This window comes from Pedobacter agri (assembly GCF_032678665.1).
Lineage (GTDB): Bacteria > Bacteroidota > Bacteroidia > Sphingobacteriales > Sphingobacteriaceae > Pedobacter > Pedobacter agri_A.
In genome coordinates, this window is the sequence record NZ_JAVTSH010000004.1 from 403,700 (window position 1) to 461,370 (window position 57,671).

The following is a 57,671-nucleotide window of genomic DNA, read 5'->3' on the forward strand; positions in this document are numbered from 1 at the left end:
ACTCCAGCCAGTCTGTATTTGAAACTTCAGTTTCATCCATGTAGAAAGATGGAACCGTTACCTGCCTTTTGTAATTATAGATGTTTGGTTCTACACCTGGCACTTCAATTGCGCTTCCGCCTACAACTAAAACACCACCCTCAATTGGAATCAAACCCGGACCAGGTGCTCTTTTATACTGCGTAGCAACGGCAAAAGCTCCCGATTGGTTGTTCTTGCTCTTCCTGTCCGCATAAGGAACGCCTGTTTTGCTGGAACTGTTTCCACCTTTGGAGCTACAAGCGGTAAGCAGTGCAGCTAAAGACAAACAAGTAAAAGAATATAGTATAAGTTTTTTCATATATGATACTAAAGAATGTCGCCCAATGGCGATTCAACCGATAAAATTAAGCAAATTTACATGAATATATAAATATTGTGACAATAAAATACTGATTATATTTTTATCCCTTAACGTATTATTTTATGACGTATTGTGTCTTTTAAACTTTTAATGCATTTTTTAGCTAAAAGATTCAAAACAAGCGTAATATAATTGGTTCGTTTATTGCAAAGCATGCCTACCAAACATTATCATCTTTAAAGATTTTATCATGCTTAAAAAAGTTTCTCTAATCGTTGCCGCTATTGTTTTAATACTTTTGGCTGGCGCTGTAGCTGTTCCGCTGTTTTTTAAAAAGGAAATTGATGCCAAACTTAAATCTACCATCAATAATAATGTTAAAGCCAAAGTAGATTTTAAAGACTTTGATTTAAGCTTGCTTAGTTCTTTCCCCAATCTGGGGATAAAAATCAACAACCTTTCTGTCGTCGGTATTGACAGTTTTGCTAAAGATACACTGGCAAATGTTAAACAACTGCAGCTAAATGTTAATTTATTAAGTGTAATCAAAGGAGAAACCTATCAAATTAAATCGATTGATTTGGAGCAGCCCATGATTTATGCAAAGGTTTTAAAAAGTGGATTGGCCAACTGGGATATCATGAAAAAAGATCCAGCCTCAACCTCGGCTGATACAGCTAAAACCAGCTTCAAAGCTGCGCTTCAAAAATACGCTATCGAAAAAGGGAACATTACTTATGATGATGCTGCCCTTAATTTCTTCATGGAATTAAAAAATGTTAATCATAGTGGAAAAGGCGACTTCACGCAAGACTTGTTTACTTTAAATACAAAGTCAAACATTGAAAAGTTAACCGTTAAATATGGGGGAATTCCCTATTTAAATCAGGTTGCGCTAGCTGCAGATTTACCGCTTGATATCGACATGAAAAATATGAAATTCACTTTTTCAGAAAATAAAATTCAATTAAATGAATTGATCTTATCAGCCGTGGGTTATCTCGCAATGCCTAATGCAACTGATATGGTGATGGATTTTAAATTTGACGCAAAACAATCAGAACTCAAGAATTTTCTTTCGCTGATTCCGGCTATTTACGCTTCTAATTTTAAAGATATGCAAGCTACCGGTAAATTTGCAATGAACGGAACGGCCAAAGGAACTTATAATGAAAAATCGTTGCCCGCATTTAATGTAAATCTTTCAATCGAAAATGGTAAGATAAAATATCCTTCGCTGCCATCTGCAATTAACAACATCCAGATAAAATCGAATATCAATAACCCTGATGGCGTAATGGATCATACTGTGGTTAACGTTCCGGCATTCCACCTGGAATTTGGAGCAGTTCCGGTAGATGGCAGGCTACTCTTAAAAAACCCAACAACCGATCCATTTGTAGATATGGCCTTAAAAGGCAAACTTGATTTGAAGCAATTAACCAGCATCTTCCCGATGAAAGATATGACCTTAACAGGAATTTTAGATGCTGACGTTCAGGCCGCGGGTCGAAAATCATCAATAGATAAAGGCCAGTATGAAGCATTCAAAGCCTCAGGGCAAATGATTGCAAACAATTTCACCTATGCTGGTAAAAACGTACCCATGCCCGTTAATGTGCCTACTGCGAAAATGAGCTTTAGTCCTAAAAACATTACGCTAAGTAATTTAATTGCGAAAGTTGGGAAGAGTGATTTTTCTGCTAATGGCTCGGTTAACAACTATTTGAGCTATTTTTTCAAAAAGAACCAGGCGTTACAGGGAGATTTTAATCTTTCGTCTAGTTTGATTGATGTGAATGAACTGATGGGGCCAAAATCAGCTTCAAAAAACGATGATGCAAAGAAAACCAATTCGAAACTTTCCGTATTTGAAGTTCCGGGCAATATTGATTTTAAAGTAGCCGCAAAAGCAGATAAGGTACTTTATGATACCTACGATATCACTAATGCCAAAGGCGCTTTATTGGTCAAGAATAAAACCATCACTTTCAAAGATATGGGCATGAATATGTTGGGTGGGGAAGTTAATATGAATGGTTACTATGCCACAACTGAACCTAAGAAGCCTAAAGTTGATGTTAACTTTGGGATTGAGAAAATGGATATTCAGAAAGCTTTCGGTGCTTTTAATACGGTAAAACTTTTGGCTCCGGTTGCCAAATTCACAAAAGGAACCTTTTCTACCAACCTCAAGTTCAATTCAGATCTTGATCAAAATATGATGCCTGTATATTCTTCTATTAATGCTGAAGGATTGGCTAACATCATCCAGGCGGTGGTAGATGGATTTGAGCCACTTCAAAAGCTGGCATCGGCCCTTAGTTCCGATAAGTTTAAGAAACTCGAACTAAACAACGTGATGACTAAATTCAAAATACAAGATGGGCGGTTAAACGTTGCGCCATTTGACATCAAAAAAGATGGAATTGTTATGAATGTCCAGGGCTCAAACGGACTCGATCAAACCATGGATTATGATTTAGCTTTAAATGTTCCGCGTGCCATGCTTGGTGCCAAAGCGAATGAAACCGCCAATGCTATGATTGCAAAGTTAAATAATAAGGCAGGTACAAATGTTGCATTAAGCGAAACCATCAAAGTAAATGCTGTTTTAGGTGGTACCTTTTTTAAGCCTACCATTGGCTTAAAATATGGAGCAGGTGATACCAAAACTGCAGCGAAAGATGCGGTAAACTCAGTTATAGCTGAGAAAAAAGCCGAGCTACAAACAAAAGCACAGGCAAAAATTGATACCGTAAAGGCAAAAGCTACTGAAAAAGTTAAAGAAGCCATAGCCGATAAACTGAATGGCCTGTTTAAAAGGAAAAATTAAGTAAAAAAGATTATCAGTTTTTCGAATGATAAGTGCTTAAACCATTAACAGTTACGATTTTTGCGGTTTCATCAAACTGTAAAAATCGTAGCTTTAATTAGTAAATAGTCACATATTTCGTAATTTGGTAAAATATAATTTTCGGTTTTGCGTTAACAAGCTAGTCTCCAGCATAACAATATCCCGAAGATCTAAAATTACGTACCTTTAAAGGATGAATTTCAAGTACATTAGTAAACTTGCTTTTTCTGCACTCTCTTTGGCCTTGGTATTTGGTAAAACAAATGCCCAAGTCACTATAGGTAATACGCAAACTAATGGAACCGAATCAAACAACATCGTTACCGCTGTTCCATTTTTATTAATTACACCCGATGCCCGTTCTGGAGCGATGGGAGATGCAGGTGTTGCAGTTGCCGGAGACGTAAATTCTACCAGTATCAATGCATCCAAATTGGCTTTTATTGATAAACCTTATGGCTTTTCGGTTTCTTATAGTCCATGGTTAAAAAGTTTGGTCCCTGATATTAATCTGGCTTATTTAAGCGGTTTTTACAAGCTTGATGACCGGAATACAATCGGTGCGTCACTTCGTTATTTTTCATTAGGTTCCATTCAATTAACCGATATCAACCAACAAGAATTAGGCATTGCTAACCCCAATGAACTGGCTTTTGATGTTTCATTTGCCCGAAGTTTCGGTGAAGAGTTTTCTTTAGGTTCTTCGTTAAGATACATTTATTCCAATTTAGCTTCCGGGCAGTTATCATCATCGGGGCAGGTAAGAGGCGGTAAAGCCGTTGCGGTTGATGTTTCTGGCTTATATAAAACATCTGCCACCATGTTTGGCAAACCAGCAATATTATCAGCTGGAGCTAACATCTCAAACATTGGTACTAAAATGAGCTATTCAGACGGTGGAGAAAATTTTTTCCTGCCAACCAATTTCAGGCTTGGTGGTGCGTCAACCATTGCCGTTGATGATTATAGCACCATCACCTTTGCGCTCGATTTTAACAAATTGCTTGTTCCAACACAACCCATTTACGATCTGGATAATAACATCGTGAGCGGCAAAGATCCAAACCGCTCAGTTCCGGCAGGTATTTTTGGCTCCTTTTCGGATGCACCCGGAGGCTTTAGCGAAGAATTAAAAGAAGTTGGCATTTCTACAGGGTTGGAATATTGGTACAATCAGCAATTTGCGTTAAGGGCAGGTTATAATTATCAGAGTCCGATGAAAGGCGATAGCCGCTACTTTACACTCGGGTTGGGTCTAAAATACAATGTCTTCAACATCGATTTCTCTTATTTATTGGCCAATGCACAAACCAGTCCGTTAGCCAATACCTTGCGTTTTGGCCTTTTGTTTAACTTTGGCGATAAGAAAATCATTAAATAACATTTTGACTTTCCTCAAAATAACATTCACAATAAAACTTTTACAATGAAAATTAGAGTAGGCTTTGGCTTCGATGTACATCAGCTAAAAGATCAACATCCGTTTGTAGTTGGTGGGGTAACTTTATCACATCACAAAGGCGCTTTTGGCCATTCAGATGCCGATGTACTGCTTCATGCCATTTGCGATGCCTTGTTAGGTGCCGCAAACCTTCGCGATATTGGTTTTCATTTTAAAAATACCGATGACCGTTGGAAAGGAATTAGCAGTGTTATTTTGCTCAAAGAAACGGTAAAGTTATTGGCCGATAAAGGTTGGCAAGTTGGTAATATTGATGCGATGCTTTGCCTGGAAGCACCAAAAATTAATCCACACATTCCTGCCATGCAAGAAAACATTGCCAATGCAATCGGAATTTCCACTGATGACATTTCCATTAAAGCCACAACCAACGAAACGATGGGTTTTGTGGGTAGAGAAGAAGGCGTTGTAGCCTACGCGGTATGTTTGATTGAGAAAAACTAAAATAATTTGTAGCGCAAAGCCTACTTAAAAATTTACGTTTCTTCCCGTTTTTTGCTTTTACGCTTCACTCGTCATACTTCCTCGTTGCAGGGTAACGCTTCAACCGGGGCTAAAAAAGCAAAAACAGTATTTCATAGCAAGAATTTGCCAGTGCTAAAACATTGTTCGTAAACCTGACAGCAGCGGCAGCTCCCGATTTTTCATCGGGACTAAAGCGAATGGCAGGGCTACTGGCTGCCATAATCGATAAGCCCTTCATTTCCGAATTATCGTAAATAATTGAAGCACCACTTTATGCTGATACCTCTTTAACATTTCCCGTTCTTTTCAAAGTTCCCCAGTTTTCGAGTTCACCTTTAATTGCTTTTCTAAGTGACCGAAACAATACCAGATACATTAATTGCCGCCAAAAAAAACGTTGAGGAAAGATATACAGCAGACTTTTAAGTTTTTCTTTTTCCATTTTAAAAGCAATGGCTGCAAAAATCATATCTACAAAAATGAAGATGAGGTAGTAAAACAAAACCTGGCCAAAACCATTATGCAAACTTAAAATTCCACTGAGACCTGTAAGCGTTAAATTGTTAATTGCGCTAAGCGAAAATAAGCCGCTAACAAGTGAAATCAACATAAACAGATCAGCTAGCGGCGAAAATAACGGCAAAATAATCTGGTAAATTAAAATATTAGGCATGCCAACCATTCCGAAATAGCCGTATTTTTTGTTTAATAAGGTTTTTCGGTTTTTCCAGAAACTTTGCATTACGCCAAAGCTCCAGCGAAAACGTTGCTTTAAAAGCATATTAACGGTTTCCGGTGCTTCTGTATAGGCGATTGCCGTATCGCAGTTTTTAACTTTGTAGCCTGCCTTTAAGATCCGCATGGTTAAATCACAATCTTCCGCCAGGGTGTCAATAGTAAAACCGCCAACTGCTAAAACCACATTTTTTCTAAAAGCGCCAATTGCGCCTGGAACCACGGTGATGGTGTTTAGTAAGTCGAAAGCCCGACGATCCATATTTTGTGAGGTGATGTATTCTATCGATTGCCATTTGGTAATGATGTTATGTGCATTTCCAACCTTAACGGTACCGGCCACAGCCGCAATTTTATCATCATAAAAATGGCGCATCAGCTCAATCACTGCATCAGATTTTAATTGCGTATCGGCATCAATACAAATAATGAATTCGGCACTGGCCATTGCAATTCCATAGTTTAGTGCCGAAGCCTTGCCACCATTTTCTTTTCGGTAAACTTTAACCTGCGGATGGTTTCCGAATCGAGCATCAACAATCTGGAAAGTATGATCTCTCGAGCCATCATCAACAAAAATCAATTCAAAATCCGGATAATCAGTTTTCAATAAGCTATTAATGGTTTGTACTGCGGTTATTTCTTCATTATAGGCAGGAATAATAATGCTCACTTTTTGTTTTGGATGCTGAACCAGTTTGTTTGCATTCTTTTTTGCCCGATTGCGTTGCTTAACTGCAAGATATGCAATGAAAATTGATCTTAAAATGGCCAGAACGATTGCAACGGAAAACACAGCGTTTAAAACAATGTTGCCATAATAAAAGAAACTGATAAACAGGTAATCGCCTGATCCTGTGAAGCCGCTTGTGGCGTCTGATTTTACAGCAGGCATTAGTTCAGCCCTTGTTTTGCCCATTAAATCACCAACGGTTGTAAAGGTGTAGCCCTGTTTTTTAAAATATTTAATAATTCTTGGCAGTGCAGCCACAGTGGCCTCACGATTTCCTCCTGCATCATGCAGGAGCAGAATATTTCCATTATCTTTCTGTTTAATTACTTCGTTAAAAATCTGATCGGCTGTTTTGCCAGGCTCCCAGTCTTCAGGATCGATATATTCACCAACATTGATGTAGTTTTCTTTGCGGCTTTGGGCCACAGGAAGAATTTCCGAAATATTCTGCGGCTCCGCATCAGCATTAAATGGCGCCCTGAATAAGATGGTACTGTGGCCGGTTACGGTCTCAATTAATCTTCTGGTGGCATTGAGTTCAAATTTAACCCTGCGTGGGCCAATAGCCGACATATCCGGATGGAAAAAGGTATGGTTCCCAATTTCATAACCCTGATCATATTCCTGCCTCAAAAGCTCCATGTTTTTTTCGGCCATGATGCCCACTACAAAAAAGCATCCCGGAACGTTTTCTTGTTTAAGAATACTTAGGACCTGAGGGGTGTAAACCGGATCTGGACCATCATCAAAAGTCAATGCAATTTTTTTGTCGGCCTCACCAAACCTTTTGATCACATATTTTTCAGGTAAGCGGGTGTATTTTTGATCGGCGATGGTAAAATCTGTCTTGTTGAGGGTAAATTTCACCGCCCCTGGTGCTGGTGTCGAAACCAAATCTAAAATCTCTCCATCGCCAATGTAGGCGATGCCGCCCATATTTAAGGTCGAAATTTTTCTCAGATCAAAAGGTTTCTTGGTTAACGCATTCAGGCTTAAATCATCAGATAGGAAAGACCATAAACGTTTGTCTTCTGAACCCAGGCGCCACAATGCAACGCCTGCAATTCCCCAATCATCCGCTTTGCGAATAATGTTGAAGTAAGTAGCTGCATCTGTAAAATACACATCGTGTTTAATGCCGCTGCCATCTTGATAGGTGTAATTTAGGTTTGCAGATGCCGGCTGATAAGTGATGGTACTTTTATAATTCGCAGCGGTAGTTATGGCTTCCTCGTAAGTTACAGATTTGCCGATGCTGCCGTTGGGCCAATCATAGCCATAACAAGCCAATGCTAAAATTACTTTATCGGCATCCACTTTAGTGCAAATGTTATCGAGCTTTTCTTCTACCCATTCCTGATGAGAAACATCCCCGGCGTTGCTCAGATCGGTATGTTGATCGTAAGCCATGAGCACAATGTAGTCATTATAACGCTGCAACACTTCTGATTGATAATCATCATTTTCAGGAGAAATATCCTGAGAAACGATCAGATTTTTTGCATGAAACTGCTCATACAAATTTTTCATAAAGGAATTGAAACTATCGCTGTCTTCAAGGTTCAACTCTTCAAAATCGATATTAATTCCTTTATAGCCATCTTTTTTTACGGCTGTAAGCAAATTTGAAATCAGCTTTTGCTGCGCAGGCATATCGTTTAATAAACGTTTTACAGCCTGGCCATCCCAATGATCTTTATTAAAATTTGACACCACTGCAATTGCATATTTTTTGGCCTGCTGGATAACCTTTAATGCAGCCGTATCCGTTTTATCAACAATAGAATCTCCGTTAAGAAACAAAGACTCGGTAGCTACCATATCCAGGTGCCCTATGTTTCTTTTCAAATCGGAAAGGGATTCTCCTCTGCTTGCTGCCCAACTCACATAGAAGGCCATATTGATTCGCTTATGATCGCCATGCTTGGTTAATATTCTATGTTCCCGATCCTTTCTAATTTTTTGCAACCTGGATTTCTCGATAGAAAACGCTTTATACTGCTGCGATTTTTTTAGCTTTTCTAATTGTTTCGACGTGAGCGGATTATTGGTATTAATCACTGGCAACCGAGGCGCCTGAACGGATGATAGGGTAAAGGCCACACAAATGATTGCGATGATAAAAACTAAAAAAAATGAACGACTTACCCATGTGAAAGTGTTCCAGCGTGTTTTAGTTTCAGTTTGAAATATTTGTTTTCCGGACATTTTTCTTCTGATTTGTAATCAAATGTCATCAACGAATATGAAGATTGTATGAAAATGAGCAGGTTCCAATAACAGTTATTAAATCACTTCAAACCACAAAAAAGCCGGCAAATGATAACATCAGCCGGCTAAAAAATATAATTAATTAAACCTGTATTATTCTTCTATATAACCGAATCTGCCTTGGTTATAATCTTCAATAGCTTGTTGTATTTCTGCTTCGGTATTCATCAAAAACGGTCCATATTGAACCATTGGCTCATTAATGGGTTCGCCACTTAAAATGAGCACAATGCTCTTTGATAAAGCTTCGAGCACAATTTGTTCGCCGGTGTTACCGAAATGAATAAAATCATCCGCTGCAGCAATTTCGCGATTATTAATTTTCACCTTACCTTCTATTACCATAAAGCCTGTATTGTATTTTTCAGGGAAATTAAATGTAGCTTGGCCGCCCTCATTTAACCTGGCGTTATACAATTCAATGGGCGTAAAAGTGCTGGCATTGCCTGTTATGCTTTCATACTTCCCTGCAATAATTTCAATTGTTCCGCCATGATCAGCCAGGTTGAAACGAGCCATTTCACTTTGCTTAATCGCCTGATATTTAGGCTTGCTCATTTTATCTTTAGCAGGCAAGTTAACCCAAAGTTGTACCATTTGAAACGGACCACCGGTTAGGCTGTAGTTTTGTTCGTGATATTCTTTATGGAGAATTCCACCAGCTGCTGTCATCCATTGCACATCACCAGGATAGATTACGCCACTATTGCCTACACTATCGTGGTGCGCAACTGCTCCATGGTAGGCAATGGTAACGGTTTCGAAACCGCGGTGTGGATGAACGCCAACACCACGAGGTTCTTTCCTTGCAGAAAACTCAATTTTACAGCCATAGTCCATTAAAAAAAACGGGCTCATATTGATTTTATAACCGCCTGGGAAAAAATTATGTACCCTAAAACCATCGCCAACCATGTGTGGTGCAGGTGCTTTTAAAATATTGGCTACTTGTTTTGTTTCCATTACCTTATTAAATAATTGAGGCATGGGGCTATGAGCATAGTGATCGCTATGCCCGAAGCTCAAAGCTCTGTACTTAGATTATGCTTGTTTTACAAACTGTAATTCTCCTAAAAGGCGTACTTCTTCACTTACCATTACACCGCCAGTTTCCAATGCTGCATTCCAGGTTAAGCCGAAATCAGAACGGTTAATTTTTCCGCTCAAAGTGAAACCTGCTTTCGTATTTCCCCATGGATCGGTAGCAATACCACCAAACTCAGCTGTTAATTTTACAGGTTTGGTTTCGCCTTTAATGGTTAAGTCGCCTTTAACAATATAGTCGCCACCATCCTTTTCTACTGATGAAGATTTGAACTCAATATGGGCAAATTTTTCAGCATCAAAAAAATCAGCACTTTTTAGGTGATTATCACGGTCAGTATTTCCGGTGTCAATCGAATCAATATCACCTTTGAAAGAAATTTCAGCATTTTCGAATTCGTCGCCTTCTGATGTTAATTCAGCAGAGAAAGATTTTAAGCTACCAGTTACGGTAGTGATCATTAAGTGTTTTACTTTAAATTGTAATTCGCTGTGGGTTGGATCTAATGTCCATTTAGTAGTTGCCATATCTTTTGTTTTTGAGATGTTTAATATTTACATCACAAAAGTACAGCAAGTGCTTTGGCTCAGAATTGATGTATGGTAATTAAAATTAGTGAATTAGTGGATGAGAGAGTAAGTGGATGAGAGGGTTAGTGAATGAGAGAATTAGCGAATTAGTGGATGAGAGAGTTAGTTAATGAGAGTATTACCAAATTAGTGGATGAGAGAATTAGTGAATGAGAGAATTAGCAAATTAGTGGATGAGAGAATTACTGAATGAGAGAATTAGCGAATTAGTGGATGAGAGAGTAAGTGAATGAGTGAATAAGATTTCGATTAGCATTCACTCATTCAAAATTCACTCACTCAAATTTGACTCATTCAAAATTCATGTTAAATTTACGAAGGCCTGAAGTGTTTATTGGCTAACTCTTTTCTTACCCTGCTAAGCGATTCTGGAGTGATGCCTAAATAAGATGCGATCATCCATTGCGGAACGCGTAAGGTGAGGTTTGGATATAATTTGATGAAATCGAGGTAACGCTCTTCGGCGGTTGCACTTAAAAGCATATTAATTCGCTTCTGCATAAAACGAATGGAATTATTTAACAATCGGGTATGCATCGGTTGCAAACATGGAACCTGTATGGCTGCCTGTTCCATAAAATCGTTTGGCATAATCACTACTTCTGTCGCTTCGATGGCATCAATAAAAAATACTGATGCTTCATTATTCATGCTATTCCGATCAGAAATCAGCCAATTTTCTGGCGCAAACTGAAGGATGTGTTCTTTGCCTTTCGAATCAATTGAATATGCCCTCAATAAACCTTTGCAAACAAAAAAACCGTGTTTGGTGATGTCGCCGGTATATTGAATGATTTCGTTTTTATCAAACTTTTTTATTTTAAGATCAGCAGAAATGCTGTCGAATTGCTCATCAGTGATTTGTATTTTTTCCTTAAGATAATTTTTAAACTGATTAATCATAAAAGCGAGTTACTTTTTGGTAGGCTTGATATCAGAAAAATCGACGCCACATTTGCAGTTTCCACCGCAACCATCTTTTTTTACCTGTAAAGATTTGTAAACCAAACGGCCAACATATACCAATGCAACCGCAAAAAGTAAAAAGACTAAAATCGTTTGCGTATCCATAAAGCAAATATAAGTTGATTTTACTGTTGTGATTTCAGTTAAATGTAAAAAGGCTTACAGAATTTGTCATTCTGAGAATGACAATTGGTTATTGCTCCATAAAGCCAACCGTTCCACCCACCCAATCGAAATCGGCATTGTAGCGTACACCAATCATTTTGCCTTTACTAAGCCTTGCTAAATTGATACAAAGCTGGGGTTCGCCGCCATCCGGCCACAAATACATCATCCTGATTTCCGCTTTAACGCCACCATCAGGCGATTGCACAGCAGGTTCATAATTCACTTTTCGCTGTAAAATCCAATTCTCAGGGTCAGGAATATTATTGATATCTGATTCAGTAACATCGATAATCACGCCCATGCCAGCAAAAGAAAACAATGGTTTTAAAACATAATTTTCCAGATCTGCAGGAATGCTTTCTACCTGATTTAGGAAGCGAGTTTCCGGAACAAACTCGCTGTTTAAAAAAGGCATAGTGTATTTGCTGATTCGGTAGAACCAGTTCGGATGGGTGACCCATTCAATGTCTAATTCCTCCCGCGGGTCGAAACTGTCATTAAAAATTTCACTATTTTCCGCAACTTCATCAAAAATCAAGCGATTATAAATTCTTTTTAATTGAACGAGCTTGCCATCTTCTTCATAAAATAATTGCTGACCAACTTTCTTAATATCTTCCAATGCTAAAATTTTAATGCCAAGCATTTTCCGTGTGACAAAAAAGTCGATAGCTGTTTTTTGGTTTGGTGCATCAACATCCATTAAAGCTACTTCATGAGGTTGGTGTTCACCGATAATAACTTCTTTAAAAAGTTTAATATATTGCTCCTCATCAAAACCATTAAGGAAATGGCTGGTGGAATGATCAATCTCGAAACACTTCCTGAAAGTATTTGATAGATGAATCTGAAAGCCATAAAGTGATGGAAATCCCTGCATTTCGATAAGCATCGGTGTTAGTTCACCTGCTTCATTTTTACAGATGCCGAAATCGAATGTTAAAAAATGTGGTTGTGCATTTTCATTTGGAACATTCCAATCGGGTGGAATGGATTTCTGCGTCAGCTCCTTAAAATTTGGCTGTTTAATTAAATTTACGATTTCCTCACCTGCCGCAATTAACTTTTCTTTTAGCGCTTTAGGTACGAAAACAGGAGTTTCTGCTACGCGAAAAGGAATTTCAGGGTATCCATTTTCAAGCTCAAGCATGAAGTTTTCATATTTTTCCTTGGTGAATTGCTGGTTATATTTTTGACGTTGAGCGGGTATCATAAAAGTTGTTCTTTTAATAAGACCGTCATTGCGAGGCACGAAGCAATGACGACTGCCTAAACATTAATAAAATTGAAAGGTTTACGCCTCCTGCAAATTCCCTGCTGCTTTATTTAAAAAATTCGGTAAAATAACGCTTTGGGTTAATACAATTCTGGCCGGATCATCGAGGCTGTTAAGCATATCCAAATATTTTGCCTCTCCGTGTAAATCTACAATGGCTTTCTTTTTTTCATCCTGAAGCAAATACATTTTCATGCCAACAGGATCGGCTTCAGGGTGGAACTGTGTGCCGATTATTTCATCAGAGAAACGGATAGACATCATACAGCGTTCTAAATTTACGTGCTTACGCTCTTTTTCTATAGCCAAAAGTTTAGCGCCTTTTGCTTCAAAAGCAGCAAAATCAGGCGCTATTACTTGCCAGTCTCTGCTATCAACAGAGAAAAACGGATTAGTGATGCCGCTAAATATTTCGTCATTTTCACCATCTTCCGTTAATGTAATCGGGAAAATTCCAAACGCATTTGAACGCCTTTCGGTAACATTTCCTAAGGCGTATTTTCTACAAGCCAGCTGAAATGAATGGCAAATTAAAAATGCATATTTCTTTTGATCGCTGTTTGCACTATTGAAGGCCTCAATCTGATCCAATAAGTTAAAAAAATCGTTCTCCCATTTTTCTCCTTCGCTTTCAACCGGACTGCCTGGGCCACCGCTTGAAATATAAGCATCGTACTCAATGCCTGGTATTTCACCTTTCTGCCTTAAATCGAAAATATCGAAAGAAAGGTTGATGTTATTGTCGTTTTTAAACCGGGATAAAATTTCCTGAATTCCCCGCATACCCTGATTAGGTGCGCCGTTATTCATATCAATAACGGCGACCTTTAAACCTCTTTTATCCATGATAAAAATTACTTTGCGCCTATAAGTGTTTGAGTAGTAATGTAGTCTACTACCGATTCAAAGTTACCAGTTTGTTGGTAAACTGCCAACTGCCTGTCTGCGCCGGTGCCATGCTCCAATATCTTATGAACGTAATTCAGATCATTTCTGCAGCCTAAATCGTCTACTACATCATCCACAAAATCAAGTAATTCTAAAATCAGGTTTCTGCAATTCACTTCCATTTCTTTTCCGAAATCGATTAAATTTCCATCAATTCCGTATCGGGCAGCACGCCATTTGTTTTCATTAATTAAGGCTCTTGAATAACTGATGAATTCCATATTCTGCAAACGAAGTTTATATAATTTTGCACACAGCGCCTGAAATAGTGCTGTAAAAGCCATGGTTTCATCAATTAACATTGGGCAATCGCAAATGCGGAACTCAACAGTATCGAAAAAGGGATGCACACGAATATCCCACCAAATTTTCTTCGCATTATCCATGCAATTGGTTTTGATGAGTAGTTTAACGTAATTGTCGTAATCTTCGATGCTATTAAAAATATCTGGAATACCTGTACGCGGAAACTTATCAAAAATTTTAGTCCTGAAAGATTTATAACCCGTATTTCTCGATTCCCAGAAAGGAGAATTGGTTGATAAAGCAAATACGTGTGGCAAAAAATACCTAACCTGATTGGCGATATGTATGGCCAATTCGCGTGACTGGAAACCTACGTGTACGTGTAAGCCAAAAATTAGATTTGAGCGAGCTGCCTCCTGCAGCTCGTTTACAATTTCATTATAACGGGGATGTTCTGTGATTAACTGTTTTTCCCAATGTGAAAATGGGTGTGTTCCGGCTGCACCGATTCTTAAACCTTGCTCACCGGCAAGCTGAGAAACGGTATATCTCAACTGAGAGATTTCTTTGCGGGCCTCTTCTGTTGTTTTGCAAATGCCAGTGCCAACCTCAACAACGGCCTGGTGCATTTCTGCTTTAACCTGATCTTTATGGATCTTTTGAGCAGCCTCTACAATTTTTTGGTCATGCGAGGTAAGTTCCCTGGTAACGGGATCAATTACCATGTACTCTTCCTCTATGCCAAGCGTGAATTCATTCATTCTAGTAATATTTGGTTATAATCCCTTTTTATTTTATTGGCTTTTTCTTTGCAACTGGTTTGGTTTCTGTCTTTGGTTCAGCTTTTGGTTTTGCTGGTGCTTTCTCAACTTTTGCCTTAGGTGCCTCTGCCTTCGCTGCTGCCGCTTTTGGAGCCTCAACTTTTGGCACTTCGGTTTTTGGTGTAGCCGCTTTGGTCGTAGTTTTTGCAATTAAGGGTTTACCTGCCACCGATGCTTTAATATATTCGCCCCAGGTTAAATTATCCTGACCAGGTTTTTGCGCTTTTGCTCGCTCAATAGCATAATTCGCGGTAGTTTCCACTACCCAGTCAAAATTCTCTTGTCCAACACTTTTAATGTCGGCATCAGGGGCTGGATTACAAAAATCGATGGCGATAGGCACACCATCCCGAACCGCAAATTCTACGGTATTAAAATCGTAACCCAAGTACTGACATAATTTTAATGTATATTCTTCAACCGTTTTCAGCAATTTAGGATCTGGCGTTTTGCCATCAACCGCATAACGCAAATGGTGCGGATTACGTGGCTCATATTGCATAATGCGAACATGTTTTCCGCCGATGCAGTAGCATCTAAAATATTCATCAAAAATAATTTCTTCCTGCAAAAGCATCACCAGTTGTTCCGTTCCGCTATGTTTATCAAAAAAATCTTCTTTATCATGTAGTTTATATACATCTCTCCATCCGCCACCATCGTAAGGTTTCATATAAGCCGGGAAACCCACATAATCAAAAATCGCATCCCAGTTTAAGGGCATGGTTAGGTTTGAAAAGGATTCGCCAGTTGTTCCTGTTGGATGTTGACGTGAGGGAATTAAAGCTGTTTTCGGAACCGGAACCCCAATCTGTTCAGCCAATGCGTTGTTAAAAAACTTTTCATCAGCACTCCACCAAAATGGGTTATTAATTACAGCTGTTCCGGTAATGGCAGCATTTTTTAGAGATGCCCGGTAAAAAGGTACATCCTGTGAAATACGGTCGATAATTACCGCATAATCAAGCGGTGTGTTTTGAAGTATCTTCTCTATTTTAACTGCTTCAGCACTAATGCCTTTTTCTGCTTTTTGATTAATTCTTTCTACAACGGCCTCAGGAAAAGAGCGCTCCTGGCCAAATAAAATCCCTATTTTTTTCATTGGTACTTTTTTGTTTAAATGTGTAACTGCTTAATCATATCACTGATTAATTGTTTTATTATTTAATTGTTTGAGTGTTAATTCGATTTAATTCATTCATGAAATTATAGCTGAGCAATGTAATTAGGAAACATTTCCCTCCAGATTGGCCAATCGTGATCGGCATTTTGGCGAATATCCAGCCAATGATTTATGCCTTTTTGAGCTAAAATACCCGATAATCTTTCGTTATCAGGCCTGCACATATCTCTATCGGTGGTGCCCAAAACAATTTTCATATAATGGAGTTCCGGATTACTGTTATTCATCAGGTTATCAACAGGATTGTTGAAATAAACATCATCATTATAGAAACCGTCTAACTGCCCGGTAATGTCAAATGCGCCACTCATGCTAAACATGTGGCTCACCAACCAGGGGTGCCGAAAAGCAAAATTAGCCGCATGGTATCCGCCGAAACTACAGCCAGCAGTAATAATTTTGCTATGGCCTGTTTCATGTCTGGCTAAAGGTGCAACTTCCTCCAGTAGATACTTATCGTACCAAATGTGATTTTTTACTCTATCTGCGGGATGTATGCTTTTGTTGTACCAGCTTAATTTATCAATACCATCAGGGCAATAAATCTTAATTTTTCCTTCGTTGATAAATCCTTCTACAGCATCTATCAATTTGAAATCTTTGTTTTCGAAATATCGTCCCATACTCGTTGGGAACAGCAGAATAGGGATACCGCCGTGACCAAAGATGAGCATGTCGATTTCAGCACTTAAATTCGGGCTGTACCACTTTTTATGTTCTTCTTTAACCATATATAAAATTGAATGCTTTAAGATAGATATTAAATTGAATAAAAAGAATCTAATCCTTTTAAAATGTAGCATCATGCAAAAATCTGTTGCTGATAATTAATAGTTTATCAAGATTTGTACCTTTGCAAAAAATTTGAGGCTGTGGCGAGCGATACGAGGATTTGAACATGATGTACACAACAATTTTATCAGTAAACATTAATACCAGCAATTTTAAAATACCTTCTGCTTATTTAAAGCGTGAAGTTGAAATAGATATATATGCCCCTGAAGGCATTTTAGGTAATGAAAAAATTGAACTTCTTTTACTAAATGATGGTCAGGATATAGCCAAAATGGATTTTGCGAAAATCCTTCAGGATGCACATCATAACAAAAGAAATCACAGGTTAATTGTTATCGCAATTAAAGCTTCCGATGAACGGTTAATGGAATATGGCGTAGCAGGTGTTCCAGATTTTAAAGGAAGGGGCGCCAAAGCCGATTTGTATACGGATTTTGTGATTAAAGAACTTTTGCCCTTTGTTAAAAAGAAAATTGCAATGCCAATTACAGGCAGGGTTGCCTTTGCAGGTTTTTCATTGGGTGGTTTATCTGCTTTTGACATCGCTTGGAATAATCCTTCTGTATTTGATGCCATTGGTGTTTTTTCTGGTGCTTTCTGGTGGCGAAAGAAGGATTTGGCCGATGGTTATACCGATGCAGACCGGATCATTCATTCACTGATCGACTCAACTTCGACCAAGCCAGATATGAAATTCTGGCTAATGACAGGAACAGAAGATGAAAAGGCAGACCGTAACAAAAATTTGATTATCGATTCTATTGATGATACCATTGATGTGGTAAAGGCACTTTTCAATAAAGGTTACAAACGCCCGGAAAATATTTTTTACTTTGAAAAAGTTGGCGGAAAACACGATGTTCCTACCTGGGAAAGCGTAATGCCCGCATTTCTGGATTGGGCTTTTGAAGTTTAGATTGATCAGAGCCAGTTTCTCATCTTTAGGGAGAGTTTCTTTGCGCCGATTTCATTCAAATGATCGCCATCATAAAAATCACTTTTATGAAAAGAGGTGTCTTGAAGCAAATTAAAATACCTGGTTTTGGGATGAAGTTTGCTCATTAAACGGGCAACAGACAAGGTTTTATTCAGCTGAACCTTATTTAAATGAGAAACGTAAGATTGATATGCAGGACTTGTAAATAAAATTACCCGGATATTTCGATGCGTGGCAAATGAAATCATTTCGTTTAGAAGGGCTATATTTTCCGCTAAATGTGCATTGCTTTTAACGCTATGTCTTGCTGCGGCCACATTTCCACTTTTCTCCAGGTCGCGATGCACCTTCGAACTATAATCTACACCCCAGCCCAATTGATTACAGTGAATATCGTTTCGGTTTTTAAGATAATAGCCATACAATCTCCTTAAGTTTACTTCGAACTTATTCGTTAACAGTTCTGCATGGTTAAAAACCTGATGATCGCGATACACATCATAATAAATTTTATAATTTTTTGCCCGCCAGGAGTCAGTTCCATTTTCTAACCGAATGTAAAGCGAAAAGTAATCAATAGGAATTACGATATATTGAAGATTTGCCCAGCTATCTTTATATTTTTTTAAGATCTCGAAATCATAATCTAAAGATTGCGAAACATGTCCTGCGTTAAAACTTGATTGAATGTAGCTCGGATTGATGCCATAATAGGCATGAGAGCTGCCCAGGAAAAGAACCTTGAGCTCTTTAGCATGCTGATCGAGATAGTTCTTTTTATAATTGTAATCATTAGGGATTTTACGGATCAGGATTTCCGTTAGCACGCTAATAAATACAATTGGAAAAAGAAATAAGGCTAAAAATGCAGTGAATTTTCTCATCATCAAAATTGGAAATAAATAAATTGCTGTTCTGCTCCTGCGTAAAAGAAAATGGCCAGTATGATGGTGTAATAAAGTCCCCATCGAAGTGGTTTTGGCCATTTAAAGGCAAAATTGGCGATGGCATATTGCTGCGTTCGGCCATTCCATTCCAATAAGATAAACAGAAGAAGCCACAAAAACAGCGGCAAAGGCAAAACCGTGGGCATAGTAAATAACGATGCAGAGGCGATGGTGGAAATAAACTCAAATGCGTGTTGTACTGAATTTGAACGGAAAAATATCCATGCAAATACTGTTAGCCCAAAAGTTAACAGCATTGCCCAAAAATCTTTAAAAGAGGGTAGCGTTTTGCCCTCAGCAACTGTACCTAGGTTCGATCTGTTGGTATCAAATATAATGGCGGGCATAATGTACAAGGCATTTAGAAGTCCCCAGATGATGAAAGTCCAGTTGGCACCATGCCAAAAACCGCTTACTAAAAAAATGATAAAAGTATTTCGAACTTTTATCCAATTGCCACCTTTGCTGCCACCCAGGGGAATATATAGGTAGTCTCGGAACCAGGATGAAAGCGAAATATGCCACCTTCGCCAAAATTCAGCAATGTCTCTCGAAAAATATGGATAAGCAAAATTTCTAAGTAATTCTACGCCGAAAAGTCTTGCGGTACCTAAAGCAATATCTGAATAGCCAGAAAAATCACCATAAATTTGAAAGGCAAAAAATATAGCGCCAAGCAATAGTGTACTGCCATTATAGTTTCCAGAATGATTAAAAATATCGTTCGCGTAAAAAGCGCATTGATCGGCAATAACTATTTTCTTGAACAAACCCCATAATATCTGCCTTAAACCATCAATCGCTTTGCTGTAGTCAAATGATCGGGCTTTTTTTATTTGTGGCAGAAGGTGTGTTGCCCTTTCAATGGGGCCAGCAACCAAAAGCGGGAAAAAACTTACAAAAAGCGAATAATCGATAAAGTTTCGTTCCGCTTTAATTCTGCTTTTGTAAATATCAATTACATAAGATAATCCGTGAAAAGTATAAAAAGAAATGCCAACGGGTAAAATTACTTTTAGTGTCCACGGATTAACCTGAAAACCAAAATTAGCCACCGCTTGCGCAAATGAGTCGGCAAAAAAATTGTAATATTTAAAAACACCTAAAAAGCCCAGGTTAACGATAATGCTTAGCCAAAACCAGAATTTCTTCATTCGCCGATTTTGGCTGTCAAACATTTTTAATCCGGTAAAATAATCAAGTAAGGTTGAAAATATCAATAGAAACAAAAACCGCCACTCCCAGCAGGCATAAAAAAAGTAGCTTGCACCATGCAAAAGTATATTTTGAAGTTTAAGGCGTTCTTTTCCAATGAGCCAATATAAAAGGAATACTATTGGAAGAAACAGCGCAAAATTGAACGAATTAAAGAGCATGACGATTTAGCTTTAATTATTAATCTTTGTATGGCTGATTAAATTTAATGCTTTATGCGCTCTGATGTGATGCGAAACAGAAGTTGTACATCGAATTGGATATTTTGTAAAGATCTGATAAGCAATTTTAAAATGCTAATAACACTGCTTTACTTGTATTTCATGAAAATTGGCGTATCGAAGATCGTCCATAAACAAGCCTTTTGGTTACTGGCTTTTAATCCGTTATTTGCCCAGGTGTTACAAGTTTTAAATATGCTGTAACTGCCTATCGCATCATAGAAAGCATCTGCCTGGTCGTAATGGATACTGGTTTCAATATGGATGAAATGTCCGTTTTGATCTTTGCTAAAACTCGCAGAAATATACTTTACCAATTGCTGGTATTGTGCTTTACTGATGTGTAGTTTTTTACAAGACTGATCTTCTCTAATAGTTTTGTAAAACGTTGTGTGCATTGCAGACTGGCTTAAACCAGAAATGGCCCGCAACGCTGTGCTTATTTTTAAATCTGAAAATTCAGGCGTTTCCAGATAAAATTTTTTATCGCCCCAACCAATAGCTAAAAAGATATAACTGCTATCGGCGGCTAGTGTATTGTTATACCTAATCTCTTGTGTCCAATCTTTTTGAGTCGTTTTCGCCGGAACCACAATATCTGTATGAATGCCATTGCTCATAATGTAAATAGCAATTTCCTCTTTATTATGAGGATGCGGATTTACCGTTATGTGCGAAAGACAGTATGCAGATAAAAAGTAAAGACCTATGAGCATTATAAATGCAATGGTAAACTTTTTTGTATATTTTAAAAATCTTTTACTCATCGTTATTAATACGAAAACATCTACCAGGTAACCCGATAGATGTTTTCGTTGATTTACGGCTATATTAATCTTATTGACTTCGACTTAAGCTAACGTTTAAACACTAAAATCTAATAAACCGACTTTTTTATTATAAATTTCTCACCATTTTCTTTTGTTACCGCAAGTTCCTCAAGTTTAAGTTGCGTTAAATACCATGCAGAAAATTCGCATCTATTTGCAAAACTATTGGCTTTGCGATTGTTGATTTCGGATATGCTTTCGCCTATTTTCAAAGCCACCGCAGTATGGTTGATGGCGCCATTTAAAGATACCACCTCTATGCTGTTATTATCATTAAAATAAAACCCTGCATCAAAAGTGGTATTCTTTTGTGGGATAACATGATTTGGCTGTAGCCAATACTTCAATTCGGTATTGTTGAGGATAACTTCGGTAAAATTCTTTTTTATAAAGAACAATCCAATCTTATTATGTGTATTTGGCATTGCATTAATTTTAAAATTATCAAATGTACCCTCGCCAAAATTTACTTGATTAACATAAAATGAGCTGGTTTCTTTACCTACCGAAATAGAATTTACACCCATCGAAAAACTTTTGCTCAGATATATATCGGTTGGTTTTATTTTACTGATAATTTGCTTCGTTGTTTTATCTGCCATGTTCATGGTACAGTTACCAGTGTAGCCAAAATCTATTAGTATATTTTCTATTGGTGTGCCCGCGATTGTTAAGTTAGAAAAATGTCTGTTGCCAATTATTTTTATTGGCATTAAACTCATGCTTGCTTTTGGCTGGAACGGTGTTTTGGAAATATAAACCATGCTTTTTGTAAAATCGAATTTCCAGTTTAGCAGGTTAATCACATCGCCGCCTAACAAATAGATTTTGCCACATTTTAAAACAGACATATCTGCCACCACGCTATTAATGTTTGTAAATTGATGCGAGCCAATATTTAGCGAGCTAATTTTTGCCTTGCCAATTTTTGCAAAATTCTTTTGACTATCTCTAATATTTTTTGAGCCCGATATTTCAATTTTTGAATCGCTTACGTTATCGCTATTTAACAAACCCAAGCTGGCGCCGGTGTCAAAAGCAAAATCAGTTTTAACACCGTTTAAATAGCCATCAAAAATTAGTAATCCTTTTTCGGTACTAAAAGTAAGGCTGTCTGTTTGAGTGTTTTGTGCAAAAGTTATTTTAATGAGTAGGGATAAAAGGATTAAAAATGTTATTTTCTTCATGTTTTATATTTTATTATACGACGTAGATGTTTAATTTTTAATAAAGGTTGCAAGCTGGTTATTAAAATTATACGCTTAGGTGTTGGAAAAACGTGGCTTTCTTGCACTGCCCTTTGTGATTAAACCCGATGGCAACGGCAGCCCCCAATTTTTTAATGAGGGCTAAAATGAACAGCGGGGCCGAACCAAACCAAAAAGCTACAGCCATTGCTTTTCTAGTTAAAAATGAGATAATTGCAACGTAATCATAGTATTAAATAGTGAAACGTATAGTAGAAATCCCATTTTTAAACACTATCTTTGCGCCAAATTTATAGGCGCATTTTATGCAAAAGATTAGAAATATAGCTATTATAGCACACGTTGACCACGGTAAAACCACATTGGTTGATAAAATTTTACACTCTTGTTCTGTTTTTCGTGATAACGAACAAAAAGGAGAATTGATATTGGATAACAACGATTTAGAGCGTGAACGTGGGATCACTATCGTATCTAAAAACGTATCAGTACAATACAAAGACGTAAAAATTAACATTATCGATACTCCTGGTCACGCGGATTTTGGCGGTGAGGTAGAGCGTGTATTAAAAATGGCTGATGGTGTACTTTTACTTTGCGATGCTTTTGAAGGTGCAATGCCTCAAACACGTTTCGTAACACAAAAGGCTTTGGCTTTAGGTTTAAAACCAATTGTGGTTGTAAACAAAGTAGATAAAGAAAACTGTCGCCCTGAAGAGGTTTACGAGCAAATTTTCGAATTGTTCTTCAACCTTGAAGCAACTGAAGAGCAATTGGATTTCCCGGTTATTTACGGTTCATCTAAACAAGGATGGATGAGTACTGACTGGCAAAAACCAACTAAAGATATTTTCGCATTGTTAGATGCGGTTGTGGCTAACATTCCACCTGCACCAATTAATGATGGCACTTTACAAATGCAAATTACTTCGTTAGATTATTCATCTTTCGTAGGACGTATTGCAATTGGCCGTGTTCACCGTGGTTCAATTAAAGAAAACCAACCAGTTACTTTAATTAAACGCGATGGCAAAATTGTTAAAACAAGAGTAAAAGAACTTTATACTTTCGAAGGTTTAGGAAAAATCCGTACCACAGAAGTAAGCTCGGGCGATATTTGTGCGGTTGTAGGTATTGATGGTTTTGATATTGGTGATACCATCGCTGATTTCGATGCACCAGAACAATTGCCAGTAATTAGCATCGATGAGCCAACGATGAACATGTTGTTCACCATCAATAACTCACCTTTCTTCGGTAAAGAAGGTAAATTGGTTACTTCTCAACGTATTAAAGATCGTTTGATGAAGGAAATGGAGAAAAACCTTGCCTTAAAAGTTGTTGAAACTCAAGGTGCAGATTCATGGTTGGTATATGGTCGTGGTATTCTCCATTTATCAGTATTGATCGAAACGATGCGTCGTGAAGGTTATGAGTTACAGGTTGGTCAGCCGCAGGTTATTGTTAAAGAAATCGATGGTAAAAAACATGAGCCGGTAGAAACTTTAATTGTTGATGTACCTGCAGAAGTTTCTGGTAAAGTAATCGAATTGGTAACTCAGCGTAAAGGTGAGTTGTTAATTATGGAGCCAAAAGGCGATTTACAACACTTAGAATTCGAAATTCCATCTCGTGGTATTATCGGCTTACGTAACAACGTATTAACTGCTACTGCTGGTGAGGCAATTATGGCACACCGTTTCAAAGCTTACGAGCCTTGGAAAGGTACAATCCCAGGTCGTTTAAATGGCGTATTAATCTCTATGGATAAAGGTACAACTACCGCTTATTCAATTGATAAATTACAAGATAGAGGCCGTTTCTTTGTAGATCCGGGAGTTGATATTTACGAAGGACAAATTTTGGGCGAGCACATCCGTGATAACGATTTAGTAATCAACATCGTTAAAGGAAAAGCTTTAACCAACATGCGTGCTTCTGGTACTGATGATAACACCCGTATTGCTCCAGCAATTAAATTCTCTTTAGAAGAATCTATGGAGTATATCCAGGCTGATGAGTACATTGAGGTTACACCGCAAAGCATGCGTTTACGTAAAATTTTCTTAACGGAGCAATTACGTAAAGCAAACGGAAGTAAAAACTAATAACCCCTAAATCTCCTAAAGAGATTTTAAATACATACAGCCCATTTCTTAATTGAGATGGGCTTTTTTGTTTTACCTCACCCTTTGAAAGCAAACAATTGATGAGGATTTTGTGCTTTTCCTCCCTTAACAAGTGGGATTTTAGCCTGTGATTTAATGCTTTGCAGTTTTCTTTTACTACTTAAGACATCTAAGGTAAAATTGCAGCCCTTTTATTGCTTGTTTAAGATTACTACCTTTTCCTTTCCCTCTCTTAAAGGAGAGGCATTACAGTTAATTTGCCAGAGCAGATAGTTTAATAGGGAGAGGTTTTTTCTTAAATTTCTTAGATGATTTGTATTTGAAAAGCAAATCCATCACTTTTTTTAACGTCACTCCTTCTTTCCGCTAAATCTTTTTGGCTGTCCTTCGACAAGCTCAGGATGGCAGCCCAAAAAGGATACCGCTGCAATAAGGTTTAATTAAAATTAGCCTGTGCAGTAAATCTGCATTTCCTGGCAAAGCCTATGGAAAAATTAATCGCTCAATCGATTTTCTGTCAGCATTTTTTCATAAACATTTTAGGAGTAAAAATCTAACATTTCCGTGGCACTTGGTTTTTATCGCGAGATTAATTTTGTGAGATACCGACTAATCAGACTTCATTTATGATTAATAAGAGCCTATCCTTTATAGGGATATTTTTATTAAACACACTTTCTCTTTTACCACTATTTCTACTTTATAGATTAGCTGATGCTTTTTATTTAGTGATTTTTTACGTTTTTAAATATCGTAGAAAAGTGGTGAAGGAGAATTTATACCATGCCTTTCCCAGTAAGAGCGCTGCGGAACTTAATGCTATCGAAAAGGACTATTACAAGTTTCTTTCTTCCTTGTTTGTAGAGATCATAAAAATGAAAAGTATCTCGAAAAAAGAACTTAATAAAAGGGTAAAATTTAAGAATGCTGATTTGGTTGAAGCCTATTTGCAAAACAATGAGAGTGTGCTTTTTTGCTCCTCACATTATGGTAATTATGAATGGGTTTGCATGGCGATAGGCCTTAATTTTTCTGGTCAGCATTATCCTATCTATAAACCATTAAGCAGCGCCGCTTTCGATCAATGGTTTTTAACCATGCGAAGTAAATTTGGGAACAATATGGTAGCCATGCGCCAAACCTTAAGGGCTATACAAGCCAGCAAAAACACGGCAAGTATGTTTACCTTTGGTAGCGACCAGGCACCTTCAAAAGAAGAATCTATCTATTGGACTCGCTTTTTAAACCAGGAAACGTCAGTTCAACTCGGGATAGAAAAGATTGCAAAGAAAACGAACAGGCCAGTTTTTTACTTGAAAATTAACTATCTGGAAAGAGGCTATTACGAGGTAGATTGTGTTCCGATTTGCCTGCAGCCTGATCAAACCAGGCAATTTGAAATTACCGAAGCCCACACTCATTTTCTTGAAGAAATGATCGAAGAGAAACCAGCCTATTGGTTGTGGAGTCACCGCAGATGGAAATATAAGCCAGAAAATAAAATAATTACTTTTGCAGAAAATAAAGACAATATTTCTGCCAGCTTGGCTTAACTTATTTATTAAAACTAGAAATTTCCATAAAAATTTTGGTGTTTCTCTGTTTATTTTTGAATACAATTAATCTGATATGATTAAAAAGGGGATTTCCCAATTGGGAATATTTTTTTTAGGCGTATTATCTTTACTGCCCTTATCTATTTTATACACATTGGCCGATGGTGTTTATGTGTTAATTTATTATGTTTTAGGCTACCGAAAAAAGGTGGTTCGCGAAAATTTGCTGCGGGCTTTGCCAGAAAAATCCCGATCTGAGATAGAAGCCATCGAACAAAAATTTTTTAGATACCTGGCCTCACTCATTTTTGAAATATTAAAAATGAATAACATCTCCAAAAAAGAAATTAATAAAAGGTATGTTTTTAAAAATAAGGAGCTTGTACAAGCCTATTTAGATCGGGGTGAAAGCATATTGGTTTGTTCGGCACATTATGGCAATTGGGAGTGGGGAACCATGGGCATCGGACTCAATTTCCAAGCCGATCATTATCCAATTTATAAGCCTTTGAGCAACGCTATTTTCGATAATTGGTTTAAAAAAGTAAGGAGCCGTTTCGGAAACGAATTAATCGCCATGCGGCAAACCATGCGGGCTTTGGCAGCGAGTAAAGGGAAACCCAGCATTTTTAGTTTTGGAAACGATCAGGCGCCATCAAAAGATGAATCGCACTATTGGACTACCTTTTTGCATCAACAGGCATCTATTCAGCTTGGTATTGAAAAAATCGCTAAGAAAACCAATCAGCCTATATTTTATTTCAAAGTTAAGGTGTTAAAGCGAGGTTACTATGAAGTAGATTGTGTTCCGCTATGCTTAAACCCAGCAGAAACCCAGGAGTTCGAAATCACAGAAATGCATACCCGCTATCTCGAAGAAATTATTAGGGAGAAACCTGAATATTGGTTATGGAGCCACCGCCGCTGGAAATATCAGCCCAGAACTAAAACAAGTGTTTTTTCCAAAAAGCAAGATCATCAAGAGGTCTAATATTTTATATTTGTCGGCATAATCAATACCCGATGAAAATTTTTAAAAGAGCGATAACCTGTTTTTTCCTATTCATTGTTTTGCTCTTTGCGGGTTTATTTATCTGGCATCCTTACCTGATGCGTGTGCTGTGGTACCGCACTCCGGATGCCATTACTTACAAGGCTTTTCCACAAGATATTGTACGTAAAAGTAGTACTGCCTTTCATTTCTTTCATGCCAGCAAAACGAGGAACGACCTCGATACTTTAACCGTTCGCGATGGTAATAAAAAACTCATTCCATTTTCCGAATATTTTAAGCAAGGGAAGTTAAATGCATTTATTGTGATTCGTAATGACACTATTTTGTATGAAAAATATAGCGTTAATTATTCAGACAGTACTTTAACAACGATATTTTCAGGTGCAAAAAGTATGGTTTCGATTATGCTTGGGCAAGCTTTGGCAACAGGAAAAATCAAAAGTTTAAACGATAAGGTAACAGCTTATCTTCCCGAATTAAAATCTAATCCTGCTTTTGAACACATCACATTGAAAAATCTTCTGGAAATGAAATCGGGTTTAGAATTTCAAGTTGCTTTAGGCGGAATTGTTAAAGCATTTTTTTCAGATGAGGCCAAATATTATTATACACATGATATGAAAGCTGAGCTGATGAAAGTTAAACTGGTGAATAAACCCGGCACCGTATGGAAATACAAAAGCATTGACCCGATAGTTTTAGGCTGGGTTTTAGAAAAGGCCTGTGGCAAATCTGTTGCTCGTATTTTCGAAGAAAGTATCTGGCAACAAATAGGTGCAGAATATGCTGCTTCTTTCGGACTGGACCACCCAGGTGGCTTGGCCAACACTGCAAGTCGGTTTCAGGTTACTGCCATTGATCTTGCCAAAATCGGTCGGTTGTATCTTCACCATGGAAAATTTAATAACAATCAAATTGTTCCATTAAATTGGGTAAAACAGTCTGTTAATATTGGTGATGAAAAACCAGCTTCGGCGAAAGGCTGGCAAAGATCAGCCCATCATTACCTCTGGTGGATTCCTCAGGAAGGTGATAACGGAGATTATGCTGCGGAAGGAATGTTGGGCCAGAGGCTTTATGTAGATCCAAAAACTAATACAATCATTGTTCAATTCGCTAACCATGGCGCAGGCGACTATCCGTATCGTAAAATAAGCAGGTATTTGGCGGGATTGCCTTTCAGTTACCCAAAAAATTGATTTAACCGTAAAGAGCGCAAAGAAATATTCGCAAAGAACGCAGAGTTTAACGTTTAGCTTAGCGCTCTTTGCGCTTGCTTTTAATTTCTTTGCGGTTAAATTTTTAAAATGCTACATTGCTATCAATGGAAAACGAAGACGTAAAAATCCTTAAAAAGAAACCGATTTTTCCGGTTACGCCGGCACTACAAAAATATTTGCGTACTTACCAGCGTGAGGCGAAATTACCTATTGGTTATAACGATTTAATGCAATTTAACGAAGCTTTTCCTTTGATGGATAAGTTTGGAAAGGATTCGCTTTGGGAAGGACCAATTTATGCACAAGATTTAATCGAAACGTTGCATAATGGCTTAAAAGAAATTTATGCCAACCTAAAAGCTTCAGGAAATCTTCGTATTGTAGAACATAAATACATCGATAAAATTGAATATTGTACGTTTGGAAACACACATCCTTTTCGGATTAGAATTGTCAACCGCTTAAATGATGTTTACGATTATTTCTACATTAAAAAAGCTGATGCCTCCCGTATTTATGGTTTAGAAATGGAAGAGATTTTATCGCCAAATCAGGTAAATTATTTGGTTGATGGCGATACCTTGGTTGAAGAACATATTGCCGGAATACCAGGTGATGTTTTCACCAAAGGACAATTGTATACACCAGAATTCAACCCCACACGTATCGCAAAAGAATTTGTAAAATTTAACGAGCGCTGCTTAATTATGCTTCTTGGCGATATGCGGGCATATAATTTTGTGGTTCAGATCACCCCTGATTTTGATGATATTCAATTTCGAATTAGGGCGATTGACTTCGATCAGCAATTTTATGAAGGAAATTTAAAGGTGTATTTGCCTCAGTTTTTTAAAGAGAATTTGCCTTATGTAAAAATGAGCATGGAACAGCTCACGGAAAAAACCGTTCTGCAATATCAACAGGAAGAACGTTCATCAATTGTTCATCGGGTTCGAAGTGAGCGACATCGTTTAACCGATCTTCGGGATGTATCGAACAAAGAGGAGTTAACTACTCCGGAAAACATCGCCATTTTAAAACAAAGTATGAGCGAATATTTTAAGGATACAAATTATTTGAGGTGCAAAAACATGACGGATATTATCGAACTGAATATCAAAAATATCATTCGCCAGGTTAAGCTATAAATGAAAACGGTTGACAAATTGCCAACCGTTTCTTTGAGTGAATTTAGAAAGAGCGTTCAAAACGTTTAGGCGTGTTGTCCCTCGTGTACACCTTCTGCAAATTCCTCAACAATTTTATCATTAAATGCCGGTAAGTCTTTTGGTGTTCGGCTCGTTACCAAACCCTGATCTACCACTACCTCTTCGTCACTCCAAATTGCACCAGCATTAATTAAATCTTGCGAAATGTTCTTCACTGATGTAAGTTTTCTGCCTTGAACAACTTCTGCATTGATTAATGTTTGCGGTCCGTGGCAAATCGCTGCAACAGGTTTACCATCGCTAAAAAATGACTTCACAAACGTTATAGCATCTTCATTTACACGTAACTGGTCTGGATTAATTACGCCTCCTGGAAGAAGCAATCCATTGTAATCATCAGCATTTGCTTCTGAAATTGTTTTATCTACCTCCACATCTATCGACCAATGGTCATGATCCCAGGCTTTAATTTTTCCACTTTTTGAGGAGATGATGTGAACGGTTGCACCCTCTTCTTTTAACCTTTTTACTGGCTCGGTTAATTCTACTTCTTCAAATCCGCTTTCTGAAAGAACAGCAATAGTGCGGTTACTTAATTGTCCCATAATCTTTTTCTGTTTTTAATAAGTATATATTAAAGACAGAATTATTGGAAAATTTGTTTTTAGAAAATTGATTATCCCAGTGCTCATCCTAGCGTCATGCTGAATTTAATTTCAGCATCTTAATGCGATAACGATCCTGAAATGAATTCAGGATGACGGATAAATCTATTAAAAAACAGTTGCAACGGAAAATTGAAATGACACATTTATTTAGTCATTCGTTCTTCTATGTTTAACGAAATAGAAAGCCAGATTAACTGCAATAATAATGTGATTGATAATATTTGGGATTAAACCATAGTATTTGGTAAAGATGTTGAATCGTTCTTTCAGGCTTTCTCGGTGCTTTTTCTTGCTCATTCCGCCAACCAGGTATTTAGCAACATAGCGGTGAACATTTACTATACTCGATGCTTTTTTTGCAGCTTTAATAATCCAGTCGATATCTGAACTGTATTTATAGCTCAGGTCGTAAGGTGTGATGATGCTTCTTTTGATGTAAATCGCTTGGTGACTAATGCTCATCCCATATTTAAAGCTCTTCCAGTCGAATTGTTCTGGTGCTTCGTGTCGCCTTCGGCCCAGGCTTTGCCAATTATCATTGTACATTTCGGTTTCGCCATAATAAATGTCAGCACCTGGAGCAGAATCAAAAATATCCTGTACTGTATGCTCGTCATAAATTTCATCGCCCGAATTCATAAATAACACATAATCGCCAGTGGCTATCGCTAAACCCTTATTCATTGCATCGTAAATCCCCTTATCAGGTTCTGATACAATTTTAGAAACCTTGCCTTTATATTTTTCGATAATATCTAAAGTGCCATCCGTCGATTTTCCATCGATAATAATATACTCGATTTTTGGATACGTTTGGTTGAGCACAGAATGAATCGTTCGTTCAATATCCCGAACGTTATTGTAAACGATAGTGATGACAGTCAGTTTAGGCATGTTAGTCCATTAATTTTTTAAGGGTTTCCACATCAGGCAACACACCTTTATATGCATCAGGCAAAACATGGCTGGTTTTGTAAGTAGCAACGCCCATGGCTTTATTAAAATCCCTAAATGAAAATTCTACGATCTTGTTTTTCTTTTCCTTACAAAGAATAATTCCAATTGAGGGTTGCTCATGTGGCTGTTTTACATATTCATCTAAAGCAGATAAGTAAAAATTCATTTTACCCATATATTCAGGCTTGAATTTACCTGTTTTAAGCTCGAAAACGACCAAACATTGTAAACGGCGATTAAAAAATAAAAGGTCTAAAAAGTATTCTTCATCTTCGACAATTAATCGATATTGATTACCAATAAAGGCAAAATCTGAGCCTAACGACATTAAAAATTTCTTAATGTTTTGAACAATTTCACTTTCTAAAACACGCTCGTCACTTTCATCATTATCCTCGATATTGATGAAATCAAGCAGATATTCATCTTTAAATGATTGTAGCGCTTTTTGTCTTATTTCATCATTAGTTATTGTTTTTGAAAAATTGTTAGGTAGGTTACCTGTTTTTTGAAAAGTTTGGTTGTTTAAATGATTTTTTAAAGTGCTTAAGCTCCAGAATTCGGTAGCTGTTTTTTGAATATAAAATATCTTTTCTTCTAATGATTTTGTGCTTTGTAAAATCTCGATATGGTGTGTAAAACTTACATTTGAAAAACTATTTTCCAATTTGGCCGTCACTGACGGACTAAATGTAATATCTTGTAAATCAATTGTTTCCAATTTGGCCGTCACTGACGGGCTAATTAGAAAGTATTCTTGCCAGGCCTCAAAAAAGAGTCTCATGCGTTTCATATTAGTCGCTGAAAATCCTCTTAAGCCTGGCAGTTCGAGTTGTAAATCAGCTGAAAGGTTTTCGATAACTTTTGCGCCCCATTTTTCTTCTTCAATTTTATTTGAGATGAATTTTCCAACTGCAAAATAAAGGTTTAAAAGTTCTTTATTAACCAAAGAGGCGGCCCGGTAACGGCTTTGCAAAATTGCAGATTTAAGTGCCTTGATATTATCGAGGTGGCTTTTAGCTAATTCCATATTACTTAGGCTGTAAATCAATCAAAGTTTCATACAAATGAATATGCTCAGCAGCAATAACCTCCTCCGAAAAATCTTTTAAGATACTCAATCTAGCTGCTTTTTGTACTTCCTCCTTATTTGGGCGATGATACAGCCATTCGATACCATTCGCTAAATCGGCTGCATTTTGATATTCAGCCAGATAACCGTTTTGCATGTGCTTTACCATATCGGGAATTCCGCCAGTAGTAAAAGCAATAACCGGCGTGGCGCAGGCCAAACTTTCCATTACGGTATTGGGTAAATTATCTTCTAAAGATGGCGTAATAAAGGCATCGGCAGCCGAATAACATTTTGCCAAATGATCATCTTTATTAATGGTTCCAAGAAAAGTAGTTTTGAAAGGAAACTCCGGCATTTCAGCCTTCTCCTTATTGCCAAAAATAACGAGTTCGATATTCTCTTTTCGAATTCCGGCCCTGCGGGATAAAATTTCTAATGCTTCAATTAAATAAGGCGTTCCTTTATGTTTGTCGTTTTTAGAGGGCATAAAGCCACTCATCAACACAAAACGATCGGGATTGATCTTAAGTATTTTCTTAGCCTCAGCTTTTACGTAGGGTTTAAAAATATTAGTTTCAATGGTATTTGGAATAACCGTGGTTTTTCGGGTACCCAATAAGCTGCTAAACTTTACCGATTTGGCCATCCAGTTGCTTGGTGCAACAATGTGAAAGTTTAATTCGCCATAAGCTTTCTGTTTGCGTAACCAGGTTTTATGAGAGATATCGTTATCGCCACTGAATTTTAAAATTGGACAATTTCCGCATTGCTGATGAAAATTCTCGCAGCCATAACGTACATGGCAACCGCCTGTGAACGCATTGCTATCATGAAAGGTCCAAACGATTGGCTTCTCCAGTTCATCAAGCTCTGCTAAAAATTTAGGAGTAAGGAAACCATGATTTACCCAATGAAGATGAATAACATCTGCACTTTTAACCTCCGGATGATTTTTGATTGATCGGCCAAACCACTGCAAACTAAAAGGTGTTTTTACCGATTTACTTAACCATTTGGCATAATACCGCTCTGATAAAATATTAAAAACAGCAGCCCCTTTTTGAATCGGCGATTTGCTAAACGTATCAATATCAGGATTTTGTCCGAACTTATAATACACCAAAACTTTTGAATCAATGCCACTTGCTTTCAGGGCATCACTTAAGCGCAAACAGGCTCGTCCTGCTCCGCCATTTCCATCATAGGTATTTAGGTGTACTACTTTCAAATCAATCAAAAATACATTTATTGTTACGAATATAAAATCTGTTATGTAAATTCAGCTTTCCAAAGCCAAACAAACAGAAATCATGATTAAAACCCTGCTAAAATCGCTTACAGCAATGGCTTTTTTGTTGCCAAGCTATTCTTTTGCCCAAAATCAAACCTATTTCGCATCGTACCCTGCTTTAACGCCTGATGCGCAAACAATAGTATTCAGTTACGATGGTGATATCTGGAAAGTTCCGGTTAAAGGTGGTGTAGCATCGCGAATTACCGCCATGCAGGGCGAGGAAATCAATCCTAAGGTTTCTCCAGATGGAAAATGGCTGGCTTTCTCAGCTAACCAGTTTGGAAATCATGATGTTTATATCATGCCGATTAATGGTGGGGATATTAAACAATTGACTTTCAACGATGCATCGGATGAGGTAGATAACTGGAGTTGGGATTCTAAAACCATTTATTTTACGTCAGGCAGGTACAATTCTTTTTCGAGTTATAAAGTCGGAATTACTGGCGGAACGGCAACCCGTTTATTTGATAATTATTTTAATACCACGCACCACATCGCCGAATCGCCAACGGGAGAATTGTTTTTTAATGATACCTGGGAAAGCTATCGATTTACCAATCGAAAGCATTATAAAGGCGCCTACAATCCTGATATTCAGTCATATAACCCTAAAACCAAAGCTTATAAACGTTATACAGATTATATAGGAAAAGATTTCTGGACGAGCGTTGATCAAAAAGGTAATGTGTTTTTTGTTTCGGATGAAGGAAATGATGAGTATAATCTTTACACGTTCATCGCCGGAAAAAAAACTGGCCTGACCAAATTCGAAACTTCTATTAAACGTCCATTTGTTGCAGCTAACGGCACAACGATAGTTTTCGAAAAAGATTATCAGTTGTTTACTTATGATGTTGCTTCTAAGAAAACCGAAAAGGTTAACATCAGCACTTCTAGAAACCAGGTTTTAAGTAAAGAGCAGGAATATGATGTTCGTTCAAACATTTCAGCTTTTGATGTTTCAACCGATGGCAAAAAAATGGCCTTTATTTCTCGTGGTGAAGTTTTTGTTAGCGATGCTGATGGAAAATTTATTCGCAAAATTACCAATAGCGGCGAAAGGGCAATGGAATGCAAATGGCTTGCCGATAACAAAACGATATTGTTTAGCCAAACATCAAATGGTTTTCAGAACTGGTTTACCATTACCGGCGACGGAAAGGGGACGGTTAAACAACTCACCAAAGATAAAGCCAACAACCGTGATATTACCCTGAATAAAACCAAAACCATGGCCGTTTATTTGAGCGGCAGAAATGAGTTGAAATTGATGGATCTCAAAACTTTCGACAGTAAAACCTTGGTAACTGATGAGTTCTGGGCTTTTCAAAATTCTGCGCCAAGTTTCTCTCCGAACGATGAATATGTGTTGTTTACCGTTTACAGAAATTTTGAGCAAGATTTGGTGGTGCACAATATCAAGGGTAATAAAACCATTAATTTAACCAACACTGGTGTAACCGAAACTGGTCCGGCATGGTCGCCAGATGGGAAATATATTTTCTTTACCAGCGCCCGTACCAAGCCATCCTATCCAACGGGAATGAACAGTGCACACATTTACCGCATGGCATTAAACAATTATGATGAGCCTTATCGCTCAGATAAATTTGATGATCTGTTCAAAGAAACAAAGCCTGCGGAAGTTAAGCCTGTAGTAACCGATACAAAAGACAAAAAAAATAAAGCCGACACTGCAAAGAAAAAAACCGAGATTAAACCAACACCTAAACCAGCAAGTGTAATTACCATTAATACACAGGATATCTTGGATCGTATAGAACTGGTTGGTCCGAGTTTTGGTGGGCAATATGGCACAGATGTTTTTGCCAAGGGCGACAAAACCTATGTTTTTTATTCTTCAAACCACGAGGGCGGGGCGCCTGGGCTTTACCGTACAACTATTGAGCCTTTCGAAGCCAATAAAACAGAAAAAGTTGCTGATGGAGGTGACTACTCCATTATTCAGGCTGGCGATAAATATTACGTACTTTCTCGTGGAGTGATTAATAAGTACACCTTGGAAGCCAATAAACTTGATAAAATTGATCATGGCTACAAGTTTACCAGAAACCTGAATGCTGAATTTAACCAGATGTTTTACGAAACCTGGGTGGGTTTGGATGAGAATTTCTATGATGAGAAATTCCACGGTGTAGATTGGGATAAAATGAGAACACGTTACGCGGCTTACCTGCCTTATGTAAACAACCGCAGCGATTTAAGGATTTTGTTGAATGATATGTTGGGCGAGCTGAATTCATCACACATGGGCTTTAATAGTTTTGGTGCGGAAGAAAAGAAAAATCTCACTTACATCACAAACGAAACCGGAATCATCTTTGATAACGAAAATCCTTTAAAAGTAGAGCGTATCGCGGCAAAAAGCAACGCATCGCGTACCGGAACAAACATTATGGCTGGAGATATCCTAACCGAGGTGAACGGGATTAAAGTTGATGAAAAGATCGACCGTGATTATTACTTCAGTAAACCATCATTGGATAAGGAGATGACACTCGCTTTCGACCGCAAAGGGAAGCAGGTGTATGTTAACATTCATCCTGAAAGTGCAGCAACTTTACGCGGAAACCTTTACGACGAATGGATTGCCAATAACCGTAAAAACGTTGATAAATGGGGAAACAACCGCATTGCCTATTCCTACATGAAAAATATGGGTGGTGGAGAATTAGAAGTTTTTCTTTTAGATATGGTAGCTCAGGAAGAAAATAAAGACGCTATTATTCTTGATCTACGCTATAACACCGGAGGAAATGTTCATGATGATGTATTGAAATTCTTATCTCAACGTCCGTATTTGCAGTGGAAATACCGTGGCGGTAAATTGGCGCCACAAAGTAATTTCGGGCCAGCGGCCAAGCCGATTGTGTTATTAATTAACGAGCAGTCGCTAAGCGATGCCGAAATGACTGCGGCAGGCTTTAAGCAATTGAAATTGGGAAAAATTATTGGAACAGAAACCTACCGATGGATTATTTTCACTTCTGCAAAAGGTTTGGTTGATGGTTCATCTTACCGTTTACCATCATGGGGATGTTACACTATGGATGGCAAAAACCTGGAAAGCGAAGGAGTGAAGCCTGATATTTTCGTAAAGAATACTTTCGAAGATCGGTTGGCAGATAAAGATCCTCAACTTGAAAAAGCGGTTGCCGAGATTTTGAAAGATTTAAAATAGGGTTAATTGATAAATTGTTTGAATTGGTTAATTGTTGTTGGCAAGATGCCGATCGCGATTAACCAATTTGTTTTTTAGCGATTACAAAATCATTTTTTATATTTGTACCATTATGGTACGCAAATTTTCGAAATTATGTTGGTTGTAAGTAGTAGAGAGTTTAGAGAGAAGCAAGCGGAGTATATGGATAGGCTTGATAATGGTGAGCAGATTATTATTCAACGAGGTAAGAATAAAGCTTACGCCATTACACCTGTAACTGAGGATGATGTGTATTTTTCTCCAAAAATGATTCAAAAAATCAAGGATTCTATCCAACAAGCTGATGCGGGTAATGTTGTAAAAATTGATGGTGTTAAAGAATTGGAAAATTTCTTTAAAAATTTGTAATGTATTCATTAGAGTTCACTTTACAGGCGATTGAAGATTTGCAATTTTTGAAACGATCTGAGCCCGGGGCATTCAAAAAAGCACAAAAGTTAATTGCAGAATTACAAGTACATCCAAAAATTGGAACGGGCAAACCCGAGCTAAAAAAGTATAATTTAGCCGGATGTTATTCCAGGAAAATTTCTCAAAAGCATCGTTTAGTCTATCGCATAGATGAAGGAAAATTAATAGTACTAGTGTTAACATCTGCTGGTCATTACGATGATAAATAACAATAACTGATTGATAAACTATTTCATCAAATTAATCCGTTAATCAATTCCACAAATTTTCCGTTTCTTTGGAATTCGAATTTTCAAAACATGGCAAATTTATTAACTGACAGGGCTTTTTGGGTAAATTATTGGGAAAGTAAAAAAGGACTTGCGGTACAACTGCCTGCTGATTATGTTTTTCATGGTCAGCTTACAAATATTGTAAATCAAAATAATGTTCAAACTGCAATTGAATTAGGTGGCTTTCCTGGCTATTATGCTGTGTTTTTGAAAAAATATTTAAAGCTCGATGTTACCCTTTTAGATTATTTTGTTCACCCGCCTGTAGTAAACGAACTGCTGGAAAAGAATGGATTACAAGCGCAGGATATCCATATTATCGAAACCGATTTATTTAGTTACCAACCAGAGAAACAATATGATTTAGTGCTGAGCTGCGGCCTAATTGAGCATTTTAATGATACAGCTGATATCATTAACCGCCACATTTCTTTTGTAAAACCTGGCGGAACGTTATTCATTACCTTACCAAACTTTAAGGCCGTAAATGGATGGTTTCAGAAAAATTTTGATAAAGAAAACTACGATAAGCACAATATCGATAGCATGAATCCGAACTTATTGAAATCAATTTGCGAAACAGCTGGCTTAAAAGATGTAACGGCAGGATATTTTGGCCGTTTCAGTGTATGGTTAGAAAATGAAAATCAAAAATCAACCGGCGTTCGCTTGTTTAAGAAAGTTGTATGGTTAACCGGCAAGATACTTACCAGACTGGTACCTGTAGAAAGTAAGGCTTCATCTCCTTACATCGTTGTACAAGCTAAAAAACCTTTATAAACTTTTCTTATACAAGCCAATTTCACTCAAGGTAATACAAACAGGAGATTTAGTAATGTTAAATTTTACTTTATTGGTTGTTACGGGTTGATCCAACTTAATTAATCGCTTTGCGCCAATACTGGTACCATCATAAATTTTCTTCCAGTTATTATTTTCCAATACCTCAATGGTATAAGCCTCAATTCTTTGTCCTAGTGGGATGTATTCCTGGAGACTGATGATGTCGAAACTTTTAGGTGTTTTTAAGTCAATTTCAAGGTTTGCAGTATGGGTTTCATCAGCAGTAGCCCAATAAGTTTGTTTGTTTCCATCTAAGGCCAAAGCAGGATTAAATTTTTTTCCACGCGAATGGCTTGAGCTAATGGTTGATCCTTTAGCAAGGCTGTTGGAAAAGGTATTTTTTACCATGCTGCCGAAAGCTTTAAGGGCGGCAACGTCGTCATCATGAAGCTGTCCACGCGTATCAGGCGCTAATCCTAAATCAAGTCCTGCACCACGACCAACACTTTTTAAGTATAAATCAAAAAGCATTTCAGGTGTTTTTGGCTCTTCTGTTTCATGATAAAACCAGCCTTTACGCAACGGGACGTCGCACTCTGCAGGCATCCAAAATTTACCATTTCTAATTCCACCAGGGCTTTGCGGATAATTTGCCTGGCCCGGAACGGCCACGTTTTTTCCATCTGGTGCCATTGGTGTGAAGGTTGCCCATGAGGTTTCCGCAGCATGGCCATCTTCATTGCCAACCCAGCGAATATCTAAACCAATATCGCTGAAAATATTGGCCATAGGCTGCATTTTTCTGGTGATGCCCCAGGTGTTGGTCCAATCGTAATATGTGGTATTATCTATAGAACGTTTTTCTTTTGCACCGCCGTAATAGCCATCGCCACCGTTTGCGCCATCATGCCAGCTCATAAAAAGTTCCCCGTATTCGCTGTAAAGTTCTTTTAGCTGGGCCTGATAAACTGAAAGATATTTGTTTGTGCCGTAAAGCGGGTTATTGCGATCCCATGGAGAGCAATAAACGCCAAATTTTAAACCGTTTTTGCGGGCAGCTTGTTCCACTTCTTTCACTAGATTGCCTTTTCCGTTTCTAAAAGGACTTTTAGAGATATTATAATCCGTGGTTTTGGTTGGCCAAAGGGCAAAGCCATCGTGGTGTTTGGCAACAAGGATAACGCCTTTTAAACCACCTGCTTTGGCGGCCTGAATAATTTGTTCGGCATTAAAATCAGTTGGATTAAATGTTTTCGGATCGGCATCTCCAAAACCCCATTCTTTGTTTTCGAAAGTAGTAGGAGTGAAATGGATTAAACCATAAACTTCCAGGTCATGCCAGGCCAATTGCCTTTTAGATGGTAATGCACCATAAGGTTTGGGTGCGGTTTGCGCAAAAACTGCTGATGAAATCAGAAATAAAAGGATGAAAATTGGCTTCATATCTACAAGCTTGGATAAGCCAAAATACAAAGAATTTCGCTACTACTTTGAGAAATACTGTGCTAATTTTTCGCGTACAAAGCGCTTAATTCTGGTGGCCATATTTCCTTTTCTGCTGGAAAGGAATTTTTTAATCGTCTGATAGGCTTTTTTATCCTCTTCAATTACATCAGGAAATTTCGTGATTGGTTTTGGATTAATCACTACATTATAGATATCGTTAATTCCAGAATGAACCCCGGTACCATCGTGGCCAATGTTATTAACTAAAGATTGCGACGGATTTAACGTTAAACCACCTTTTAGAAAGATGGATGCATACCAGCGAATTGCCCAGCTATTGTTTTTGCCTTTCTTAAATTCCTGCATTTGCTTCCAGAAATTCATCTTGTTCTCAATAGAAAAGGCAGATCTTTTCTTCTTGTCGAACTGTTTAATTAAGGTATCAATGTTTGGCTCAAAGTTTTTCCAGGCACGTCCCCAGGTTGCCCAACCCCAGCTCGTAGCCGCCCTGTAAAAGAATGTTTGCGGTAAATCATTTGCTGTTAGGGGATACATGTATGCTCCAATATGCATTACCTTTTCTTCATCGCGATAGCGATTAAGTGCATCATTGAAATAGGTTAAAGTATGTAGAGAGGTAATCAGGTCATCTTCAAAAACAATCACTTGTTCATAATCATTAATGAGCTTGGTAACTCCTTCAATTACAGCATTGGCAAGACCGGCATTGGTTTTACGCTCCATAACTTTTACTGATTTAAAACCCTGAACATCATTGATAATTGCCCTTACTTCGGCAACCTTTTCCTCATCTGCAGGAGATTTTGCACCATCAGAAAAAATAAACAGCCTGCTATCACTAGCAAGATTGTTTTGCTGTAAAAATTTTATCGTTCGCTCGGTGTGCTGCGGGCGATTGTAAACGAAAAGGGCTATAGGAGCAAGCTTTTGCATTGTTGTTATTTTTTCACCATTTTTTCATCAACATTATGCTGAATTTATTTCAGTATAATGTTAAATAAGATCTTGAAATAATTTCAGATTGACGACTTTAATGAATTCTTTCCTATTAAAATATATGAAGATTTTGATCTGATTTTTTAGTCAGAACGGTATAAGCATTGGCAAATTGTTCCTGTTTTCTCCGGCCTAGCAGGTTGCCTAATGTTTTTTTAATCTTGTATTCCAGTTCAATCTTCAGGTTTTTTGTAAAAGTTTTTGGTGCTTTCTTATTTACAAATTCATTAAATTTCACTGTCTCCGGAGCAGTCATCGAAACCTTGTCTTCCAAAATTTCCAGTCCTTCACTTTGTAATAAAAACCTTAACGAGGTGGGTGTATACATATTAATATGCCCATAATCCAGGAAATGCTTCATCCGTGTATCTACACCAAAACGGTAATCTTTTGGTACCTCGACCACAATGTATTTAGCTACTCTTTTCAATTCACGAAGTAAAATGCGTTCATGCTCTACATGTTCGAGCACATGCGCAAGAACTACCAAATCGAAGCTATTATCAGCATATGGAATTTTATAACCATCAAAAGTTTGTGCTTCCTTAAGTCTGGCAAGTTTTCTACCGTTAATAATATCGACCCCACTTTGCGCTATTTCAATGGCGTAAAGTTCAGGTGCAAAATTCCACTCATTCAAAAAATGTAAAATACTTCCATCACCGGCGCCAACTTCTAAAACTTTTCCAGGTTTTATGGCTTTACAAACATCAACAATATTTTGGGCCTTATATTTAGCGCCAAGCATACGCCAGGCTACATCGCTATTGGTGTAAAAATTATCGTAGGCTGTTTTAACTTCTTCGCTTAACATCATTTCTGAAGATTAAATTCCTAAACAGTTGTCTGCCTTGTAGAAAACAGAAGTCGCTTTCTCATAGAACAAGCCAGGAGAAATGCCGCTGAAACTAAGTTCTTTAAAGCCTTGTTCCTTCAAAAATATCCGGGCAGGATTATAAACCTCACGTTCACTATCATCTAACACAATAACACCGTTTTTAGAAAGTGCTTCCAGACTGTATTTGCAGCATCTTACTCTATCTCGCCCATCAACAATGATGATGTCGAATTTCTTACCAATTAGAGCAGCTTTTTTCGAGTATTCTCCATCGCGTTGCAACTCACAGTAAATCATCTCCGCGTTTGAAGGGCTGCTGCCTTTAACCTTATCAAACCAATTTTTATCATGCTCTACCGAGGTTACTGATCCAGCTTTTTCAGCATAGAAAATGGTAGAATTGCCAGAGCCATATTCGAATATATGCTGTGTTTTATTTATTCTTTCCTTGATAAAATCGATAAAGGAATAAGTAACCCATGGAAGCGCCTTGCCATTTCCATCAACAGCCTGTTGGTGATCAAAAGCTGTAAACCAGCCAATGCTATTTAAATAACCCTTATGCCCGTATGATAATAGTGCCTTTAACCTGTTCGGTTTGGCAAGTAGTGTGGTTAATGCTTTTAATGTGCTCAACGTTTAAATATTTTTTGAAATGCTGTGACCAAAAATAATGATTTTAACATCATTATTCCTTGCTGCCTGGTTTTTGGAATTAATAAGATGAAAAATGTAGAAATAAAACATGCGATTAGTGTCGCAATAGAAGCGCCCACGCCAGCATATTTAGGAATCAGCCAAAGATTAAGTAAAATGTTTACAATGGCGCCAGCCGCAGTTCGGTAGAAAGCAATTTTTGTATATCCTTCAGCAATTAGATATTGTGAGCTGGCACTTCCTAAAAATACAAATATCCCAGACCAAATATGAATAGAAAGCATCATTCCGGCGCCTTCAAACTCATTCGAATACAATAAATGAATAATGAAGTTTGCAGTAAAACTGATGAAAATACCGACTGGTAAACAGATGTATACGAGCAAATCGTATAGGTTTCCTAACCTTTTATGGTAACGTTCCAGATCAGTTTTTCTGGCATTGATAAGTGCCGGGAAAACCGAAGTTACAATTGCAACCGGAATAAAATACCAGGCCTCACTTAAATTAGCTGCTGCACCATAAATTCCAACCGCTTTACTTCCAACTTCTTTAAGCATCAGCACATCTATCTTCATGTAAATGGAAACCATTACGGCAGACAAAATAAGTGGAGATGATTGTTTCAGTAGTGATTTTGCTCTGATGGAATCAAAATTCCAATCAAAAATGTTAAAACCTCGCTTTTGGTATACAATAACCAAACCCAGAGCTAAAATAAATCCATCAAATACCAAAGCAAGAACAATATAAATTAAAGGAAACCCCAGATAAATAAGAATCAACTTAACAACAGCTGAGATGATTAAGCAAATATTTTGAACCTGAACAACATATTTCGATTGAACCTGAGATTGGAAATAGGCATCAATCACATTAAATGATTTGAAAAATGAGGCCAGTGCAAGCAAGCCCACTATAATCGTTAATGGCTCACCTGGATTTTTAGATATTTTATGGCTGATGTAGTAAATAGCCATTGCAACAGGAATAGCTGCGGCATTTGTAATTAATCTTAACCATAAGGAAGTTCCTAAAATTTCATCTCGTTTTGTAGGTTCTTTTATAATTTCTCTGATGATGAAGGTGTCTAGTCCTAAGGCGCCTATTGCAGCTAAAATTGCTACCAACGAAAGGCCAAAGGTAAGATCGCCGAAAAGATCGGGTCCCAGATATCGGGCAATAAATAAGCCAACAACTAAACTTAATATCTTGCCAAACATTAACCAACCCGTATTTTTTAAATACTTGTTAAATGCCTCCTCATCAAAACCTTTTATGGTTGGTAATTTCATTAGCGCAAAGATGTAAAAAAATGTGCGTTAATTAAGTGAGTGGCGCACCCACTGCAATATCGCATCTGTGGCCAGGTTCGCCATGTTTTGGATTTAACTTTGCACCGGCCTGGCTTTCGGGTGTCTTAGCCTCGTTTGGAAAAATTAAAGGTGCTTTAGTTTCTGCTTTATTTATCGTTTGCGCAGGTGTGGAACTTGCAGCTTGAACAGGTTTTGAGTTTAATGGCGCACCAACGGCAATGTCGCATCTATGGTTGGGCTGCCCATGCGGTGGATTCATTCCTTTAGCAACTTTTGTATTTCCCGTTTGTGCAACCACTTGTTGGTTCGCACTGGTTTGAACAGCTTGTACAGGTTTTGAATCTAAAGGCGCACCAACTGCAATATCACATCTATGCCCAGGCTCGCCATGTTTAGGGTTTAACTTTTTTCCACTGGTATTTACAGTAGCAGGAACTGGCGCACTAACATTTGTGGGTTGTGGTTGAGTAATATTTTGTTGAGGCTGAGCCACCGCCGTTTGGTTTAAAGGAGCACCTTCAGCTAATGCACAAGTATGCCCTGGCTGACCATGTTTCGGATTGAAAATAAGCGTTTTGGTAGACGTTTGTGCCACCGGAACTGCTGCTGTATTGGTTTTTTGAAGTCCTTCTAATCCTGCTGGCGTAGTAAGCACAGTTTGGTTTGTGTCTTTCTGGTCACTATTGCATGAAAAAAACACGAAGATTGCCTGGAGGTAAAGGAGGTTTTTCATAAAGCGGGTCGTTTACCCAAAGATGATAAAATAATTTTAACGCTGAAAACTATCTTCTATCCTAATGAGCTGTTTTAAATGATGTTTCAAATGTATTTCAATAAACCGAAGCCATTGCCTGGAGTTTAAATAGCCCAGCCTGGGATGTTTTGTTTTAACCCTTGGATTTGCACCAGCAACCGATGGATAGATATCCAATAATGAAGCTTCAAATTCTAAAATAAAATCAAGCGCTTCGGCTTTGGTTATTTTCTTTACCCGGTCTGCCATGCGTTTTGGCACTTTATACTTTTGTGCCGGCGGAAATGCACCCAAAAACAGTATCACTTTAACCATAAAGTGAGTGGGCTGATCTTCGCCTTTACCTTTAATGCAATTTTCCAATGCAATTAATGAGAGTAAACTTGCATCAAAAATATGCGAATACACTTCGCTGTAGCTCCAGCCGTTAATGGGCGGTGTTACCTGAAAAATGTCCTCGTCGTATTGAGAGAGTCTGGCTTTATAAGCGTCGACTATTTTATGTATAGAGGCTTTTACTTTTGCAGGTGTCATTTCATAAAGATAAGATACAATTAGAATAGTTGCAGTAATTCTTTCAGGTGGGTGATTTGATTTTTCACATCTGCAGGTTTATCTTTCTCCAATGGATTGAAGAAAATTGCTTCCATTCCAAAGTTTAATGCGCCATAAATATCAGCTTCCAAGCTATCGCCGATCATAATGCTTTCTTCTTTCGATGCTTTTGCTTTGTTGAGCGCATATTCGAAAATAATCGGATTGGGTTTATTCACGCCAACATCTTCAGAAATAATCACATTTTCGAAGTATGGATTTAAATTGGATAGATTCATTTTGGTTAACGTGGTTTCCTTAAATCCGTTTGAAATAATGTGAAGGATGTATTTTTGTTGAAGGTAAGTCAACACATCTTCTGCAGCTTCAAATAAATTTGTTTTCGTTGGCGATATGCTCACGTAATCGTCTTCAAACTGATGCGGCACCGACTCGGGATGAATTCCCAACTCAATAAAAGTTTTGCTAAACCGTTCGGCCCGCAAAAAATCTTTTGTAATTTTTCCTAAATGATAATCTGCCCAAAGCTGGTGGTTATTTTCAGTGTATTTTAAAATAAAATCGGCACAAGAACTTAAGCCAAGCTCATTCAATTTGTAGGTATGATAAAGTTCGTTGAGCGTTTCTTCGGCATTGCGGTCAAAATCCCAAATGGTATGATCGAGGTCGAAAAAGATGTGTTTTTTGTTTTTCAAGATGTTTTGTTGTTGTGAGGTTGGAATGATTTAATGTTGGAATGTTTCAAACTGGGCTATTGAATCCAGTAAATCTTAAAATCCTTTTAACCCGGTTAAACTTTTTCTCCATAAGCCAAATCTCCGGCATCGCCTAAACCCGGAACAATGTATGATTTGCTGGTCATTTCTTCATCGATAGCACCAAGCCACAACTTAGCTTTTGGCAGGTTTGCCCTTACATGCGCCACGCCTTCGGTACTGGCAATGGCGGCCACAATATGCAATTCGGCTATTTTGTATCTGTTCATTAATTCTTTGCAGCACATTACCATGCTTTGGCCTGTAGCCAGCATGGGGTCGGCCATAATCAAAACTTTTCCATCCAAATCCGGCGAAGAAATGTAATCCATCTGAATCACGAAATCGCCACTTTTTTTAACCTTACGGTATGCGGAAATAAAACAACATTCAGATTTATCAAATATGTTCAGCAACTCCTGTTGCAAGGGTAAACCCGCTCTTAAAATGGTAGCTAAAACAGGTTGCTGCGCTAATACTTCACACGGCGAAACCCCTAATGGCGTGGTTACCTCACGGGTGACGTATGGTAAAGATTTACTGATTTCATACGCGAAAAACTCCCCGACACGTTCCAGATTTTTTCTAAAACGCATGGAATCCTTTTGGATGTTTTCATCTCTCATTTCAGAGATAAAAGTATTGGCGATGGATTTAATTTTGCTCAGGTCGAAAATCATGATGTTTTATTGTTTTAGTCAGGTCTTGATGGTCTAAATTACTGTTTTGGGTTGAGAGTAAGTAACAACTTTATAGATATTTATGGTAGGCTGAATATATTCTCTACATTAGTTTTGGTTCAGCTAAATCGTATTACCTAGCCCATCCAACCAAATATAAATCTTTATTATTTACCATGAACTACGCTAAGTTTATCAAAGCCTTATGCCTAAATTGCTTCATAACAGTTACGGCTTCTACTATCGCTTCTGCACAAAAAAGTAGTGTTAACGTTAAATCAGAATTGGAATCGATGACAACCATTTCGAACCTTCCAAAATATACTGACGCCGTGGTAAAGCAGTTTTCTTCTTATGATACAACAGGGAATAACGATGATGGTTTTAGTGGGAAGTATTCTTTTATTAGAAAAAATCCGGATAGCAGTCTGGTAATTTTTGAAGATAAAGGCGCAGGAGTGATCAATCGAATATGGACACCAACGCCGACGAATGATACGCTTGATTTTTATTTTGACGGAAGCAAAAAACCATCTTATTCTATAAAATTTTCAGACTTGTTTTCAGGCAAGGTATATCCTTTCAATCTGCCGCTTTGTGGTAATCAGGTAGGAGGATATTTTTGTTATTTTCCTATCCCATATAAAAATGGATGCAAAGTTGTTTTCAGGGGCAAGAAGTTAGAATTCTATCAAATCCAGTATCGTAATTTCGGTAAAAATGCAACTGTAAAAACATTTAACCCCAATTTATCAGCGCCTGAAAAATTAGCGCTTGAAAAAGTGAGTTCAGCCTGGATAGACATTAAAAAAAACATTCTTTCATCTTCCGGGATCGAAACTATTGCGGTTGATAAAATCCTGTCACCTGGACAAAGTTTATCACTGGTTGGCGTATCAAAGCCCGGTCGTTTTTTGGGTTTTGAAATCGAAAATGCAAAGCAGTTCGAAGGATTAGAGAAGTTAATCGATATAAAAATTACCTGGGATGATGAAAGCCAGCCAGCTGTTTACCTCCCGTTGGCCGATTTTTTCGGTTATGCTTTTGGTAAAATTTCCATGCAAAGTTTGCTATGCGGTACCGCAAATAACATCAATTACAATTATTTCCCGATGCCTTTTGAAAGAAGCGCCAAAGTAGAATTGATTTATCGAAAGGGCATTTCCAATGCGCATGCAGAATCCTTAACAATCAAGGCAAGGTGGTATTTTTCGCCATTACCGCATGATCCGAAAACGGAAGGGAAATTTTATACTTTCTGGAATAGCGATAAAAATGCCGCCTTGGGTAAACCACACGCGTTTTTGCAAGGAGCGGGTAGAGGACATTATGTGGGTACAATTTTGCAGGCTCAGGGATTAAACCCAGGCATGACCTTGTTTTTTGAAGGCGATGATTACACCGCAATTGATGGTAAAATGACCATGCGTGGAACCGGATCTGAAGATTATTTTAATGGTGGCTGGTATGCCTTACTCGATCGTTGGGACCGCAAAATGAGTTTGCCGCTGCATGGTTCATTGGATTATTCGCTCCCCTTCAGCCGGACCGGAGGCTATCGATTGTTCCTAACAGATAAAATGCCGTTTCATAAAAGTATTTTGCACACCATTGAACATGGGCCAGAGCAAAATAATAAACCGGCCGATTATACCTCGGTAGCTTTTTACTACGCTGAAAAGGCAATTTCAACTTCGCAATTACCAGATGGCAAAAATACTACGGTTTTTGTTCCTGATACCATGATGATTTATCCGCAGCTTATGAACTTAAGTTTCAATGGTCAGGCTACTATTGATGGGAATAACTTCATTGGAAAAAATGGTGCGCAAATCCGCGTCGATTTACAGGAAATTCCAAACGGAAAATATAAGCTTTATGCCGATTTAGAAACAGCTGCCGATGGTGCAGAAATTTCCTTCTGGCAACGACAAACTAAAATTAGTGAGCCCATCTCATTCTACAGCGCTCAGAAAAAAGTCAAAAAGAAAATGTTTCTGTGCGATCTTGATATCAATGAGTTTAGAAATACCGTTACCTTACACTTTAAAAACGACAAAAATAAAAATCGCGTAAATATTGGGCGGTTGATCCTGATCAAAAGTAAACCTTAGTTTCCTGCGTAATTATTCATTTCAATAAAGGCAAGCTTTAGCTTTTTGTATTTTAAATGATCTGAAAGGCTTCGAAGTTGCCAGTTACTCAGAAAATAACCGTTTACAAATTTAACTGCATCTATATACTCTTTTATCGAATTGAAGATGGTTTCGTTAGAAAGATGTTGAAGTGTGGTATCATTTAGGCAATATGAATAAACAAGCAAAGGTGTCACTTTTTCGAGTTGAAGATCGTACCAGTTAAACGGTGTGCAGGTACCAGCACGAAAACCTGCCCGGTCAGGATATCCCATAGAGTAGTCGGTTGTGATGCCTGAGTTCAATAAATTTAAATAGCAGATTGGAAATTTTAAAACTTCCAGCTGCTGACTGCTCAGATTAATTTGGTTTGGCAGTATTTTTTTAAGTTTTGCCAGGCCTGTTTTAATCTCATCCATTTTCTCCTTATCGCTGGCACATGGCCTCAATAAACCTACATTTTTTGATGATAGATTTTTCGAAATTCCATTTGCTTTAATGTAATCATTAGGAACATTTGGAAAGTTGATGAAAAATATCGGATCAGTTTGTTTTTTCTCCAATACCAAATTTAAATCGCTTAACACAGCTTCCCTACTTACCCCCATGCCTGTAAACTGATCGAATTTTGAGCTTAAAAAGTTATTTTCTTTGTTGAAAACCGAGCTGAAGAAAAATTTCGTCCGGCTTAAGAAACCATCGGGTATGTTTGGGGTAATGTTAAAATTAATGCCCGGTTGGTTAATAAAACGTTTCTCATGAAACTTAAATTCCGGATGTTTTTTGCGGATCATGTTTTTGATGAGCATTGCCCATTCATCAATAATCGGCCTTTCTAAAATTTTCCATTTAAATTGATAACTCTTTTTCGCTTCGAAATCTTCGTCTGTTTTTTTCTGATGAAGATACTCCTCGTAACGGGTTACAATAAAAAATGAAGCTGCAAATACATCAAATGGAAACAAAGAATTTTCTACCGGAAATGGAACCTGGTATTCTCCAAATAAAGTCGTTTTAATATTAACTTCATCAAGTTTATTGGAAAAAAGAATGGGACTGCTTTTGAAGAAAAGTTCATCGCCTAAGGCTTTTTCACCGTAACTGATTTTAACCTGATTGCTTTGGGCAAAATATTCTGCATTGCCGGTAAACTCAACTTCGGCCTTGAGAATTTCTTTAAAAATAAAATTGAAGATATATTTTATTCTTGGTGTTAAAACGGAGGAGAAAACAATTAAATGCATAACTTATTTAAACAGTAGGGGTAATGTATAACTAAGATTATTGGCGCCTTTCCCGGATTACGCTTGTGTTAACGGGATATTAAAACTAGCAGTATTTTAACAGCAATTTAATATCTAATACAAAAATTACATTTAAAAGTTTGTGGCAAACTTCTTATCAGGATATAGGATTTTGGTGCTTTTGCGTGTTTGGGCTTTTACCAGGTGTACGATACTCATCTGATCATCAAACAGATCGTAAAGAATGGTATTGGTAACTTCTACTGCTTTTAGGCTCGAAATTTTTTGTACTTCCAGATAAATGTTCGTGGCTTCATGATCAATCTCAAACCCGATATAGCTCATTGTTACGGCTTTGCCATTTGCTTTAATCTGCAGATGAGTATTGATGTATTTTTTTACCAATTCATCCATCGCATTTTTAAGCGCAGGATTAGCAAGATCTGTTTTCTGTTTATAGTTTTTTGCTAAAATAGATTCAAAATCGTCTGAGAAAATTCGACAACTGATTTCTAAAGTTTTATCCTTTTGATTAAAACTTACTTCAGTAGTGCTCACATGCAAAGGGTGTTTTGTTCCTGCTGAAACCGTAAAGCAAATGCAGAAAAGTAACCCTATTAAAAATCTTAGGTTTTTCATCAGATATTTTATTGTACTGAGAGCCATCAACAAACAAAGCTACGATTTAATTTTTTACAATATTTTTCCTCACATCCTACTATTTTTCGAACAGATTGAGAATATTTAATTTTCCTGCTGCAATCATGCGGCTAACTCGTAACATTTTGAGTAAATTAAGTGATCCTTTGTATTAAATTATCAATTTTTGAAATTATTAATTTAATTTTAAGCATTAAAAATCACATCCCGTTTTTATTTTACCGTATTTCATGCCTTTACAGGATTTTATTTTCTACTTCAAGCTGGGCTGGGAGCATATTATCAGCGCCGATGCTTTAGATCATCAATTGTTTATTTTGGCGCTGGTAGCAATATACAGCTACACCAATTTAAAACAGGTGCTGATTCTGGTAACTGCTTTTACCGTCGGGCATTCCTTAACATTGCTTTTAAGTGTAATGGATGTAATCAGGTTCGATAGTAAATGGGTAGAGTTTTTAATTCCCTGTACAATTGTAATTACCGCGGTGAGTAATTTGTTTAGAAGAAATTTCTCCATGAAATCGGTCAAGGTAAATTACTTTTTGGCTTTAGGTTTTGGATTAATCCACGGAATGGGTTTTGCAAATTCCATTAGGATGATGCTGGCAAAAGATCAAAATATTGGCTGGGGTTTGTTTGGCTTTAATGTAGGGCTAGAAGCCGGGCAGGTTTTTATGGTTTTAATTATTTTGATTATTACTTTTATTATTTTCAACTATACCCGAATCAAACGCCTGAGTTGGGTGTTGTTTATTTCGGCAGCCGTATTTAGCCTGGCTTTAAAAATGGCTTTAGAACGAATTCCTTTTTAAAGAATAAGAACAATGAATAAACTGTTTACATTAACCGGCTTACTACTTTTTTCAGGTGGTTTAGCCATGTCACAAAACATTCAGAATAATCCTGGAAGCAACCATGGAAACAAGTTTGAGCAATTGGGTACCATTTTACCTACGCCAAACGAGCAACGTACAGCTAGTGGTGCGCCAGGTGTGAAATACTGGCAGCAACGTGCTGATTACAATATCAAGTGCGAACTGGATGAGAAAAATTTGTTGTTAACAGGTTCGGAAACGGTTACCTATACCAATAACTCCCCAGATCCACTCACCTATATTTGGCTGCAGCTGGATGAGAATGAGCATAGCACCAGTAAAAATGCGAACTATCAGGATGCTACTAAAATGCCTGCTGGCGGAACCACGCAAAACTTAGATCAACTAAGTAATAAAACTGATAATGGCCTGGGTATCAACATAACCAAACTGACTGATGCAACAGGTAAAAACTTAAAGTATACCGTAAACAAAACCATGATGCGGGTAGATTTGCCGGTAGCTTTAAGAACCGGCCAAAAATTTATCTTCAACATTAACTGGAACTATAAAATATCTGACCGCATGAATATTGGCGGTCGTGGTGGTTATGAGTTTTTCCCTGCAGATGGAAACTACTTGTTTACGATGACACAATGGTATCCACGTTTATGTGTGTACAGCGATTTTCAGGGCTGGCAAAATCATCAGTTTACCGGCAGGGGAGAGTTTGCCTTAACCTTTGGCGATTTCAAGGTGCAAATGACTGTTCCGGCCGATCACTTGGTAGGTTCAACAGGAGAGTGTATCAATTATAGCGCTGTATTAACACCAACGCAAATGAGCAGATACAATGCGGCAAAAACAGCAACTGCACCAGTAGAAATTCAAACGCTAGCCGAAGCAACTGCCGCTGAAGGTAAAAAATCAACAGCTAAAAAAACCTGGGTTTTTAATGCAAATAATGTGCGTGATTTCGCCTGGACTTCTTCCCGTAAATTTATTTGGGATGCCATGCCGCAAAAAATTCAAGCCAATAACAATACCGTAATGTGTATGAGTTTTTATGGTAAAGAAGCTTATCATTTATACAGCAAATTCTCTACACGTGCTGTAGCGCATACCATCAAAACTTATTCAGATTTTACCATTCCTTATCCATATCCGGTAGCGCAAAGTATCGAAGCGGCAAATGGGATGGAATACCCGATGATTTGTTTCAACTATGGCCGTACAGATGCTGACGGAACTTATAGCGAAAGCACCAAAAACGGAATGCTAGGCGTGATTATTCACGAGGTGGGACACAACTTTTTCCCAATGATTGTAAATAGCGATGAGCGCCAATGGACCTGGATGGATGAAGGTTTAAATTCTTTTGTGGAGTATTTAACCGAGGAACTTTGGGACAATAAATTTCCAAGCAAAAAAGGGCCTGCTTATACCATTGTTGATTACATGAAACTGCCAAAAGATGAGTTAGAACCTATTATGACTAACTCAGAGAATATCGCTCGTTTTGGTCCGAATGCTTATTCTAAACCTGCAACGGGTTTAAATATTCTCCGTGAAACCATTATGGGAAGAGAGCTTTTTGATTATGCATTCAAAGAATATTCAAGAAGATGGGCTTTCAAACACCCTGAACCAGCAGATTTATTCCGCACCATGGAAGATGCCAGTGGCGAGGATTTAGATTGGTTTTGGAGAGGCTGGTTTTATGGAACGGATCCTTGTGATATTGCATTGGATAGCGTAAAGTTTGCCAAAGCTGATTTCCCTAAAGATGTTCCGGCGGCGAGATCGAGAATGGTAAAAGTTGATAAACCTGCCTTAAATGCTTTCGATGATATTTCCAAAATCAGAAACCGTGAAGACAAAAAAATCAGTTTCTATGTTGATAAAAACACGGCGGCTCAGGATTTCTATTACAAATACGACAGGGGATTAGTAACCGTTGATACCACAAAAACAACAAAAACGGAAATGTCCATGCCGTATGAAGTGGTGCCGGAAACTGATCAGGGTAAATACGCAAATAAATTTCTCTATGAATTAAGCTTTAGTAACCGAGGTGGTTTAGTAATGCCAATTATTGTGGAGTTTACCTACAAGGATGGTACTAAAGAAATTGATCGTATTCCAGCTCAAATCTGGAGACATAACGAATTGAAAACTTCTAAATTCTATGTGAAAGATAAAGAAGTTGAATCTATTCTGGTAGATCCGTTACGTGAAACTGCTGATATTGATACCAGTAACAACGGATGGGGTGGTAAAGCTAAAGAAAGTAAGTTCAAAGTTTATAAAATGAAAATGGCTTCAGCAGTTAGAGGTCAGTCGGTTGGCTCAAACCCAATGAAAGTAGCTGGAAGTAAATAGTTCAGTTAACAGTTTTTAAATAAATAAAATCCTCGTTGAATAGTTTCAGCGAGGATTTTTTATTGAATTTCTGGTAAAATATTTACCAAAAAATGCTCAAGATTAGTTACTGTTACTTCATGCGAAGTTTTGTAAGTTTCGCTTTTAGGTGTAATGATATACTTATGCTTAGGTTCAAGATCTTGTGTGCAACTTATGAAACCTTTCGAAAGTGTGGGTGCATTTGATAATTTAATTTCAATACATGCTAAGGGTTGAATTCCCTGCACTAAAACCAGATCGCATTCAGCTCCAGTTTGAGTACGGTAAAAGAAGAGTTCAGTTTGTTTCTTTTTGATTTGATAAATTTGCTCAATTACATAGCCTTCCCAGGAGGCTCCAATAGCTGGATGACCAAATAATTCACCATAGCTTGCGATGTTTAATAATCTATGTAATATTCCAGTATCGCGAATATATGTTTTAGGAGACTTTACCAAACGTTTTTTAGCATTTACAAACCATGGCTGTAACCTTCTAATTAAGTAGCCACCTTCTAAAAAATCAAGATACCTATTCACAGTTGGTGCACTTACGCCTAATGATCTCGCAAAAGATTCTCCATTAAACAAATTGCCATTTAAGTGAGCAAGCATGCTCCAAAAGTTTCGCAGTAGAGTTGGTGCTAAGTCCACTCCAAACATTTTTGCCAAATCTCTTTCCACATAACTTACAATGAAATCATCTATCCATTCTTTGCTCAGATCATTCGTTTCCGATAAAAGGGATTCAGGAAAGCCTCCTCGAAACCAATGTTCCTCATAACCTATTGATTTTGGCAATTCAGTTAATCCAATCGGACTTAATTCGTTATACGAAATTCTTCCAGCAAGTGTTTCAGAAACGCCTTTAACTAATTCTGGCGATGCAGAACCTAAAAGTATAAACCTTCCAGGTGTTCGTTTGGCATCTATTAAAGGTCGCAGTAATGAAAACAATTCTGGCAGTAATTGCACTTCATCAATAATTACAGTTTGATCTTCAAGGTTTTCCAGGAAAGTATACGCATCTTGCAGCTTAGCAATATCTCTTGGGTTTTCCATGTCCAGGTAGATATAATCATCTTCCAACTGTTTTGCTAGTGTAGTTTTTCCAACTTGCCTTGATCCTAAAATCGCTATCGCCGGAGATTTTTTTAGGCGATCTTTTAATTGCTGTGCTAAATTTCTAGTGATGATCATATACAAATATACAATTTAACCTAGTAAATCAAAAGTTTAACTTTCGATTTACTGGGTTGTATGCCATTTAAGAGTTAATGAAACACTTTCGGCTAAATTCTTAATCAAAATTCCAAAATCAAAATCCAACTTTCCTGACTTTCTCCTGTTTACTCTTTAAACCCTAAACTCGTATATTTGGATAACGATGAAATTCAAAATCACTTCAGAATATAAACCGACCGGCGATCAGCCTTCTGCTATAAAACAATTGGTTGATGGTGTAAATGCCAATGAACATTATCAAACTTTATTAGGCGTTACCGGATCAGGAAAAACTTTTACCGTTGCCAATGTTATCGAGCAAACACAAAAGCCAACCTTAATCCTAAGCCATAACAAAACCTTGGCGGCGCAGCTATATGGAGAGTTTAAAAATTTCTTTCCCGAAAATTCGGTGAATTATTTCGTGTCTTATTACGATTATTATCAGCCTGAAGCTTTTATCGCCTCAAGCAACACTTATATAGAAAAGGATTTAAGCATTAACGAAGAAATTGAAAAACTTCGTTTGCGCACTACTTCATCATTAATGAGTGGTCGGAGAGATATCATTGTGGTTTCGTCCATTTCCTGTATTTATGGTATGGGAAATCCTGAAGATTTTTCGAGGATGGTTTTTCGTTTTGGGGTGGGTTTAAGGATTTCGAGAAATGCCTTTCTGCATAGTTTGGTAGAAATTCTATATTCCCGTACCACAACTGAATTTAAACGCGGAACTTTTAGGGTTAAAGGTGATACGGTTGATATTTATCCAGCCTACTTAGACCATGCCTATCGCATTTCTTTTTTTGGCGATGATATCGAAGAGCTTTCAGCCATTGATCCGGTTTCGGGTAAAACCCTGGAGAAATTAGAAGATATGGCCATTTATCCGGCTAATCTTTTCGTTACGCCTAAAGATCGTTTCAATCAATCTATCTGGGGCATTCAGGAAGAATTAGAGATTCGCAAAAATCAACTGATCGCCGACAGGCATTTACTGGAGGCAAAAAGGTTAGAAGAACGAACCAATTTCGATATCGAAATGATGAAAGAACTGGGTTATTGTTCTGGTATCGAGAACTACTCACGTTTCTTTGATGGCAGACAGCCTGGAATGCGACCATTCTGTTTGCTGGATTATTTTCCTGATGATTATCTGATGGTGATTGATGAAAGCCATGTAACCGTTCCGCAAATTAGGGCGATGTATGGCGGGGATAGATCGCGTAAATTATCACTGGTAGAATATGGTTTCCGTTTGCCAGCTGCGCTTGATAACAGGCCGCTTAATTTTAATGAGTTTGAGGCTTTGGCGCCACAAACCATTTATGTAAGTGCAACACCTGCAGAGTATGAACTCGAAAAATCGGAAGGTGTAGTGGTTGAACAGGTTATTCGACCCACAGGTTTACTTGATCCGGTTATTGAAATTAGGCCGGCCATTAACCAGGTGGATGATTTGTTGGATGAAATAGATTTAACAATCAAAGATGGCGGCCGTATCCTGGTGACTACTTTAACCAAACGGATGGCGGAGGAATTAACGAAGTACCTCGATCGGTTAAATATCAAAACAAGATACATTCACTCCGAAATTAAAACATTGGAACGGGTGGAGATTCTCCGCGGTTTAAGGCTTGGAGAATTTGATGTTTTGGTGGGGATTAACTTGTTGCGTGAAGGATTGGATTTACCTGAGGTAACCTTGGTAGCGATTTTGGATGCTGATAAAGAAGGTTTCCTGCGTTCAGAAAAATCACTGATTCAAACCATTGGCCGTGCTGCCCGAAACGACCGCGGCCGCGTAATTATGTATGCGGATGGAATTACCGAAAGTATGGAGAAAACCATATCCGAAACCAATCGTCGTCGCGACATACAAATTGCCTACAACATCGAGAACGGCATCATACCGAAAACCGTTGGAAAATCTCGCGAAGCAATTTTAGAACAAACATCAGTTCTGGATTTTTCACAAAAAGCTACCGATAACAAAGCAAGAGCATATATTGAAAATGCAGAAATTAGTATTGCAGCAGATCCAATTGTGCAATATATGGGCAAAGCAGAGTTACAAAAAGCGATTGATACTACTAAGAAAGACATGCAGAAAGCGGCGAAAGAAATGGATTTCTTACAAGCTGCAAAATTGCGTGATGAGATGTTTGCTTTAGAGAAAATGTTTAATGAGAAATTTTCGAAGTAACCTTTTTATGTTCATTTTACTGAAATTGAAAATTTATTCGGAGTTTTGAGGCTCAAAAAATAATCATGAACGGTCAGAACAGAAAAGATATTTACCCGGGCTTAGAAGTTGGAATTATCCTTAAAAAAGATCAGCGCTCTGGTAATATTACTTATGGTGTGGTGCAAAATTTACTTACATCTGCTGCATTTCATTCGCGTGGAATAAAAGTAAGGCTGGAAGATGGACAGGTTGGAAGGGTAGCTGAAATTGTTGAAGAATAAAACTTTACAAGGCCTTTTGGCGTAGTATAAATGTAATAACAATGCAATTAAAGGCGAAAAAAGTAACAAAATAAATTTTGGGACGTCTATATTTGTAACAACAGTAATTAAAGAATGGCATTTATTAAATTCATTTTCATTGCAATATTAGTCCTCTGGATCATTAGAATGTTGATTCGATTGATATTGCCTATGCTGTTTAATAACCTGGCCAGTAAAATGCAACAGCAGGCAACCGGGCAGGGGCAACAGCAACAAAGACGATCAAAACCTGAAGGCGCTATCTCTATAGATTATATGCCTCCAAAACCTGATCAAAGTAAAACGGATAAACTTGGCGACTTCGTAGACTACGAAGAAGTTAAATAAAAAAGCAAAGCCCTGACCGATGTCAGGGCTTTTTTGTTAACGAAATATTTTCTTTTAGCTGATATTTATTTGCCTCATCTTGAATCGTCTTATTGCGGTTCCGCAACAAGCTTTTCATGTAGCCTTTTAAAAATATTTTTTCCACGATTAATCCAAGCCAACCAAAAGGAGCACTAAATTCAAAAATGTCTGTCATTTCTGTTTTCTGGCCTTTAGGTGTGAATACATGTTGATGATGAAGCCTTTCAAACGGACCTTTTACCATTTCATCGAT

Annotated in this window: 51 protein-coding genes (2 of these 51 running past the window's edge); 19 read left to right on the top strand and 32 right to left on the bottom strand. The window is 37.7% G+C overall.

Annotation, left to right across the window (positions count from 1 at the left end; all coding sequences use genetic code 11):
- Nucleotides 1-340, bottom strand: the 5' end (the start) of a protein-coding gene (locus R2Q70_RS11095; protein WP_316807642.1) for an SUMF1/EgtB/PvdO family nonheme iron enzyme. The gene continues 1,343 nt to the left of window position 1, outside the view; the window shows 340 of its 1,683 coding nt (coding positions 1-340); it begins with the start codon at nucleotides 338-340; the stop codon falls past the left edge of the window.
- Between the two features lie 253 nt (nucleotides 341-593).
- Here R2Q70_RS11095 and R2Q70_RS11100 point away from each other — a divergent pair, with 253 nt between their 5' ends.
- The 3 genes from R2Q70_RS11100 to ispF all read left to right on the top strand — a co-directional run bounded on the left by R2Q70_RS11100 (nucleotide 594) and on the right by ispF (nucleotide 5,106).
- Nucleotides 594-3,179: an AsmA-like C-terminal region-containing protein gene (locus tag R2Q70_RS11100; protein WP_316807643.1), complete on the top strand. Its 2,586-nt coding sequence runs from the start codon at nucleotides 594-596 to the stop codon at nucleotides 3,177-3,179.
- A gap of 214 nt (nucleotides 3,180-3,393) precedes the next feature.
- The gene (gene porV, locus R2Q70_RS11105) at nucleotides 3,394-4,581 is read left to right on the top strand and encodes a type IX secretion system outer membrane channel protein PorV (protein WP_316807644.1); all 1,188 of its coding nucleotides are present in this window, start codon (nucleotides 3,394-3,396) and stop codon (nucleotides 4,579-4,581) included.
- Nucleotides 4,582-4,626: 45 nt separating this feature from the next.
- Complete coding sequence (gene ispF / locus R2Q70_RS11110; protein WP_316807645.1) at nucleotides 4,627-5,106, top strand: 2-C-methyl-D-erythritol 2,4-cyclodiphosphate synthase; 480 nt, start codon at nucleotides 4,627-4,629, stop codon at nucleotides 5,104-5,106.
- 292 nt (nucleotides 5,107-5,398) lie between these two features.
- Here ispF and R2Q70_RS11115 read toward each other — a convergent pair whose 3' ends face one another.
- From R2Q70_RS11115 to R2Q70_RS11160, 10 genes are all read right to left on the bottom strand, one after another.
- On the bottom strand, nucleotides 5,399-8,803 hold the full coding sequence (locus tag R2Q70_RS11115) for a glycosyltransferase (protein ID WP_316807646.1): 3,405 nt from the start codon (nucleotides 8,801-8,803) through the stop codon (nucleotides 5,399-5,401).
- A gap of 156 nt (nucleotides 8,804-8,959) precedes the next feature.
- Entirely contained in the window at nucleotides 8,960-9,829 is an 870-nt protein-coding gene (locus tag R2Q70_RS11120; RefSeq protein ID WP_316807647.1) for a pirin family protein, read from the bottom strand.
- 78 nt (nucleotides 9,830-9,907) lie between these two features.
- Nucleotides 9,908-10,438: a YceI family protein gene (locus tag R2Q70_RS11125; protein WP_316807648.1), complete on the bottom strand. Its 531-nt coding sequence runs from the start codon at nucleotides 10,436-10,438 to the stop codon at nucleotides 9,908-9,910.
- A 375-nt stretch (nucleotides 10,439-10,813) separates the two neighbouring features.
- Nucleotides 10,814-11,404, bottom strand: coding sequence for a Crp/Fnr family transcriptional regulator (locus R2Q70_RS11130; RefSeq protein WP_316807649.1), 591 nt, complete (start codon nucleotides 11,402-11,404; stop codon nucleotides 10,814-10,816).
- Between the two features lie 9 nt (nucleotides 11,405-11,413).
- Nucleotides 11,414-11,572: a FeoB-associated Cys-rich membrane protein gene (locus R2Q70_RS11135; protein WP_010599727.1), complete on the bottom strand. Its 159-nt coding sequence runs from the start codon at nucleotides 11,570-11,572 to the stop codon at nucleotides 11,414-11,416.
- Between the two features lie 88 nt (nucleotides 11,573-11,660).
- Nucleotides 11,661-12,848 (bottom strand): hypothetical protein, encoded by a 1,188-nt coding sequence (locus tag R2Q70_RS11140; protein WP_316807650.1) that lies wholly within the window; start codon nucleotides 12,846-12,848, stop codon nucleotides 11,661-11,663.
- Between the two features lie 81 nt (nucleotides 12,849-12,929).
- Nucleotides 12,930-13,757: a glutamine amidotransferase-related protein gene (locus tag R2Q70_RS11145; RefSeq protein ID WP_316807651.1), complete on the bottom strand. Its 828-nt coding sequence runs from the start codon at nucleotides 13,755-13,757 to the stop codon at nucleotides 12,930-12,932.
- An 8-nt stretch (nucleotides 13,758-13,765) separates the two neighbouring features.
- Nucleotides 13,766-14,866 carry a carboxylate-amine ligase gene (locus R2Q70_RS11150; RefSeq protein WP_010599724.1) on the bottom strand — a complete coding sequence of 367 codons (1,101 nt, stop codon included), beginning with the start codon at nucleotides 14,864-14,866 and terminating at the stop codon, nucleotides 13,766-13,768.
- Nucleotides 14,867-14,894: 28 nt separating this feature from the next.
- Nucleotides 14,895-16,028: a hypothetical protein gene (locus R2Q70_RS11155; protein ID WP_316807652.1), complete on the bottom strand. Its 1,134-nt coding sequence runs from the start codon at nucleotides 16,026-16,028 to the stop codon at nucleotides 14,895-14,897.
- A 104-nt stretch (nucleotides 16,029-16,132) separates the two neighbouring features.
- A complete protein-coding gene (locus R2Q70_RS11160) occupies nucleotides 16,133-16,840 on the bottom strand; it encodes an esterase family protein (RefSeq protein WP_316807653.1) in 708 nt (235 codons plus the stop codon).
- Between the two features lie 167 nt (nucleotides 16,841-17,007).
- On the opposite strand from R2Q70_RS11160, the gene R2Q70_RS11165 reads away from it, so the two are divergent.
- Nucleotides 17,008-17,820 (top strand): alpha/beta hydrolase, encoded by an 813-nt coding sequence (locus R2Q70_RS11165; protein ID WP_316807654.1) that lies wholly within the window; start codon nucleotides 17,008-17,010, stop codon nucleotides 17,818-17,820.
- A 5-nt stretch (nucleotides 17,821-17,825) separates the two neighbouring features.
- Here R2Q70_RS11165 and R2Q70_RS11170 read toward each other — a convergent pair whose 3' ends face one another.
- From R2Q70_RS11170 to R2Q70_RS11185, 4 genes are all read right to left on the bottom strand, one after another.
- Complete coding sequence (locus R2Q70_RS11170; RefSeq protein ID WP_316807655.1) at nucleotides 17,826-18,728, bottom strand: hypothetical protein; 903 nt, start codon at nucleotides 18,726-18,728, stop codon at nucleotides 17,826-17,828.
- Nucleotides 18,728-19,942 carry an MBOAT family O-acyltransferase gene (locus R2Q70_RS11175; protein WP_316807656.1) on the bottom strand — a complete coding sequence of 405 codons (1,215 nt, stop codon included), beginning with the start codon at nucleotides 19,940-19,942 and terminating at the stop codon, nucleotides 18,728-18,730. Before R2Q70_RS11175 ends, R2Q70_RS11170 begins: the two co-directional genes overlap by 1 nt.
- Nucleotides 19,943-20,313: 371 nt before the next feature.
- Nucleotides 20,314-20,991, bottom strand: a complete 678-nt coding sequence (locus tag R2Q70_RS11180) for a TIGR02117 family protein (RefSeq protein WP_316807657.1) — start codon at nucleotides 20,989-20,991, stop codon at nucleotides 20,314-20,316.
- A gap of 110 nt (nucleotides 20,992-21,101) precedes the next feature.
- Entirely contained in the window at nucleotides 21,102-22,241 is a 1,140-nt protein-coding gene (locus R2Q70_RS11185; protein ID WP_316807658.1) for a retropepsin-like aspartic protease, read from the bottom strand.
- Nucleotides 22,242-22,567: 326 nt separating this feature from the next.
- Between R2Q70_RS11185 and typA the strand changes: the two genes are divergently transcribed.
- From typA to R2Q70_RS11210, 5 genes are all read left to right on the top strand, one after another.
- Nucleotides 22,568-24,370, top strand: a complete 1,803-nt coding sequence (gene typA, locus R2Q70_RS11190; RefSeq protein ID WP_316807659.1) for a translational GTPase TypA — start codon at nucleotides 22,568-22,570, stop codon at nucleotides 24,368-24,370.
- 647 nt (nucleotides 24,371-25,017) lie between these two features.
- Nucleotides 25,018-25,944 carry a lysophospholipid acyltransferase family protein gene (locus R2Q70_RS11195; RefSeq protein WP_316807660.1) on the top strand — a complete coding sequence of 309 codons (927 nt, stop codon included), beginning with the start codon at nucleotides 25,018-25,020 and terminating at the stop codon, nucleotides 25,942-25,944.
- Between the two features lie 76 nt (nucleotides 25,945-26,020).
- A complete protein-coding gene (locus R2Q70_RS11200) occupies nucleotides 26,021-26,938 on the top strand; it encodes a lysophospholipid acyltransferase family protein (protein ID WP_316807661.1) in 918 nt (305 codons plus the stop codon).
- A 32-nt stretch (nucleotides 26,939-26,970) separates the two neighbouring features.
- On the top strand, nucleotides 26,971-28,161 hold the full coding sequence (locus tag R2Q70_RS11205) for a serine hydrolase (RefSeq protein ID WP_316807662.1): 1,191 nt from the start codon (nucleotides 26,971-26,973) through the stop codon (nucleotides 28,159-28,161).
- A 125-nt stretch (nucleotides 28,162-28,286) separates the two neighbouring features.
- Nucleotides 28,287-29,330 carry a hypothetical protein gene (locus R2Q70_RS11210; RefSeq protein WP_316807663.1) on the top strand — a complete coding sequence of 348 codons (1,044 nt, stop codon included), beginning with the start codon at nucleotides 28,287-28,289 and terminating at the stop codon, nucleotides 29,328-29,330.
- Nucleotides 29,331-29,395: 65 nt separating this feature from the next.
- Here R2Q70_RS11210 and R2Q70_RS11215 read toward each other — a convergent pair whose 3' ends face one another.
- The 4 genes from R2Q70_RS11215 to R2Q70_RS11230 form a co-directional block, all read right to left on the bottom strand.
- Complete coding sequence (locus R2Q70_RS11215; RefSeq protein ID WP_316807664.1) at nucleotides 29,396-29,956, bottom strand: type 1 glutamine amidotransferase domain-containing protein; 561 nt, start codon at nucleotides 29,954-29,956, stop codon at nucleotides 29,396-29,398.
- 210 nt (nucleotides 29,957-30,166) lie between these two features.
- The gene (locus R2Q70_RS11220) at nucleotides 30,167-30,913 is read right to left on the bottom strand and encodes a glycosyltransferase family 2 protein (RefSeq protein ID WP_316807665.1); all 747 of its coding nucleotides are present in this window, start codon (nucleotides 30,911-30,913) and stop codon (nucleotides 30,167-30,169) included.
- Between the two features lies 1 nt (nucleotide 30,914).
- Nucleotides 30,915-32,006: a YhcG family protein gene (locus tag R2Q70_RS11225; protein ID WP_316807666.1), complete on the bottom strand. Its 1,092-nt coding sequence runs from the start codon at nucleotides 32,004-32,006 to the stop codon at nucleotides 30,915-30,917.
- Between the two features lies 1 nt (nucleotide 32,007).
- Nucleotides 32,008-33,279 (bottom strand): glycosyltransferase family 4 protein, encoded by a 1,272-nt coding sequence (locus R2Q70_RS11230; protein WP_316807667.1) that lies wholly within the window; start codon nucleotides 33,277-33,279, stop codon nucleotides 32,008-32,010.
- A gap of 82 nt (nucleotides 33,280-33,361) precedes the next feature.
- Between R2Q70_RS11230 and R2Q70_RS11235 the strand changes: the two genes are divergently transcribed.
- The 4 genes from R2Q70_RS11235 (at nucleotide 33,362) to R2Q70_RS11250 (ending at nucleotide 38,055) form a co-directional block, all read left to right on the top strand.
- Nucleotides 33,362-36,550 carry a S41 family peptidase gene (locus tag R2Q70_RS11235; RefSeq protein WP_316807668.1) on the top strand — a complete coding sequence of 1,063 codons (3,189 nt, stop codon included), beginning with the start codon at nucleotides 33,362-33,364 and terminating at the stop codon, nucleotides 36,548-36,550.
- A 135-nt stretch (nucleotides 36,551-36,685) separates the two neighbouring features.
- Nucleotides 36,686-36,940, top strand: coding sequence for an immunoglobulin-like domain-containing protein (locus R2Q70_RS11240; protein WP_316807669.1), 255 nt, complete (start codon nucleotides 36,686-36,688; stop codon nucleotides 36,938-36,940).
- A complete protein-coding gene (locus R2Q70_RS11245; protein ID WP_316807670.1) occupies nucleotides 36,940-37,212 on the top strand; it encodes a Txe/YoeB family addiction module toxin in 273 nt (90 codons plus the stop codon). Before R2Q70_RS11240 ends, R2Q70_RS11245 begins: the two co-directional genes overlap by 1 nt.
- Before the next feature lie 90 nt (nucleotides 37,213-37,302).
- On the top strand, nucleotides 37,303-38,055 hold the full coding sequence (locus R2Q70_RS11250; RefSeq protein WP_316807671.1) for a class I SAM-dependent methyltransferase: 753 nt from the start codon (nucleotides 37,303-37,305) through the stop codon (nucleotides 38,053-38,055).
- Here R2Q70_RS11250 and R2Q70_RS11255 read toward each other — a convergent pair.
- From R2Q70_RS11255 to upp, 9 genes are all read right to left on the bottom strand, one after another.
- The gene (locus tag R2Q70_RS11255) at nucleotides 38,050-39,501 is read right to left on the bottom strand and encodes an alpha-L-fucosidase (protein WP_316807672.1); all 1,452 of its coding nucleotides are present in this window, start codon (nucleotides 39,499-39,501) and stop codon (nucleotides 38,050-38,052) included. The two genes, R2Q70_RS11250 and R2Q70_RS11255, sit on opposite strands and share 6 nt — an antisense overlap.
- Nucleotides 39,502-39,543: 42 nt before the next feature.
- Nucleotides 39,544-40,458, bottom strand: coding sequence for a sugar transferase (locus R2Q70_RS11260; RefSeq protein ID WP_316807673.1), 915 nt, complete (start codon nucleotides 40,456-40,458; stop codon nucleotides 39,544-39,546).
- A 115-nt stretch (nucleotides 40,459-40,573) separates the two neighbouring features.
- Complete coding sequence (locus tag R2Q70_RS11265; RefSeq protein WP_316807674.1) at nucleotides 40,574-41,338, bottom strand: class I SAM-dependent methyltransferase; 765 nt, start codon at nucleotides 41,336-41,338, stop codon at nucleotides 40,574-40,576.
- Nucleotides 41,339-41,347: 9 nt separating this feature from the next.
- On the bottom strand, nucleotides 41,348-41,995 hold the full coding sequence (locus R2Q70_RS11270; RefSeq protein ID WP_316807675.1) for an FkbM family methyltransferase: 648 nt from the start codon (nucleotides 41,993-41,995) through the stop codon (nucleotides 41,348-41,350).
- On the bottom strand, nucleotides 41,992-43,311 hold the full coding sequence (locus R2Q70_RS11275; protein WP_316807676.1) for a flippase: 1,320 nt from the start codon (nucleotides 43,309-43,311) through the stop codon (nucleotides 41,992-41,994). Before R2Q70_RS11275 ends, R2Q70_RS11270 begins: the two co-directional genes overlap by 4 nt.
- A 31-nt stretch (nucleotides 43,312-43,342) precedes the next feature.
- On the bottom strand, nucleotides 43,343-44,065 hold the full coding sequence (locus R2Q70_RS11280; protein ID WP_316807677.1) for a hypothetical protein: 723 nt from the start codon (nucleotides 44,063-44,065) through the stop codon (nucleotides 43,343-43,345).
- 36 nt (nucleotides 44,066-44,101) lie between these two features.
- Complete coding sequence (locus tag R2Q70_RS11285; RefSeq protein WP_316807678.1) at nucleotides 44,102-44,620, bottom strand: DinB family protein; 519 nt, start codon at nucleotides 44,618-44,620, stop codon at nucleotides 44,102-44,104.
- A gap of 20 nt (nucleotides 44,621-44,640) precedes the next feature.
- Nucleotides 44,641-45,339, bottom strand: coding sequence for a YjjG family noncanonical pyrimidine nucleotidase (locus tag R2Q70_RS11290; RefSeq protein WP_316807708.1), 699 nt, complete (start codon nucleotides 45,337-45,339; stop codon nucleotides 44,641-44,643).
- Nucleotides 45,340-45,431: 92 nt separating this feature from the next.
- Complete coding sequence (upp, locus tag R2Q70_RS11295) at nucleotides 45,432-46,076, bottom strand: uracil phosphoribosyltransferase (protein ID WP_316807679.1); 645 nt, start codon at nucleotides 46,074-46,076, stop codon at nucleotides 45,432-45,434.
- Nucleotides 46,077-46,252: 176 nt separating this feature from the next.
- Between upp and R2Q70_RS11300 the strand changes: the two genes are divergently transcribed.
- Nucleotides 46,253-48,190, top strand: a complete 1,938-nt coding sequence (locus tag R2Q70_RS11300; protein WP_316807680.1) for a glycoside hydrolase family 172 protein — start codon at nucleotides 46,253-46,255, stop codon at nucleotides 48,188-48,190.
- Here R2Q70_RS11300 and R2Q70_RS11305 read toward each other — a convergent pair.
- Together R2Q70_RS11305 and R2Q70_RS11310 are read right to left on the bottom strand one after the other, a co-directional pair.
- Entirely contained in the window at nucleotides 48,187-49,455 is a 1,269-nt protein-coding gene (locus tag R2Q70_RS11305) for a DUF7033 domain-containing protein (RefSeq protein ID WP_316807681.1), read from the bottom strand. The two genes, R2Q70_RS11300 and R2Q70_RS11305, sit on opposite strands and share 4 nt — an antisense overlap.
- Nucleotides 49,456-49,587: 132 nt before the next feature.
- Entirely contained in the window at nucleotides 49,588-50,094 is a 507-nt protein-coding gene (locus tag R2Q70_RS11310; protein WP_316807682.1) for a DUF6702 family protein, read from the bottom strand.
- Between the two features lie 251 nt (nucleotides 50,095-50,345).
- On the opposite strand from R2Q70_RS11310, the gene R2Q70_RS11315 reads away from it, so the two are divergent.
- Together R2Q70_RS11315 and R2Q70_RS11320 are read left to right on the top strand one after the other, a co-directional pair.
- Nucleotides 50,346-50,930, top strand: a complete 585-nt coding sequence (locus R2Q70_RS11315) for a HupE/UreJ family protein (protein WP_316807683.1) — start codon at nucleotides 50,346-50,348, stop codon at nucleotides 50,928-50,930.
- Nucleotides 50,931-50,942: 12 nt separating this feature from the next.
- Entirely contained in the window at nucleotides 50,943-53,315 is a 2,373-nt protein-coding gene (locus tag R2Q70_RS11320; protein WP_316807684.1) for a M1 family metallopeptidase, read from the top strand.
- A 59-nt stretch (nucleotides 53,316-53,374) separates the two neighbouring features.
- Here R2Q70_RS11320 and R2Q70_RS11325 read toward each other — a convergent pair whose 3' ends face one another.
- Nucleotides 53,375-54,535 (bottom strand): ATP-binding protein, encoded by a 1,161-nt coding sequence (locus R2Q70_RS11325; RefSeq protein WP_316807685.1) that lies wholly within the window; start codon nucleotides 54,533-54,535, stop codon nucleotides 53,375-53,377.
- Between the two features lie 187 nt (nucleotides 54,536-54,722).
- Between R2Q70_RS11325 and uvrB the strand changes: the two genes are divergently transcribed.
- The 3 genes from uvrB (at nucleotide 54,723) to R2Q70_RS11340 (ending at nucleotide 57,397) form a co-directional block, all read left to right on the top strand.
- Entirely contained in the window at nucleotides 54,723-56,765 is a 2,043-nt protein-coding gene (uvrB, locus tag R2Q70_RS11330) for an excinuclease ABC subunit UvrB (RefSeq protein ID WP_316807686.1), read from the top strand.
- A 65-nt stretch (nucleotides 56,766-56,830) separates the two neighbouring features.
- The gene (locus R2Q70_RS11335) at nucleotides 56,831-57,028 is read left to right on the top strand and encodes a YwbE family protein (protein WP_010599694.1); all 198 of its coding nucleotides are present in this window, start codon (nucleotides 56,831-56,833) and stop codon (nucleotides 57,026-57,028) included.
- Nucleotides 57,029-57,142: 114 nt separating this feature from the next.
- A complete protein-coding gene (locus tag R2Q70_RS11340) occupies nucleotides 57,143-57,397 on the top strand; it encodes a DUF4834 family protein (protein ID WP_010599693.1) in 255 nt (84 codons plus the stop codon).
- 22 nt (nucleotides 57,398-57,419) lie between these two features.
- On the opposite strand, the gene R2Q70_RS11345 is transcribed toward R2Q70_RS11340, so the two are convergent.
- Nucleotides 57,420-57,671 carry the 3' portion of an SRPBCC family protein gene (locus R2Q70_RS11345; protein WP_316807687.1) on the bottom strand. The gene runs 237 nt beyond the window's last position, so only the last 252 of its 489 coding nucleotides appear in the window; the start codon falls outside the window, past its right edge; its stop codon occupies nucleotides 57,420-57,422.

Coding starts and splice junctions, on each gene's coding strand:
- upp (WP_316807679.1), bottom strand. CDS start 46,076: ATGATTTTCGACCTGAGCAAAATTAAATCCATCGCCAATACTTTTATC.
- R2Q70_RS11155 (WP_316807652.1), bottom strand. CDS start 16,028: ATGAAAAAAATAGGGATTTTATTTGGCCAGGAGCGCTCTTTTCCTGAG.
- R2Q70_RS11120 (WP_316807647.1), bottom strand. CDS start 9,829: ATGGAAACAAAACAAGTAGCCAATATTTTAAAAGCACCTGCACCACAC.
- R2Q70_RS11135 (WP_010599727.1), bottom strand. CDS start 11,572: ATGGATACGCAAACGATTTTAGTCTTTTTACTTTTTGCGGTTGCATTG.
- R2Q70_RS11145 (WP_316807651.1), bottom strand. CDS start 13,757: ATGGATAAAAGAGGTTTAAAGGTCGCCGTTATTGATATGAATAACGGC.
- R2Q70_RS11315 (WP_316807683.1), top strand. CDS start 50,346: ATGCCTTTACAGGATTTTATTTTCTACTTCAAGCTGGGCTGGGAGCAT.
- R2Q70_RS11240 (WP_316807669.1), top strand. CDS start 36,686: ATGTTGGTTGTAAGTAGTAGAGAGTTTAGAGAGAAGCAAGCGGAGTAT.
- uvrB (WP_316807686.1), top strand. CDS start 54,723: ATGAAATTCAAAATCACTTCAGAATATAAACCGACCGGCGATCAGCCT.
- R2Q70_RS11305 (WP_316807681.1), bottom strand. CDS start 49,455: ATGCATTTAATTGTTTTCTCCTCCGTTTTAACACCAAGAATAAAATAT.
- R2Q70_RS11165 (WP_316807654.1), top strand. CDS start 17,008: ATGATGTACACAACAATTTTATCAGTAAACATTAATACCAGCAATTTT.
- R2Q70_RS11195 (WP_316807660.1), top strand. CDS start 25,018: ATGATTAATAAGAGCCTATCCTTTATAGGGATATTTTTATTAAACACA.
- R2Q70_RS11170 (WP_316807655.1), bottom strand. CDS start 18,728: ATGATGAGAAAATTCACTGCATTTTTAGCCTTATTTCTTTTTCCAATT.
- R2Q70_RS11285 (WP_316807678.1), bottom strand. CDS start 44,620: ATGACACCTGCAAAAGTAAAAGCCTCTATACATAAAATAGTCGACGCT.
- R2Q70_RS11280 (WP_316807677.1), bottom strand. CDS start 44,065: ATGAAAAACCTCCTTTACCTCCAGGCAATCTTCGTGTTTTTTTCATGC.
- R2Q70_RS11300 (WP_316807680.1), top strand. CDS start 46,253: ATGAACTACGCTAAGTTTATCAAAGCCTTATGCCTAAATTGCTTCATA.
- R2Q70_RS11205 (WP_316807662.1), top strand. CDS start 26,971: ATGAAAATTTTTAAAAGAGCGATAACCTGTTTTTTCCTATTCATTGTT.
- R2Q70_RS11125 (WP_316807648.1), bottom strand. CDS start 10,438: ATGGCAACTACTAAATGGACATTAGATCCAACCCACAGCGAATTACAA.
- R2Q70_RS11275 (WP_316807676.1), bottom strand. CDS start 43,311: ATGAAATTACCAACCATAAAAGGTTTTGATGAGGAGGCATTTAACAAG.
- typA (WP_316807659.1), top strand. CDS start 22,568: ATGCAAAAGATTAGAAATATAGCTATTATAGCACACGTTGACCACGGT.
- R2Q70_RS11335 (WP_010599694.1), top strand. CDS start 56,831: ATGAACGGTCAGAACAGAAAAGATATTTACCCGGGCTTAGAAGTTGGA.
- R2Q70_RS11340 (WP_010599693.1), top strand. CDS start 57,143: ATGGCATTTATTAAATTCATTTTCATTGCAATATTAGTCCTCTGGATC.
- R2Q70_RS11255 (WP_316807672.1), bottom strand. CDS start 39,501: ATGAAGCCAATTTTCATCCTTTTATTTCTGATTTCATCAGCAGTTTTT.
- R2Q70_RS11130 (WP_316807649.1), bottom strand. CDS start 11,404: ATGATTAATCAGTTTAAAAATTATCTTAAGGAAAAAATACAAATCACT.
- R2Q70_RS11215 (WP_316807664.1), bottom strand. CDS start 29,956: ATGGGACAATTAAGTAACCGCACTATTGCTGTTCTTTCAGAAAGCGGA.
- R2Q70_RS11225 (WP_316807666.1), bottom strand. CDS start 32,006: ATGGAATTAGCTAAAAGCCACCTCGATAATATCAAGGCACTTAAATCT.
- R2Q70_RS11200 (WP_316807661.1), top strand. CDS start 26,021: ATGATTAAAAAGGGGATTTCCCAATTGGGAATATTTTTTTTAGGCGTA.
- R2Q70_RS11260 (WP_316807673.1), bottom strand. CDS start 40,458: ATGCAAAAGCTTGCTCCTATAGCCCTTTTCGTTTACAATCGCCCGCAG.
- R2Q70_RS11180 (WP_316807657.1), bottom strand. CDS start 20,991: ATGAGTAAAAGATTTTTAAAATATACAAAAAAGTTTACCATTGCATTT.
- R2Q70_RS11265 (WP_316807674.1), bottom strand. CDS start 41,338: ATGATGTTAAGCGAAGAAGTTAAAACAGCCTACGATAATTTTTACACC.
- R2Q70_RS11160 (WP_316807653.1), bottom strand. CDS start 16,840: ATGGTTAAAGAAGAACATAAAAAGTGGTACAGCCCGAATTTAAGTGCT.
- R2Q70_RS11115 (WP_316807646.1), bottom strand. CDS start 8,803: ATGTCCGGAAAACAAATATTTCAAACTGAAACTAAAACACGCTGGAAC.
- R2Q70_RS11150 (WP_010599724.1), bottom strand. CDS start 14,866: ATGAATGAATTCACGCTTGGCATAGAGGAAGAGTACATGGTAATTGAT.
- ispF (WP_316807645.1), top strand. CDS start 4,627: ATGAAAATTAGAGTAGGCTTTGGCTTCGATGTACATCAGCTAAAAGAT.
- R2Q70_RS11310 (WP_316807682.1), bottom strand. CDS start 50,094: ATGAAAAACCTAAGATTTTTAATAGGGTTACTTTTCTGCATTTGCTTT.
- R2Q70_RS11185 (WP_316807658.1), bottom strand. CDS start 22,241: ATGAAGAAAATAACATTTTTAATCCTTTTATCCCTACTCATTAAAATA.
- R2Q70_RS11250 (WP_316807671.1), top strand. CDS start 37,303: ATGGCAAATTTATTAACTGACAGGGCTTTTTGGGTAAATTATTGGGAA.
- R2Q70_RS11220 (WP_316807665.1), bottom strand. CDS start 30,913: ATGCCTAAACTGACTGTCATCACTATCGTTTACAATAACGTTCGGGAT.
- R2Q70_RS11235 (WP_316807668.1), top strand. CDS start 33,362: ATGATTAAAACCCTGCTAAAATCGCTTACAGCAATGGCTTTTTTGTTG.
- R2Q70_RS11140 (WP_316807650.1), bottom strand. CDS start 12,848: ATGATACCCGCTCAACGTCAAAAATATAACCAGCAATTCACCAAGGAA.
- porV (WP_316807644.1), top strand. CDS start 3,394: ATGAATTTCAAGTACATTAGTAAACTTGCTTTTTCTGCACTCTCTTTG.
- R2Q70_RS11210 (WP_316807663.1), top strand. CDS start 28,287: ATGGAAAACGAAGACGTAAAAATCCTTAAAAAGAAACCGATTTTTCCG.
- R2Q70_RS11175 (WP_316807656.1), bottom strand. CDS start 19,942: ATGAAGAAATTCTGGTTTTGGCTAAGCATTATCGTTAACCTGGGCTTT.
- R2Q70_RS11325 (WP_316807685.1), bottom strand. CDS start 54,535: ATGATCATCACTAGAAATTTAGCACAGCAATTAAAAGATCGCCTAAAA.
- R2Q70_RS11100 (WP_316807643.1), top strand. CDS start 594: ATGCTTAAAAAAGTTTCTCTAATCGTTGCCGCTATTGTTTTAATACTT.
- R2Q70_RS11320 (WP_316807684.1), top strand. CDS start 50,943: ATGAATAAACTGTTTACATTAACCGGCTTACTACTTTTTTCAGGTGGT.
- R2Q70_RS11245 (WP_316807670.1), top strand. CDS start 36,940: ATGTATTCATTAGAGTTCACTTTACAGGCGATTGAAGATTTGCAATTT.